This is a genomic window from Stenotrophomonas ginsengisoli (genome assembly GCF_001431485.1).
GTDB classification, from domain to species: domain Bacteria; phylum Pseudomonadota; class Gammaproteobacteria; order Xanthomonadales; family Xanthomonadaceae; genus Stenotrophomonas; species Stenotrophomonas ginsengisoli.
This window is the reverse complement of sequence record NZ_LDJM01000018.1, coordinates 1-57,513: the sequence shown is the minus strand read 5'-3', so window position 1 is coordinate 57,513 and position 57,513 is coordinate 1. Positions and strand designations below refer to the sequence as shown.

The window sequence follows — 57,513 nt, the reverse complement described above, 5'->3', positions numbered from 1 at the left end:
GCCACCCGGCCAGGGCCATGCTCGCCGGCAGCTGCCGGCGCAGGCGCTGCCACAAGCGCCCGGCAGGGACCAGCAACTCACTCATGGCTGCGCCCCAGCTGGCGCCAGTCCAGCCGCCGGGTCAGGCCCATCACCGCCGCCAGCACCGCGAACAGCAGCAGGGAACCCAGCAGCAGGGCGTTCTGCTCGCTGACCAGCAGCCCGTACAAGGCGGCGTACAACGCGGTGAGCATGGCCGCAAAGCCCAGTGCGCGCGGCCAGCTGCGCAGCACCCCGGACAGGTACCAGGCCTGCAGGGCGATACAGGCGCCACTGGCAACCAGATAGGCCAGCACGAACGGCAGCTGCTCGGACAGGCTCAGCAGCAGCAGGAAGAACATCACCAGGGCCAGGCCGACCAGCAGGTACTGCAGCGGGTGCAGGTTCAGGCCCTTGACCAGGTCATAGATGCCGAAGCCGACAAAGGTCAGCACGATGAACAGCACCCCGTACTTGGCCGCGCGCAGGGCTTGGGCATACACATCTACCGGGTCAACCAGGCTCACCTGGACCTGCTCGGCATGCACGCCATGCCCCTGGGCAATGGCCTGCTGCAATTGCTCCTGGGCCTTGGAAGCCAGCGAGGACACCGCCCAGCTGGCGCGAAAACCCGCATCGCCCACCTCGCGCTGGGCCGGCGCGAAGGCACCGCCGAAGGACGGGTGCGGCCAGCTGGAAGCCAGCTGCACACTGTTGTCATCAGCCACCGGCACCAACGCCAGCGAGCGGGTACCGTCCAGATCCAGGGCCAGACGCAGGGCCGAGGCCGGCAACTGCCCGCTGTCATCCAGGGCCAGCGGCACGTGCACGCCACCACCCAGGGCCTCCAGACCCAGGCTGCCGGCCTGCAGCTGTGCACTGTGGCCGTCAATCTGCAGCTTCGGCGTGCCCACCACCCCACGCACATCGGAGATGCCCATCACCAGATAGGGCTTGCCGTACACGCGCCCGGGCACACCTTCCGGCTGCATTGGTGCAAAGCGTGCGGCCAGCGTGCCGCGCCAGGCATATACCGGCACCTGGAACATGCCGACCCGACGCTGCTCGGGCAGCATCTGGCCATCCACCTGCAGCTGCACGGGCATCTGCACCTGCTGCCCGTGCACCACCCGCACCCGCTCACCGTCGGCGCCCTGCACCCGCTGCTGCTCGGTCCACGGGATCACCCGCAGCGGGCCTACCAGCACCTGCTCGCCAGCACGGCTGGCCGCCACCTTGGCCACCGCCTGGTCGCGGTACTGCGTCCGTTCGGCCACCAGCGAGCGCACCAGCATCAGGGCCAGCATCAACACCAACACCACCACCCCGGCCACCGCGATGCGGCCGAACAAACGCAAGCTATCCATCATTGCCACCCATCCATTGCGAGGAGTGGCCAGTCTTGGCGGCGCCGGTGTCGGCAGCAGGAAGTGAATTTGAAGTGGGTGTGAAGTGGCGCTCAGCGCCGCGGCAACCACAGGCGGGCGCAGGCACCGCCACCGGGCAGGTTGTCCAGGGTGATGCGGCCACCGTGCAGGCGCGCCACCTCGGCCACCAGGTTCAGGCCCAGCCCGGAACTGCGCTGGCCATTGCGCGGCCGTGCGGTGGAGTAAAAACGCTCGAAAATGCGGCCCTGCGCGTAATCAGGCACGCCCGGCCCGTCATCGTGCACCTGCAGGCACCAGCCGCCATCGGCCGGGACAAGCTGCACCTGCAGCGGGCCGGCAGCGGCAAAATCCAGGGCGTTGTCGACCAGGTTGGTCACCGCCTGGCGCAGGAAAAAGGCATCGCCCTCCACCACCGCGCCGGCCGGCAGCCGGCAATCAATGAGCAGCCCACGCTGGCTGGCCCGTGCCTGGCTGTCAGCCACCACGCTGCCCACCAACCCGGCCAGGTCCAGCGGCGCACGCTCGGGCAGCACCTGCTGCTGCTCCAGCGTGGCCAGGGCCAGCAGGCGGTCGATCATCTGCGCCAGGCGTGCGCCCTGCTCGCCGATGCTGGCGGCAAAACGGGCGCGGTCTGCCTCGGGCATGGGCGCGGCCAGCAGTTCGGCGCTGGCATTGATCGCGGCCAGCGGGCTTTTCATCTCGTGGGTCAGGGTCTGCACGTACTGCTCGACATAGGCCTTGCCGTCCAGCTGCTCGCGCATGGTGGCCAGGGCCCGGCCGAGCTGGCCGAGCTCGTCGCGGCTGGCCTCGGGCTGGATCACCGTCGCCCCGCGGGTAATGGCCTCGGCATAGCGGCGCAGGCGCCCCACCCGCCAGGCCAGCCAGGCCGAGAAACCACCGCCGATCAGGATGCACAGCGCGGCCAGCCACAGGCCCTTGCGCACCACCTGCTCACCGGCGGCATGGATGTAGGGGTCAAAGCTGGCATTGGGCTGGATCACCGTCAGCACACCGAGCAGGCGGCCGTCACCATCGCGTACCGGGGCAGCCACATGCATGGCGCTGGGGCCGTCCGGATCGGCCGGGTCCACCGGGCTGGAGCGCACCCCGTAATGCCCGCGTAGGGTCAGCAGCACATCGTTCCAGCGCCCATGGTCCTGGCCCAGGTGCCGGCTGCTGGAGTCATACACCACGATCCCGCGGGCATCGGCAATGCGCACCTCCAGCTCGATCGCGCGCTTGGGAAAACGCCAGATCGCCGCCTGCGGATCGCGCCGTACCGCCCGCGCCACCGCGTCGGCAAACGCGCCCTGGCCGATGTTGCCGGCGGCCATGTCAGCGGCAGCCAGCTCGGCCAGCAGGTTGGCCGTGTTGACCAGGTTGGCCTCCATCGCCTGACGCACCCCGGGCTTGACCTCGGCCACCAGCACCTGGGCCACGAACACCCCGGCCAGCAGCGCCACCAGGGCAAAGGCCAGCATCACCTTCAGGGCCAGACGGCGCATCGCCTAGACCTCCAATGCATAGCCCAGGCCACGGTGGGTGCGGATCAGCTGCTCCCCGGCCCCGGCACCGCGCAGCTTGCCGCGCAGGGTCTTGATATGGGTGTCCACGGTGCGGTCGGCGCTGTCGCTGGCCGCATCCCAGATCCGGTCCATCAGCTGGGCCCGGCTCAGGATCGCGCCCGGACGCTGGGCCAGCGCTTCCAGCAGCAGGTACTCGTAGCGGGTCAGTTCCAGCAGCAGGCCGGCATGGCGCACGCGCCGGGCCTGGCGGTCGATCTCCAGCCCGCCCAGCGCCTGCCACTGCCCCGCAGCCGGCGCATCGGCAGCGCCCAGCGCCGGCCGCCGCAGCCGTGCCCGTACCCGGGCCACCAGCTCGCGCGGCGAAAAGGGTTTGCCCAGGTAGTCATCGCCGCCCAGTTCCAGCCCCAGCACGCGGTCGATCTCCTCGTTGCGCGCGGTCAAGAACACCACCGGCACCTGGCTGCTCTGGCGCAGCTGCCGGCACACCTCCAGCCCGCTGATGTCCGGCAGGCCCACATCCAGCACCACCAGATCCACCGCCCCGGCCTGCAGCCGGGCCAGGGCCTGGCTGCCCAGGGCCACGTGCTCGACCTGCCAGCCTTCGGCCTGCAGCGCATACACCACGGCCGCGGCAATGGCCGCCTCGTCTTCCACCAGCAGGATCTGGATACCGGCATTCATCGTCCCAGCATAGCTGGCACCGGCGCCTGCCCGTACACTTGCGCCCATGAATTATCGCCACGCCTTCCATGCCGGCAACCATGCCGATGTCCTCAAGCACGTCACCGTGCTTGCCCTGCTTGACCAGATGCAGCGCAAGGACAGCCCGTTCTTCGTCCTCGACACCCACGGTGGCGCCGGCCGCTACCTGCTGCACAGCGAGGAAAGCCGCAAGACCGGCGAAGCCAGCGAGGGCGTACTCAAGCTGATGGACGCCCCGCGCCTGCCCGAAGCGGTGGAGCGCTACCTCAAGGCGGTACAGGCCGACAACGAACCGGGCACCCTGGTCACCTACCCCGGCTCGCCGCTGCTGGCCAGCCGCTACCTGCGCGAGCACGACCGCATGGGCGTGTGCGAGGTACAGGCCGAGGAACTGCAGACCCTCAAATCCCTGTTTGCCGGCGACAGCCGCATCCAGGTGCGTGGTGGTGACGGCTATGCCGGCATGCGCGCCTTCCTGCCGCCCAAGGCCGAGGGCAAGAAGATCGGCCGCGGCGTGGTCCTGATCGACCCGCCCTACGAGGACCAGCAGGCCGAATACCCGCGCATCGTCGAGGCCGTGGCCGATGGCCTGGCCCGCTGGCCGCAGGGCATGTTCGTGATCTGGTACCCGATCAAGCAGCGCCGCACCCTGCAGCCGTTCTTCCGCGCCTGCCTGAAACTGCCGGTGCGTTCGGCCCTGATCGCCGAATTGATGGTGCACCCGGATGACTCTCCGCTGCGTCTGAATGGCAGCGGCATGCTCCTGCTCAATGCCCCCTACCAGTTCGACCAGGTGCTGGCCCCGGCCCTGGCCTCGCTGCGCGCCCATCTGGCCAACGCCGGCGGCAGCCACAAACTGGACTGGCTCAAGGCCCCGGTCTGAGGCCGCCCCCCGGCAGGCGATGGATTGTGCATATTCACAATCCATCGGGGTTGGCAGTGCCAGAATCCGCCCAATCCCCCTGGAGCTGTCCGGACGATGGCAACCCGCAACCGCATGCCGCCATGGCATGAACATTTCAAGGCACCCAGTGGCCGCGAGCTGCTGATCCGCCCCATCCGGCCGGAGGATGCCGCACCACTGCAGGGCGCCTTCTCGCTGTTCGGCCCCGAAGAAGTGCGTGACCGCTTCCTGCAGGCGGTCAACGAACTGTCCGACCAGACCGCCGAGCGTCTGACCCATCCCAACCCGAAGACCGAGATCTGCCTGGTGGCCGCCGAACCGGAAGCCCCGGGCGAAGCGGTGGTCGGCGCGATTGCCCGGGCCAGCATCATTCCCGGCACCCGCGAGGCCGAATACGCCATCCTGGTCAGCCGCTTCCTGGCCGGTCAGGGCCTGGGGCGCCAGCTGATGCGCAAGCTGGTCAAATGGGCGCGCGGCAAGTACCTGGACCGCCTCTACGGCTACGTGGCCGAGGACAACGTGCCGATGCTGCAGCTGGCCGCCTCGCTGGGTTTCGTGCGCGTGGACACCCCCCCCGGCACCGCCAGCGGGCTGGTGCGCATGGTGCTGGAACTGGATGCCTGAGCCCCCCGGCCGGTCTGCTAAGATCGGCCGGTCATGTCGCACGATCGCCTCCCCTCGCCGCCGCTTCCGCGTGCCGGCCAAGCCCGCGCCTGGTGGCGCGCCCCGTCCTCGCCCTCGGCCCTGGCCTGGTATATCGCCGCCGCTGCGCGTGCCCATGATGGCCCGCTGCTGCTGGTCGCCCGCGACAACCAGAGCGCGCAGCAGCTGCTGGCCGACCTGGCCGTGGTTGGCGGTGACCCGTCCCAGCTGCCGGTGATTGCCTTCCCGGACTGGGAAACCCTGCCCTACGACCAGTTCAGCCCGCACCCGGAGATCATCAGCCAGCGCCTGGCTGCCCTGAACCGGCTGCCGACGCTTGCGCGCGGCATCGTGGTGGTTCCGGTGCAGACCCTGCTGCAACGCCTGGCCCCGGTGGCCCATATCGCCGGCAACAGCTTTGACCTCAAGCTGGGCCAGCGCCTGGACATGGACGCGGAAAAGCGCCGGCTCGAAGCGGCCGGCTACCGCCATGTGCCGCAGGTGATGGACCCGGGCGATTTCGCCGTGCGCGGCGGCCTGCTCGATGTATTCCCGATGGGCGTGGACGCGCCGCTGCGCATCGAGCTGCTGGATGACGAGATCGACACCATCCGCCTGTTCGACCCGGAAAGCCAGCGCTCGCAGGACCCGGTCAAGCAGGTACGCCTGCTGCCCGGGCGCGAGGTGCCCAGCGATAACGCCGCCCTGTCCCGGGCGATGGATGCGCTGCGCGAACGCTTTGACGTCGATACCCGACGCAGCCCGCTGTATCAGGACCTGAAGGCACACACCCTGCCGGCCGGCATCGAGTACTACTTGCCGCTGTTTTACCGCGATACCGCCAGCCTGCTGGACTACCTGCCCGGCAACGTGATGAGCGTGGTCGCCCCGGGCACGGTGGAAGCGGCCGATGCGTTCTGGGAACAAACCAAGCAGCGCTATGAGCAGCGCCGGCATGATGTCGAGCGCCCGTTGCTGCCGCCGGCCGAGCTCTACCTGCCGCCGGAGCAGCTGCGCGAACGCCTCAACACCCTGCCGCGGATCGAAGTCTGCCCGCCGGGCCACCTGCGCCACGAGCAGGCCCACGCGCTGGGCGACATCGCCCTGCCGCCGCTGCCGATCGCCGCCCCGCATGTGGCCGCCGGCAGTGCCCTGCGCAGCTTCCTGGAGGGCTACAACGGCCGCGTGCTGGTTGCCGCCGATACCGCCGGCCGCCGCGAGGCCCTGCTCGAGGTCCTTGCGGCCGGCGAACTCAAGCCGGCCGTGGTGCCGACGCTGGAGGCCTTCCTCGACGGCAAGCAGCCCTTTGCCATCACCGTGGCCCCGCTGGAAGACGGCTTTGCGCTGGAGGCACCGGCCATTGCCGTGCTCACCGAGCGCCAGCTGTTCCCCGAGCGTGCCGGCAACCCGCGCCGCAACCGCCGCAGCGGGCGTGAGCCGGAAGCGATCATCCGTGACCTGGGCGAGCTCAGCGAAGGTTCGCCGATCGTCCATGAGGACCACGGTGTGGGCCGTTACCGCGGCCTTGTAACCATGGACGTGGGCGGCATGCCCGGCGAGTTCCTGGAAATCGAATACGCCAAGGGCGACCGGCTGTATGTGCCGGTGGCCCAGCTGCACCTGATCAACCGTTACTCCGGCGCCTCGCCGGAAACCGCCCCGCTGCATTCACTGGGCGGCGAGCAGTGGACCAAGGCCAGGAAGAAGGCGGCCGAAAAGATCCGCGATGTGGCCGCCGAGCTGCTGGAGATCCAGGCCCGTCGTCAGGCCCGGGCCGGGCTGGCGCTGAAGATCGACCGCGCCATGTACGAGCCGTTCGCCGCCACCTTCCCGTTCGAGGAAACCCCGGATCAGCTGGCGGCCATCGAAGCCAGCTTGCGCGACCTGCAATCCAGCCAGCCGATGGACCGGGTGGTGTGCGGTGATGTGGGCTTCGGCAAGACCGAGGTCGCCGTGCGTGCGGCCTTTGCCGCAGCCAGTTCCGGCAAGCAGGTGGCGGTACTGGTACCCACCACCCTGCTGGCCGAGCAGCACTACCGCAATTTTGCCGACCGTTTCGCCGACTGGCCGCTGCGGGTGGAAGTGCTCTCGCGCTTCAAGTCGACCAAGGAGATCAAGGCCGCGCTGGACAAGGTGGCCGAAGGCACCATCGATGTGATCGTCGGCACCCACCGCCTGCTGCAGCCGGATGTGAAGTTCCGTGATCTGGGCCTGGTGATCGTGGACGAGGAACAGCGCTTCGGCGTACGCCAGAAGGAAGGCCTGAAGGCCCTGCGGGCCAATGTGCACCTGCTGACCCTGACCGCCACCCCGATTCCGCGCACGCTCAACATGGCCATGGCCGGGCTGCGTGACCTGTCCATCATCGCCACCGCGCCGGCCAACCGCCTGGCGGTCAAGACCTTCATCACCGGCTGGGACAACACCCTGCTGCGCGAGGCCTTCCAGCGCGAGCTGGGCCGCGGTGGCCAGCTGTACTTCCTGCACAACGATGTGGAATCGATCGGGCGCATGCAGCGCGAGCTGTCCGAGCTGGTGCCCGAGGCGCGCATCGGCATTGCCCATGGGCAGATGCCTGAGCGCGAGCTGGAACGGGTGATGCTGGATTTCCAGAAGCAACGCTTCAACGTGCTGCTGGCCACCACCATCATCGAGTCGGGCATCGACATCCCCAACGCCAACACCATCATCATCAACCGCGCCGACAAGTTCGGCCTGGCCCAGCTGCACCAGCTGCGTGGCCGCGTCGGCCGTTCGCACCACCGCGCCTACGCCTACCTGGTGATCCCGCCGGACAAGAAGGCGATCACCGCCGATGCGCACAAGCGTCTGGAAGCAATCGCCTCGATGGACGAGCTGGGCGCCGGCTTCACCCTGGCCACCCACGACCTGGAAATCCGTGGTGCCGGCGAACTGCTGGGCGAGGACCAGAGCGGGCAGATGGCCGAGATCGGCTTCAGCCTGTACACCGAGATGCTCGAACGGGCGGTCAAGGCGATCCGCTCGGGCAAGCTGACCAGCGTGGACCTGGGCGAGGAAGCGCGCGGCGCCGATGTCACTCTCAACGTGCCCTCGCTGATCCCGGATGACTACCTGCCTGACGTGCACACCCGCCTGACCCTGTACAAGCGCATTTCCAGTGCGCGCGACAGTGCGGCCCTGCGCGAGCTGCAGGTGGAGATGATCGACCGCTTCGGCCTGTTGCCCGATGCCACCAAGCACCTGTTTGCCATTGCCGAGCTCAAGCTGCAGGCCGATGCCCTGGGCATCACCAAACTGGAACTGGGCGAGAACGGTGGCCGCATCGTGTTCAACAGCCAGCCCAACGTGGATCCGCTGGCGGTGATCACCATGATCCAGAAGCAGCCCAAGCTGTACCAGATGGATGGCCCGGACAAACTGCGCATCAAGCATCCGCTGCCCGAAGCCGAAGACCGCTTCAATGCCGCCCGTGCGCTGCTGACCACCCTGAGCCCGGGCCCGCAGTAATCCGCTGACAGGCACACCGTGCAGCAGGCCCCCCTGCTGCACGGCGCTACCCGTCCCTCGTTGCTCGTTGCCCTTCACTCTTTACTCGTTGCTCGTTGCCCTTCACTCTTTACTCGTTACTCGTTGCTCTTCACTCGTTACTCTTAGCCCGCCGCCCGCTGCAGTCCGGCATTCCCCTTGCATCCGGCAAACAGCTGAATTGCCGCGTTTTCAAGCTGCCACGGCGCATCGTCCAGCCGGTAGACTTGCCCACCCCACCTGCAAACGCTGCGTGTTCCCCCACCCGCAGCGAGATTATGTTCGAACTGGATTCTGCTGCCTGCCCCATCGATACCGAAGACCTGTCTGCCTCGGTACTTGTCCTGACCACGGCATTGCATGAGCGTGATGCCTACACCAACGTGCACTGCAACCGTGTCTGCCAGCTGGCCCAGGCCCTGGGCCAACGGCTGGGCTTGAACGAGAAGGAGCTGGCCCAGCTGATACTGGCCGCGCGCTTCCACGACATCGGCAAGATCGGCATTCCCGACGCGGTATTGCTCAAGCCCGGACGCCTGGATGCCAGCGAAATGGCCATCATGCGCAGCCACCCCGTCCGCGGCGAGCGGGTTTTCCTGGCCACCGGCCGGGATGACGCGGCGGCAGTGGCCTGCATCATCCGCCAGCACCACGAGGCCTGGGACGGCAGTGGCTATCCCGATGGTCTGGCCGGCGAACAGATCACCCTGCCTGCACGCATCCTGTCCGTGGTCGATGGTTATGACGCCATGGTCACTGACCGCCCCTACCGCCCGGGCATGCCGATGGACAAGGCACTGGCGATCCTCGCCAGCGAAGCAGGCACTCGTCTGGATCCGCGGGTGACACGCTGCTTCATGGAGCAGATGGGCAGCAGCACCGAAAGCTGAAAATGCGCAGCCCGTCACATCCGTGCATACAGGCTGCAGGCGGCGTGCCCTAAAGTGGCCGGGCGACGGACCGTTCGCCCACCCTGCAAGGAGTGACCGCATGCAGCTGCACACCCGCCTTCTGGCCACCGCCGTACTGATCCTGCCACTGGCAGGCGTGGCCAATGCCTCGCCTGCCACCGACACCCACGATCCAGCGGCGTGCCTGCCGCTGTCAGCCGACAGCCGGACCATGTCTCCACCGCAGCTGTACCGCTCCATGCTCAACTGCCTGCGTGATGGCCAGGCGGCACCGGTCCTGCCACTGTATTTCCTGGGTACCGCCTACGGCCGTTTTGACCGCGCCCGGGTAGCCGACACCACCGCCCACCAAGCCAGTAGCGCACTGGAAATGCAGTTGCGTGAGGCCCTGGGAGAGGCAGATCACGATCGTTTCATGGGCATCATCACCGAGCTGTCCGCCGATCCCGGCAAACGCGCCCCGCTGTGCCAGGCCGTGGCCAGCATCGGCCCACCCACCTATCACCCGTCGTGGATGATCAACCACGGCATGCGTCAGTTCACCGGAGGCAACGCGCCGGACCTGGTCGCCGGCTTTGATCCCGCCGCGTCCTGGCAGGCGGTAATGGACAACTACCTCAAGTGCGCGGTCCAACCGGGTTGATGGCCCCTCAGTCGCTTGCGCATACAACAAACCCGGCCTTGGCCGGGTTTGTTTTTCCACCAGTGCGTTGACGACGCCTTACTTGGCCTTGCCCTGGTTGGCCACGGCTTCGGCGGCCGCCTTGGCAGCCTCCTCATCGCCCAGGTAGCGCCAGCTGATGACCTTCAGGTTGTCATCCAGCTCGAACTTCAACGGCATGCCGGTGGGGATGTTCACTTCCAGGATTTCCGCCTCGCTGGCACCGGTGAGGTACTTGTACAGCGCGCGCAGCGAATTGCCGTGGGCAGTGACCAGCACGGTCTTGCCTGCCTTGAGCTGCGGAGCGATGGCGTCATGCCAATACGGCAGCACGCGCTCCAGGGTGGTGGCCAGCGACTCGGTGCCCGGCAGGGCGGCGGCATCCAGGCCGGCATAACGGCGGTCATTGGCCGGGTGGCCCGGGTCGGCCAGATCCATTGCCGGCGGCGGAATGTCATAGGAACGACGCCACACCTTGACCTGGTCCTCGCCGTGCTTGGCCGCCGTCTCGGCTTTGTCCAGGCCCTGCAGTGCGCCGTAGTGGCGCTCGTTCAAGCGCCAGGTCTTGTTGACCGGCAGCCAATCCTGATCCATCGCCCCCAGCGCACCCTGCAGGGTGCGGATGGCGCGCTTGAGCACCGAGGTGTGGGCCACATCGAACTGCAGGCCTTCGGCACGCATCACCTCACCGGCAGCCACCGCTTCGGCACGCCCCTTCTCGGTCAGGTCCACATCCACCCAGCCGGTGAAACGGTTTTCCAAATTCCACTGGCTCTGGCCGTGGCGCAACAGCACGAGGGTACGGGTCACTGCAAGTCTCCGAAGGACAGGTTCAAGAAGAGAAGGATTGTACCCGTTGCCGATCACCCCGCCTGCGGCCGACCACTTCCCAAGCGGCTGACGCCAGCCCATGATGCGGCAGACATCCTTTCCCGACCGAGGTACCTGCAATGGGCATGAGCAAACGCTTGACCGCCGAATTCATCGGCACCTTCTGGCTGGTCCTGGGCGGCTGCGGCAGCGCGGTGCTGGCGGCCAACTTCGGCGGCCCGGGCAATCCGCTGGGCATCGGCCTGCTTGGTGTGTCGCTGGCCTTCGGCCTGACCGTACTGACCGGTGCCTATGCCCTGGGCCACATTTCCGGCGGCCACTTCAACCCGGCGGTGAGTTTCGGCCTGTGGGCCGGCGGCCGTTTCGACGGCCGTGACCTGCTGCCCTACATCGTGGCCCAGGTCGCCGGCGGCGCCCTGGCCGGCTTCATCCTGCTGCAGGTCGCCAGCGGCCAGAACGGCTTTGCCATTGACCCGACCGCGGCCGGCACCTTTGCCACCAACGGTTACGGCGCCATGTCGCCGGGTGGCTACAGCGTGGTCGCGGCAGCGCTGATCGAAATCGTGCTCACCGCCATGTTCGTCATCGTGATCATGGGCGCCACCCATGCGCGCGCACCGGCCGGCTTCGCCCCGATTGCCATCGGCCTGGCCCTGACCCTGATCCACCTGATCTCCATCCCGGTGACCAACACCTCGGTCAACCCGGCCCGCTCCACCGCTGTGGCCCTGTTCGCCGGCAGCGGCGCGCTGTCGCAGCTGTGGCTGTTCTGGGTGGCACCGATCATCGGCGGCCTGATCGGCGGCGCGATCTACCGCCAGCTGGGCCAGGACAAGGCCTGATTGCCGCGCATGACGCCCCGCCCGCCCGGTCAGCGCCGGGTGTGCGGGGCGTTGTCGTTTTCGGGCTCCGGAAGGCGACCGTCCGTCATGGCGCAGCCTGCAATCGATGCACAGCACGCAGATTGGCCCGATCCCTCTCGCACCTTGGCCGCAAATGCGCTACAAGTATCCGTACACGTTGCGTTCACATTTCAACCAACGCCCCCACGTCCGTCGTTGTAGTTGCCGTAACCGCCTTACCGCTGTTGCCAACCCGGTGCATTGCGTGGCCCTGCCCGCAGGCCCGGCTCACCTTACGCGTACGCTTACCGGGAGTCGAAGTGAACTACCTGCAATCCTGTCTGATGCTGTCCAGCCTGTTGGCCATGAGCCTGGGGGCCAGCGCCCAGCAGCCAACACCCACCCATTGCCCTGACCTGCCCGGCGGCAGCAACCTGCAGTGGGACCAGCAGCAGCGCGACGGCTATGTGCTGTGCCGCGCAGTCGATGACAGCGGCAATGATGCCTTCAACCTGATGCTCACCGGCCAGGAGCCGAACCTGCACCTGGCCCGCGCCCTGCGCGCCGAGCGCGCCAGCTTTGCCGACCAGTCCATCCACTGGTACCGCATGGACCTGATCGCCGACAACAGCGAGCAGGCCCAGTACCGGCGCATCACGGTGACCAAACTGGCCAAGAACCAGTATGTGCAGCTGTGGTTCAACGCCGGCAACCAGGCCGAGCTGGACACCCGCATCGAACAGATCGGCAACCTGCGCCTGAACCACACCCTGTTGGGCAACCGCTGAGCCGGCCTTAATCCAAAGCCGTATGGCCGGCGCCGGCCGGTAGCGTTTGAATGGCACCACCATGCATGGCGGAGAGACATCTATGAAAGGGTTCAACAAAGGCCTCTGGGCCCTGCTCGCTGTCATCGGCGCCGCCTGTCTGGGCGTGGTCGCGCTGCGTCGTGGCGAACACATCAATGCCTTGTGGATTGTCGCCGCGGCCGTGTCGCTGTATCTGGTCGCCTTCCGCTGGTATGGCCTGTTCATCGCCAACAAGGTGCTCGGCGTGGACCCGGGCCGGGCCACCCCGGCCTGGACCCGCAATGACGGCCTGGACTACGTGCCCACCAACAAGCACGTCCTGTTCGGCCACCACTTTGCCGCCATCGCCGGCGCCGGGCCCTTGGTCGGCCCGGTACTGGCCGCACAGATGGGCTACCTGCCCGGCACCCTGTGGCTGATTGCCGGTGTGGTCCTGGCCGGCGCGGTGCAGGATTTCATGGTCCTGTTCATTTCCAGCCGCCGTGATGGCCGTTCGCTGGGCGAGCTGGTACGCGAGGAAATGGGCCCGGTGCCCGGCACCATCGCCCTGTTCGGGGTGTTCATGATCATGATCATCATCCTCGCCGTGCTGGCGATGATCGTGGTCAAGGCCCTGGCCGAGAGTGCCTGGGGCATGTTCACGGTGATGGCGACCATGCCCATCGCCATCCTCATGGGCATCTACATGCGCTACATCCGCCCCGGGCGGATCGGCGAGATCTCCATCGTCGGCCTGGTCCTGCTGATCGCCGCGATCATCTACGGCGGCAAAGTCGCAGCGCACCCGACCTTGGGCCCGATGTTCACTTTCACCGGCACCGAAATTACCTGGATGCTGATCGGCTACGGCTTCGTTGCCGCGGTGCTGCCGGTGTGGCTGCTGCTGGCCCCGCGCGATTACCTGTCCACCTTCCTGAAGATCGGCACCATCGTTGGCCTGGCCCTGGGCATCCTGATCGTGATGCCGGAGTTGAAGATGCCGGCCCTGACCCAGTTCACCGATGGCACCGGCCCGGTCTGGAAAGGCTCGATGTTCCCGTTCCTGTTCATCACCATCGCCTGCGGCGCGGTATCCGGCTTCCACGCCCTGATCAGCTCGGGCACCACGCCCAAATTGATCGCCAGCGAAGGCCATGCCGCCTACATCGGTTATGGCGGCATGCTGATGGAATCATTCGTGGCGATCATGGCCATGGTCGCCGCTTCGGTGATCGAGCCGGGCATCTACTTTGCGATGAATGCCCCGGCCGCGGTGATCGGCACCGATCCGGTGCATGCGGCCCAGGTCGTGACCAACTGGGGCTTTGCCATCAGCCCGGAACAGCTGACCCAAACCGCCCAGGACATCGGCGAGGCCAGCATCCTGTCGCGCGCCGGCGGTGCGCCGACCCTGGCTGTGGGCATCGCCCAGATCCTGCATGCGGTGATTCCCGGCGACGGCATGATGGCCTTCTGGTACCACTTCGCGATCCTGTTCGAAGCCCTGTTCATCCTCACCGCGGTGGACGCCGGTACCCGCGCCGGCCGCTTCATGCTGCAGGACCTGCTGGGCAGCTTCATCCCGGCCATGGGCAAGACCGATTCCTGGCTGGCCAGCATCGTGGCCACCGGCGGTTGTGTCGCGCTGTGGGGTTACTTCCTTTACCAGGGTGTGACCGATCCGCTGGGTGGCATCAACATGCTGTGGCCGCTGTTCGGCATCGCCAACCAGATGCTGGCCGGGGTGGCCCTGCTGCTGTGCACGGTGGTGCTGTTCAAGCTGAAGAAGGACCGCTACGCCTGGGTGCCGGCCCTGCCGGCGGTGTGGCTGCTGATCTGCACCATCAGTGCCGGGCTGATCAAGCTGTTTTCCAGTGACCCGGGGGTGGGTTTCATGGCCCAGGCCAACCGCTACCGTGACGCCATCGCGGCCGGCAACCTGCTGCCTCCGTCCAAGGACTTCGGCCAGATGCAGCAGGTGATGGTCAACAACTACGTCAATGCCGGGCTGACCGTGCTGTTCCTGTTCGTGGTCCTGGCCGTGCTGCTGTATTCGATCAAGACCATCCGCAGCGCCCGCGCCAACCCGCAGCGCAGCGACCGCGAAACCGCCTATGTGGCCTTGAAGCCGGATCAGCTCCAGCCATGATCGCGCGGCTCGGGCAGGCCCTGGGCCACCTGTGGCGGCGGCTGGTGCAGACCGGCCGCCTGGCCTGCGGCCTGCCCGACTACGACACCTACCGTGCGCACATGCGCCTGCATCATCCCGGGCAACCGGTAATGGATTACCCCACCTTCTTCCGCGAGCGCCAGGACGCCCGCTATGGCGGCAAGGGTGGCGGGCGCTGCTGCTGAAGTGCCTGCCGGCTTGCCGAGCTGGGAGAGAGGTCACAAAACCAGCACGTTTTGCCGCACACAGGCGCGGTAGCATTTTTGGTACGTCGCTTCTGAGCGCCGCAACACGGAGTGCAACCGGTGTCTGCAGGTCTCCAGATCCCGCCGTTATCGACCGCGCTGGCCTTGATCCTGGCCCTCGGTCTGCCCCATGCCCATGCCGAGCAAATGCCCATGCCCCTGTCCCACATGGCTGCCGCGTCCCCCTTTCCCAGTGAGCTGCATCCGCTGGCCCAGGCCGTTGCCGATGGCGACACCGGCGACATCGCCTCACTGAGCAGCCACACCCGGCCCAATCCGAGTGGTCAGGACAATGTGACCCTGCTGGAATGGGCGATCTGGAACCGTCAGCCCGGCTCGCTGGCCGCCCTGCTGCTGGCCGGCTTTGATCCCTCCACACCGGGCATGGACGGTGAGAGCGTGGCCCACCTGGCCGCCAGCGTGGATGACCCACGCTACCTGCAGGTATTGATTGAACACCGCGCCCCGGTCGATCTGATCGGCGGCCGCGCAGCACGCACCCCGATCTTCCGCGCCGTGCAGAGCCGTCGCGATGCCCAGTTCGCGTTGCTGCTGGCTGCCGGGGCGGACATCAACCGTGCCGATGCCATGGGCAACACCCTGCTGCATGTGGCTGCCGAGGTTGGCGATGCCGCCCGTGCCCTGCAGCTGCTCAAGGCCGGCGCCAACTACGACACCACCAACATCCGTGGTGTGCGCTTCCAGTCGCTGTTGTTCGAACAGGACAGCGCACGACTCAACGCCAAGGGCCGCGCCGATCGCCAAGCGGTGCTGGACTGGCTCACGGCCAACCAATGACCGTGGCACCGCTTCCTGCAGCCACCACGCACAAGGATATGCGCATGTCTGCCCAGCAAACCCCGGCCGCCGACCTGGCCGCCAGCATCAGCGGCCAGAGCCCGCACCAGGTGGATCGCGAACTGGCCCAGTTGCTGGCCAGCACCTACACCCTGGCCGCGCATCGCCGTGACCCCTCGGTGGCGGTGCAGGCCTTGCCACCCGGCTGGCAGCCCGTCGAAGGCCCTGCCCTGGCTGCGGCCGGCATCAGTCCGGCAGACCTGAACGATGCCAAGAGTGGCTTTGATGCCGCCCTGTACCGCAATGAGCAGGGTCTGGTGGTACTGGCCTTCAACGGTACCGACCAGGGCCGTGACTGGCGCAGCAACCTGCGCCAGGGCCTGGGCCTGACCGATGTGCAGTACGACCAGGCCGTGGCCCTGACCAGCAAGGCCAACCAGGTCTGGGGCCCGGAGCTGGTCCTGAGCGGACATTCGCTGGGCGGCGGCCTGGCAGCTGCCGCCGGCATGGTCCACGAGGTGCCGACGGTGACCTTCAATGCCGCCGGCGTGCATGATTCCACCCTGGAACGCTTCGACTGCGATGCCGGCGTGCTCAAGCAGCAGGCCCGTGATGGCCTGGTGCGCAGTTACGAGGTACGCAACGAACTGCTCACCTACCTGCAGGAAGACAACCTGCTCAGCCGCTGGGTCATGCCCGATGCCCCCGGCCACCGCATCGAGCTACCTGACCCGGATCCGAAGAACCTGTTCGAACGCATGGTCCCGGGGGTGATGCTCAAGCACCGCCTGGACCTGCACGGCATCGACGCGGTACTCCAGGCCCAGCAACTGGCCGGGCTGGAGGAACGCCCGTGGCCGGTGCCCAGCCAGGACAACGGCCAGCAGCTGCTGCTCGATGCCGCGCGCGGGCTTTCCGTGCAGCGTGCACCGCTGGGCCTGCACGATGACAACCGTTTTTTCAACACCGCCAGCCATGTCGCCGCCCATGCCAGCCAGGATGGCCTGCAGCGTATCGACCACCTGCTCCTGACCCCGGACCAGCAGCGTCTGGTGGCCATCCAGGGCGGTCGCGATGACCCGGCCCAGCAACGCAGCGTGGTCCTGGCCGAAGCCGCAGCGCGTGAACCGGCCCTGCACAGCTACCAGCGCCTGGAACACACCAGCCAGCAAGCAGCACAGGAACAAGCGGCCAGCCAGCAGACACAGCGCAGCAATGCCCTGAGCCACTGAGCACCGGCAACGCAGCAACAACAAAGGGCGCCTTCGGCGCCCTTTTTTGTTGTGACAACCCGGCCTGGCCCGTACTCAGGCGCCGGCCATCCACTTGAGCACCAGCCCGGTCAGATAGGCCAGCACGGTACCGGTGGCATAGCCCACGGTACCCAACAGCACCCCCACCGGCGCCAGGGTCGGATGGAAAGCCGCTGCCACCACCGGGGCCGAGGCCGCCGCACCGACATTGCCCTGCGAGCCGATGGCCAGGAAGAACATCGGGGCCTTGAGCAGGCGCCCGACCACGTACAGCAGCAGCACATGGGTGCCCATCCAGATCACCCCGAGCAGGAACAGCCACGGGCGTTCCAGCAGCGAGAGCAGGTCCATCTGCATGCCGATGCAGGCGATCAGGAAATACAGGAACAGGGTGCCCACCTTGGAAGCGCCGGCTGCCTCCAGGTTGCGCACCTTGGTGAAACTCAGGCTCAGGCCGGCAAAAGTGGACAGCATCACCACCCAGACGAACTGGTTGTCCAGCGAAGCCTGCTTGGCAAAGCTGATGTTGGCCGCACACCAGGTTGCCAGCGGCGCAGCCAGGGCATGGGCCGCACCGACCACGCCCAGGCCGACACCGACGATGACCATCAGGTCGGTCAGGGTCGGGATGCGGGCACTTTTGGCCTCGTAATCGGCAATCCGGCGCTTCATGTCATCGATGGCCGAGGTGTCGGCGCCGTTGCGGGCATCGATCTTCTCCGCGCGCCCGGCCAGCCAGATCAGGCCCGGCATCAACAGGATGCTGGCACAGACCACGTCCACCACGGCGAACTGACCAAAGGTGGTGGCATCGACGTTGAAGGTCTCGCGCATCGCCGCCATGTTGGCGCCGCCGCCGATCCAGCTGCCGGCCAGCGCCGCCATCCCGGCCCAGGTGTCGCCGGCCACGGTGGCCGGGTGGATCAGCTTCATCACCTGGAAGGAGACCACCGCGCCAAGCATGATGCCGATGGTGCCGGTGACGAACATGATCAACAGCTTCGGGCCCAGCTTGATGATGCCCTTCAGGTCGATGGACAGGGTCAGCAACACCAGTGCGGCCGGCAACAGCACGTCACGTGCGACCGGGTTGTACAGCTTGGTGCTGTGGCCATCGATGATTCCGGCGGTGTTGTAGATGGCCGGAATGAAGTAGCACAGCAGCAGGGCCGGCACGATGGCAAAGAACTTCTTCCAGAAGCCCTCGGTCTTGCTGGACAGGTAGAACACCGTGGCCAGGGTGGCGGCGATCAGCCCCAGGCCGACGATATCGTTGGTGATCAGCGTGGTTGCAGTGGTTGCAGTGGTATCAGGGCTCATCGCCCCTCCCATGGAGAATAGGTAGCAGGGAAACGGCGCGCGGCCAGCGGCCACGCGCCGTCAGTGCAGGGCCTTACTGGCCCAGGTGCTTTTCCAGCCAGGCATTGACGGTGTCATGCCACTGGATCGAGTTGTGCGGCTTGAGCACCCAGTGGTTCTCGTCCGGGAAGTACAGCAGCTGCGACTCGATGCCACGGCGCTGCAGGGTATGGAAGGTGGACAGGCTCTGGTCCAGCGGCACGCGGAAATCGTTCTGCCCGGCCACCACCAGCATCGGGGTCTGCCACTTGTCGATGTGGCGCGACGGGTTGAAGGCCTCGTAGCCTTCCGGGTGCGAGAACAGCGGGCCGCCGAATTCCCATTCGGTGAACCAGGTTTCCTCGGTCACCGCGCCCATCGAGCGGGTATCGAACACACCGTTGTGGTTGACCAGGCACTTGAAGCCGTCATTCCACTGGCTGGCGATCCAGTTGATCATGTAACCGCCGTAGCTGGCGCCCAGGGCGCAGGCATTGCCGCCATCGATGAAGTCGTACTTGGCCTGGGCCGCGGCCCAGCCCTTTTGCAGATCTTCCAGCGGACGGTCGCCCCAATGCTGGCTGATCGCATCGGTGAAGGCCTGGCCATAACCGGTGGAACCGTGGAAGTCGATCATCACCACCGCATAGCCCTGGCCGGCATAGGTCTGCGGGTTCCAGCGCTGGCTCCAGCTGTTGCCGAAGCTGCCCTGCGGGCCACCGTGGATCAGGAAGGCCACCGGATACTTCTTGCCGGCTTCGTAGTTCCACGGCTTGACCACGTAACCGTGCACGGTTTCATTGTTCCAGCCGGCAAAGCTGAACTGCTCGTAGTCGCCGAAGCCGACCTCGGCCACGCGCTCGGCAAAGGCCGGGGTGATCGCCCGCTGCGGCGCATCGACCGCGGTGGTGGTGGTGAACACCTGATCGTTGCTGTGCAGGGTATTGCGGGTGAAGGCCAGGGTGTCGCCGGCCACATCGAAGCTGCCCACGGTGCCGCCGGCCACCAGCTTGGTCACTTCCCCATTGGCGATGGTCACCGCGAACAGCGGATGCTCGCCGGTGTCCTGGGCGCCGGTATACAGGGTCTTGCCATCGGCCGACAGCACGATGCCATCGGCCGAGCGGTCCCAGCCCGGGGCGATTTCACGGCTGCTGCCGCTGCGCATGTCCATGGCCATCAGGCCGAAGCGGTCCGCCTCGAAACCCGGGCGCTTCATCGCGCGGTAGTACAGGGTCTTGCCATCGGCAGAAAACACCGGGCCGGCATCCCAGGCCGGGTTGGCAGCAGTGAGGTTGCGCGGTGCCTGCCGGCCGGCCGGGTCAATCCGGTACAGGTCGAAATTGGTCGACCACGGCTCGCCGGCACCGGCCACACGGATGGCAGCCACCACGCTCTTGCCATCCGGCGACCAGGTGTAGTCCTCGTTGCCGCCGAACGGCTTGGACGGCGCATCCCCGGCAATGCCGGCGCTGATGGCCGTGGCCGTGGTTGCCTTGCCGGCCTTGATGTCGGCCACGAACAGGGTGTTGCGGCGGCCATCGGCCCAGGTATCCCAGTGGCGTACGAACACGCCATTGTGGATCTTGCCGCTGGCCTTGTTCGCCGCCCGGGCATCCAGGCGCGTGCTGGTGCAGGCCAGGTCCGAACCGCAGTCCTGGTAGACATCGGCGGCAAACAACACGCGGTCACCGGCCGGAGACACCTTGTAGCTGTCCAGGTCACGGGCCAGTTCGGTCAGCTGCACCGGCTCGCCACCGGCCACCGGCATCGAATACAACTGGTTGCTGCCGCCCTTGGCCGACAGGAAGTACAGCGTTGCGCCATCGGCCGACAGGCTCGGCGCGCTGATGTTCCAGCCCTGCGGGGTCAACTGTTCCGGCGGGCGGTTGTCGCGGGTGAGCAGGTTGCGCTTGAACACCGCCGCGCTGCCCTTGTAGTCGGCATCGGCCGTGCGCTGGACGAACAGCACATGGCGGCCATCGGCAGTGAGCATCGGCGCGGACACCCGCTCGATGGCCACCAGGTCCTGGACCTGCAGACCGCGCGAGGGGGCTGCCTGGGCGGCTGCCGGCAGGGCGGCCAGCAGGCACAACGGCAACAGGGCGTGGCGAAATGTCATCGCACTCTCTCCAAAGGGTTTACGGCAAACCTCCGATGGTAGTGCGGGCTGTGGCGTAGTCCAAGGGCCGGCAGTCATGGCCTGCCCTCGTCCCGGGGCCGGGCCTATACTGCCTTCCACCCATCCATGCGGAAAACCCATCCCGTGACCACTACCGCCCCAGCTGCAACGCTGGCCGGGGAGCAACTGCTCGGCCACCCCAAGGGCCTGTTCGTCTGCTTCCTGACCGAAATGTGGGAGCGCTTTGCCTTTTATGGCATGAAGGCGCTGCTGCTGCTTTACCTCACCAAGCACCACCTGTTCAACGATGCCGACGGCTACCTGCTGCTGGGCACCTACGCCGGCCTGGCCTACGCCCTGCCCCTGCTCGGCGGCATTCTCGCCGACCGCTTCATCGGCATGCGCAAGGCCGTGATCTACGGCGGCATCCTGCTGGTGCTGGGCCAGCTGGGCATGGCCTGGACCGGCCACGCGGCCGAAGGTGTACAGGGCCAGGCGGTACAGGACACCGGCGCGATCCAGATCATGTACTTCTCGCTGGCCCTGATCGGTGTGGGCGTGGGCTTCCTCAAGCCCAACATCTCCACCATCGTCGGCCGCCTGTACCCCGAGCATGATCCGCGCCGCGATTCGGGCTTCACCATCTTCTACATGGGCATCAATGTCGGCGCCTTCCTGTCCTCGCTGATCGTCGGCTATGTCGGCATCAACTATGGCTGGGGCTACGGCTTCGCCCTGTCCGGGCTGATGATGGCCCTGGGCCTGGTCCAGTTCGTGCTGGGCCGCCGCCACCTGCTCGGCCAGGCCGAACCGCCGGCCGGCCACACCCCCAAGGCCGAATGGCTGATCTACGCCGGCGGCGTGGTGATGACCTTCGCCGTGTGGCAGGTGCTGCAGACCAAGATCAACTTCGGCCCGCTCTCGGCCCTGGTCGGCGGCCATGAGGTCACCCTGACCGAACTGGTTGCCGTGGTCCTCGGCGCGGGTCTGTACCTGTGGTTCATCAAGCTGCTGCTGTCGGGCATCTCGGCCGCCGAAAAGGGCCGCATGGTCATGCTGATGGTGCTGATCACCGTGTCGGCCCTGTTCTGGGGCCTGTACGAGCAGACCTACGGCCCGTGGCTGGCCATGGCTGACCGTGCCATGGACCTGACCACCTTCGGCATCCGCTGGAACGCCGCCCAGACCACCGCGATCGGTGCCCTGGCCGTGATCAGCCTGTCGCCGGTATTTGCCTGGCTGTGGCCGCGTCTGGACCGGATCGGCCTGAACCCGTCCTACCCGGCCAAGTTCGCCTGGGGCCTGGTGTTCTGCGGCCTGGCCTTCGCCGTGCTGGCCTATGCCGCGGCCAACCCGAATGCCGACACCGGGCTGGTCAGCCTGTGGTGGATGGTGCTGGCCTACTTCGTGCTGGTGATGGGCGAGATGGTGCTCTCCCCGGTCGGTCTGTCGGCCGTCACCAGCCTGTCCATCCCGCGTGCCGTCGGCATGATGATGGGCGCCTGGTTCCTGTTCTCGGCCTTCGGTGAAATCATCGCCGGCCGCCTCGGCACCTGGGCGGCCGTACCGCACGATGCAAGCCGTGAAATGGCCCTGGCCACCTACAGCAGTGTGTTCACCTCGATGATGTGGATCGGCCTGGTGGCCGGTGCCGCACTGTTCGTGGTCACCCCGCTGCTCAAGCGCCTGACCCGCGACTGATCGGCTTGCCACCATGCAAAAACAACAACGGCGCCGCAGGGCGCCGTTGTTGTTGCTGACACTGACAATACGTCAGGACGCAGGCTTGCCACGGCATCATCAAAAAACGCCCCTGTCGGGGCGTTTTCATCAACAGCCAGACAACAGCACGTGGCTCAGTGGCTGCGGCTCACCGCGTAACGGGCCAGGCCACGCAGGGCGGCAATGGCCTCGTTCTCGCCCAGGCCGTCCAGCGCGGCTTCGGCGGCATCGGCATATTCAACCGCACGCTGGCGGCTGTATTCCAACCCGCCAGTAGCCTGGATGGCGGCCAGCACTTCGGGCATCGCCGAGCTGTCACCGTCCTGGATGATCTGGGCCAGGCGGGCACGGGTGGCGACATCGCTGTGGGCCATGGCATGGATCAGCGGCAGGGTGGCCTTGCCTTCGGCCAGGTCATCGCCCAGGTTCTTGCCCAGCTCTTCGGCATTGGCCGAGTAGTCCAGTACGTCATCGGCAATCTGGAAGGCATAGCCCAGGGCCATGCCGTAGTCGTACAAGGCCTGCTGCACGGCTGCGTCGGCGCCGCAGGCCAGCGCACCCAGCTGGGTGCCCGCGGCAAACAGCACCGCGGTCTTGCGCTCGATCACCCGCAGGTAGGCCGCTTCGTCGGTATCGGGGTTGTGCACATGCAGCAGCTGCAGCACTTCGCCCTCGGCGATCTTGTTGGTGGTATCGGCCAGGATGCGCATCACCGGCATCTGGTCCAGCTCGACCATCAGCTGGAAGCTGCGCGAATACAGGAAGTCACCGACCAGCACGCTGGGCGCATTGCCCCACAGCGCATTGGCGGTGCTGCGGCCACGGCGCAGGTCCGATTCGTCCACCACGTCATCGTGCAGCAGGGTCGAGGTGTGGATGAACTCGATGATCGCCGCCAGCTGGTGGTGCACCGGGCCGGAACCGGCCAGCGCGCGCCCGGCCAGCAGGACCAGCATCGGCCGCAGGCGCTTGCCGCCGGCAGAAATGATGTGGTCGGCAATCTGGTTGATCAGCACAACATCGGAGGCCAGCCGCGTCCGGATCAGGGAGTCGACCGCAGCCATGTCCGGTGCGGCGAAGGTCTGGATCTGGGCCAGGCCCAGGGCGGTGCGGGGGGCGTCGATGATGGTCATGCGGTCGATACTGTGAATGACCGGGCAATTATAGGCCGGCAAGGCCGTGTACGCCCGGTCATTGCCGCTTTTGTGGCCACCCGCAGCCAGATCCGGCACGCCCCCAGGCCAGCTTGCGGCAAGGCCTGACAGCGCCGGCCAGACCGCTATAATCCACTGGCTAGACCCGCGTATCCGGCGGGTTCACCCAACGGAAAAGAAGGACTCCCATGGCACGCGGCATCAACAAGGTCATCCTGGTCGGCAACCTCGGCAACGACCCGGAAGTGAAGTACACCCAGGCCGGCATGGCCATCACCCGCGTCTCCCTGGCCACCACCTCGGTGCGCAAGGACCGTGACGGCAACCAGCAGGAACGTACCGAATGGCACCGTGTGGTGTTCTTCGGCAAGCTGGGCGAAATTGCCGGCGAGTACCTGCGCAAGGGCAGCTCGGTGTATGTCGAGGGCTCCATCCGCTATGACAAGTACACCGGCCAGGACGGCCAGGAACGCTACAGCACCGACATCGTCGCCGACGAGATGCAGATGCTCGGCGGCCGCGGTGAAGGCGGCGGCGGTGGCATGGGCGGCGAGCGTCCGCAGCGTCAGGCCCGCCCGCAGGGCGGCAATGATTTCGGCGGCGGCAACGAAGGCTACGGCAACCGCGGTGGCAATCGTGGCGGCAACCAGGGTGGCAACTACGGCGGCGGCAACCAGGGCGGTTACGAGCAGCGCCCGCAGCGTCAGGCTCCGGCCCCGGCACCGCAGGCACCGCCGATGGACGACTTCGCTGACGACGACATCCCGTTCTGAGCCGACACCCGGCTGAGCATGGCAGCAACCCGGCATCTGGCGATGCCGGGTTTTTTATTGCCTGGATCCTGCGTCTGCGAGGGCAGGCAGGCACTTCCGCCCCCCTGCCCCGGCCCGGGATCAACCGGGGTTGGCCCGCAGTCATGCAGGTGCCGTCCATCACCTGATCTATCCGTTGGCGATTTTATAAATGCAGCTGACCGATACACGAGCGCACATGCATGCCCAAGAGAACCGCAACCTGCCGCCGGGGTAACCCATCAGCCACATCGCCATTGCCCACCGCACCGTTGCAGGACCTGCCGTGACCCGTCACATCGCCTATGTCAGCACGGCCCAACCCGACCTCTCCGCCCAGTGCATCGACGCGCTGCTGCTGGATGCGCGCACCTTCAACGCCCGTATTGGCGTGACCGGGGTGCTGCTGTACGACGGCCAGCGATTCTTCCAGTACTTCGAAGGCACTGACTACGCCACCGACCAGGTGATGGCACGCATCCTGGCCTCCCAGCGGCACAGTGCCATCCATCTGTTGGCCGATGGCCGGCACCCGGGCCAGCAGTTCGACCGTTGGTACATGGGCTTCAGCCACAGCCCGGCGACGTTCATCCAGCACCTGGAAAACGGCAGCTGGCAACAGACCCTGTACACGCTGCGTCAGCAGGCCAACCACTGCCCGGCGCTGGAAGCGCTGAACCAGTTCCTCGACGAACAGCCCGCCCCGGCCCGCATCGGCCAGGCACTGACCTGCCCCTGATCCGCCCCATGCCCAACCAGCAGATGCCACCTGTTGCAGCAAGCAACACTGCCCCAGCCCCATTGCCGCTGGTGGTGATCGCCGCCAGTGCCGGTGGCCTGGGCCCGATCAGTGAAATCCTGGACGCCTATCCGGGCGATCTGGGCGTCGCCACCGTGGTGATCCAGCACCTGTCCCCGGCCTACCGCAGCGAGCTGGTCAGCCTGCTGCAATCGCATACCAGCCAGCCGGTGCATGAGCTGCACGATGGCCTGGAGCTCAAGACGCACAACATCCATGTGATCCAGCCCGGCACACAGATCATGCTCGACGGGCACACGGTCAAGTCCATTACCCGTGATGAGTCCGAACGCCCTTACTTCACCATCGACGTGTTCCTGGAATCACTGACCCGGCGTGCCGATCCGATCGATACCTGCGTGGTCCTGCTCTCCGGCACCGGCAGTGACGGCACCGCCGGCTGTCGTGCGGTGCATGAACATGGCGGCTATGTACTGGTGCAGCAGCTGTCCGATGCCAAATTCGACGGCATGCCGCTGTCGGTGATCAACGCCGGCTGCTATGACGAGGTACAGCCGCCACGCCTGATCCCGGCACGCATTGCTGCCTGGCTGGACAACGGCATGTGCAAGCCCGCCACCCCCGACGGCTACCTGGACACCGATCCACTGACCCTGCTGTACACCGAACGTGACAGTCAGCCAGGCAATGACATCAACCCGTATGCCGGCATCTTCGAGCTGATGCGGGCCAACTTCGACCTGGATCTGAATGCCTACAAGATCGGCACCATCGACCGCCGCATCACCCAGTGCATGCGCCGTCTGGGGCTGACCACCATCGATCAATACCACCAGATCCTCCGCCAGGGCGGGCATGAGCTGCGGGCACTGTTCACCGACCTGATGATCGGCGTGACCTCCTTCTTCCGCAACCCGCAGGTATTCGAACTGCTGGAAAGCAAGATCCTGCCGGACCTGCTCGAACGCAACGGCAGCGAGCCGCTGAAGATATGGGTCTGCGCCTGCTCCACCGGTGAAGAAGCCTATTCGTTGGCCATGCTGCTGCAGAAGCTGGTCGAGCAGACGGATGCCGCGCAGGAATACCGCATCTACGCCACCGACCTGAACCCGGATGCGATCCGTCGCGCCGCTGAAGGCATCTACGAATACAGCACCCTGCAGCCGTTCATCAACCGCTTCGAACTGCAGGGCTTTGTCAATGCCAGCGAGGATTTCGGCCGCCTGCGGGTGGTCAGCGAGATCCGCAGCAAGATCATCTTCAGCGTACAGAACGTGCTCAAGCATTCGCCGTTGCATGCACTGGACCTGGTGCTCTGCCGCAACATGTTGATTTACCTGCGGCCTGAGGCGCAGCGCAAGGTGATTTCCAACTTCCATTTCGGTTTGAAGGAAAGCGGCGTACTGGTACTGGGCGAGAGTGAGGGCCCTGCCGGACTTGAGCCATACTTCGCCGAGGTCGATACGCGCCTGAAAATGTTCGCCAAGCGTGCCGGAGTGCACTTGAGTGCCAGCGACCGCTGGCAATTGAACCGTTCCATTGCCATGCCCCCTGCACACCGCCAGGCCGCGATACAGCGCGAGCCTGACCAGATGACCGTTGCGCGCGGTGCATTTGAAGCGGCCTTCGCCACGGTGGCTGGCAACAGCCTGATCGTGCGTGCAGATGGCGAAGTACAGTATTTCACCGGCCATACCGGTGAAATCTTCAGCCGTGCGATACCAGGACGCCCGGGGCTGAACCTGCATACCCATCTGCCCGATCCGCAACTGCAGGCCCTGCTCCAGCTCGGACTGGCCGAAACGCTGGACAGTGACACCCCGATCCAGTGGGACTATCCCTACCGCAACCAGGACAGCAAGCTGGCCTTTGACCAGCTGCGTTTTTCACGCTTGCCCACCGCCTTCGAGCGCGAGCCCTCGGTGCTGGTGCAGATGCTGGCCGATGACCGCAACCGGCAGGCGCACGATCTCCATCCCGGGCCGCTGCGACATGCCCGCGATGTGCTCAGCGTCCTGCAGTCCGGCACCGGCGGGCTGGGGCGACTGGCCCGGCTGGAGCAGGAAAACGCCCAGCTGCGCCAGATCGTCAGCGAATCGGTACAGGACAAGGAAACCTTCCACGAGGAGCTGCAAAGCGCCAACGAGGAGTTGCTCTCCAGCAACGAAGAGCTGCAGAGCACCAACGAGGAGCTGCAGTCAGTCAACGAGGAGTTGCATTCGGTCAACGCCGAGCTAGAAGAAAAAATCCGCCAGCTCACCGATGCCAACAACGACATCACCAACCTGCTCACCAGCACCGACGTCGCCCTGATCTTCCTTGACGAGCGCCTGTGCATCCGCCGCTATACCGAGGCCTCGCGTCGTTACTTTCCGCTGGGTATGCAGGATATCGGCCGCCCGATCCAGGACCTGGCCACCAACCTTGCCGGGCTGGACATTTCCAGCCTGGGCCGCAACGTGCTGAGTGACGCCGGCATCCAGCGCCACGATGTGCACCTGCGCGAGCAGCAATGGCTGCAGGTGGTGTTCTTCCCTTACTACAACCACGAAGGACAGGTGCGCGGCGTGGTGATGACCATTTATGACATCAGCCATACCCGACAGCTGCTGCAGGTCGAGCAGCAGAACCGCCTGCACCGTGATCTGGTCGAAGGCGTGCTCAACATCGGTTACCTCAACATTCCCGACACCCGCGAGCAGGCGCTGCTGCTGGATGACAACCTGCAACAGCTGTTCGGCATCAGCGAAGGACAGAGCATCGGGCTGGAGGATATTCTGGCCCGCATCCACAACCAGGACCTCGAGCAGGCACGCAGCGTGCTGGGCATGGATCCCCGCAGCAAGGAACGCCACACTGCCGAATTCCGTCTGCGCGATGGACAGGGCAGATACCACTGGATGCTGTGCAATGCCGCCAGCAACCCTTCTTCCCAGGGCGAGCGCGGCCTGATTGCGATGCTGCTGGACATCGACGACCGCAAGCGGGCATCAATCCAGAACCACGAGCACGAGATCAGCACGATCCACGCCAACCGCATCTTCAATATCGGCATGCTGGTTTCCGGGGTGGCGCACGAGCTCAACAACCCCCTGTCTGCACTGCGCCTGGGTACTGAACAGCTGCAGGCCCAGGCCAGGAACAGCCCACCCGATGCCAGTCGCGTGGCCCGCATTGCCAAGGCCCAGGCCGATGCCGTCACCCGCATGGACCGCATCATTTCCAGCCTGCTGCGCTTTGCACGCAAGGATGAAGACACCACGATGAAAGTGGTCCACGTCGACACCCTGATCCAGGACACGGTGCAGCTGACCCGGGCCATGGCCAGCGAGAACAATGTCGATGTCACCTACGATGCCGTCCCCGACCAGCTGACCCTGCTCGGCCACCCACTCGAGCTGGCCCAGGCGCTGGTCAATCTGGTCAGCAATGGTATCCAGCATGTGGCCAACCTGCCCCGCCCACGCTGGGTCAACATCCAGGTCGAGATCCACCAGGGCGACTATATGTTCAGGGTCAGTGATTCGGGCCTGACCAGCGCCATCGAGCACCCCGAGCGCCTGTTCACCCCGTTCTACACCACCAAGGATGTCGGCCATGGCACTGGCCTGGGGCTGCCCTTGTCGCTGGGCATTGCCGAAGCGCACGCAGGCAGCCTGTCGCTGGACAGCAATGCCAAGCACACCACCTTCGTGATGAAGATCCCTTCACGTCCTGTCAATAAAAATTGAGATAATCATCACATTCAACCGGCGGCCCCAGGCCGCCGTTTTCCCCAGGAGCACCATGGAAAACGGACAGCACCCGGATCAGGCTGCATCGCTCCCGTCAGCACCACATGTGCTGCTGGTGGACGACAACCAACCCCTGCTGGAGTTCCTGGTACTGCTTTTGGAAGGCGAAGGCTTCCGCCTGACGGCAGTCACCTCTCCGCTGCAGGCCGCAATGCTGGCCCGGCAACAACGCTTTGACCTGGTGCTTTCCGATGTCCGCATGCCGCACCTGTCCGGCCCGGAACTGCTGACCGAGATTCGCAAGACCGCCGGCAACCATGCGGTTCCGGCGATCCTGATTTCCGGCCAGTCCAGCATCGAGCTGGGCGACTGGCTGCCGGACAGCAGCAATACCCACTACCTGCGCAAGCCCTTCGGCGGCAACGAGCTGGTCGAACTGATCCACCGTACCCTGCGCCGGCCACTGGTGCGCTCTGAATAGGCCTCTCCAGGCCGCTACCGATCCGACCTTGGTCTTATCCGGCAGGCATTGCCCATTGCCGCCCGGGGGGCTAGCCTAAAGCCTCGTTTTCAATCCATTTGCATGGATGCAGAAGGAGAGGCTCATGGCCAACGCAATCCCCCCGGTGCTGGTCGTCGACGACAACCCCGAACTGGTCGAACTGATCGAAATGCTGCTGCTCAACAGCGGCTATCAAGCTGTGGCGGTGCATTGCTCCAGCCAGGCCCTGGCACTGGCCGAACAGCAGCGCTTCTCCGCACTGTTCACCGATCTGATGATGCCGGGCATGAACGGTCATGAGTTGATCAAGGCCATCCGCGCCACCGAGGACAACCGTGAGCTGCCCGTGGTGATCATGTCCGGCCTGGCGATGAGCGAGCAGGCCATTGACCAGCCCGGCATCTATCACCTGGAAAAGCCCTTCAGCCTGGCCGACTTCAACCGCGCCCTGGAACGGGCCATGGTCTGGCAGGCGGTCGACTGACCGCCTGCGCATTACGTTATCAACAATCAATTTACGCCGAGGCCGGGGATCTGGCTGATCAAGGCCGGGTCAAACCCGGCCAGCTCGGCGAAATGCCGGCCGCGCGCCACATAATCGGTGTAGACCCCGAAACTCGGGGCACCGGGCGAGAGCAGCACCACCCCACCCTGCGCCCCCAGGGCCTGGCGCGCCAGCCTTACCGCATCGTCCAGATCCGCAGCGGCATGCAGGCCGAAACGGCCGGCCGCCAGCGGCTGCAGCAAGGCATGGATGCGCGGGCCGTTGGCGCCCATTGTGATGATTTCCAGCGGCGCCTGCTGCTGCATGTGGGCAGCAAAATCGTGCCAGTCCAGGCCACGGTCATGGCCACCGACCAGCAGGGCGATACGCCAGCCGGCGAAGCAGTCCAGCGCCGCCAGCGAGGCATGCGGCGTGGTGCTGATCGAGTCGTTGACGTAGCCGATGCCATCGCGCTGGCCCAGCCACTGCAGGCGGTTGGGCAAGGGGCGGAAGGACTGCACCGCCGGTGCCAGCGCCACCGCATCCAGGCCCATGGCCTCGATCGCAGCCAGCACCGCGCACAGGTTGCCGCGGTTGTGGGCACCGGGCAGCGGGCTGTTGGCGGTATCAAATACGGCCTGGCTGCCGCGATGGACCACGCTGCCGACCATGTGCCAGCCCTCGGGCTGGTTGAACCAGACCACCTGGCTGTGCGGCAGTTGCAGCGCCTGCAAATGCACATCGGCGGCGTTGAGTACGGCGATGCGCGGGTGCCCTGCCGTGACCAGGCTGAGCTTGTCGTCGATGTAGCGCTGCTCGCTGCCGTGCCAGTCCAGATGCTCGGGGAAGATGTTGAGCACGATGGCCACCGCCGGGCGTACGCCGGCACGGCCGACCTCACCGGTCTGGTAACTGGACAGCTCCACCGCCCAGTAATCCGGTGCCGGCTGCGGATCGAGCACTTCCAGCAGCGGCAGGCCGATGTTGCCGGCCAGGCCGGTGCGGTGGCCGCCGGCGCGCAGCAGGTGCGCCAGCAGCGCGGTGGTGGTGCTCTTGCCCTTGGTCCCGGTGACGCAGACGGTGTTTTCCAGCACCCCGTCCGCGTTGGCATGGGCGGCAAACCACAGGCTGCTGCCACCGATGAAGCGGGTGCCGGCGGCCTGTGCCGCCAGCGCCTCGGGCTTGTACGGGCTGATGCCCGGCGACTTGATCACCAGCGCAAAAGCGCCCAATGCCTGCGCCGTGCCATCGGTACGCACCGTCAACAGGGCATCGCCCAGTGCCTGCGCCTGGTCCAGCTCGGCCGGGCTGCAGAACAGGGTCAGCGGCTGCGCCGGCAACTGCGCACGGATGGCGTGGTAGGCCGCACGGCCCTCACGGCCCCAGCCCCACAGGGCAACGGCCATGCCTTCAAGCTGTGAAATCAACACGGACCTTGTCCCAGAGCGCGGCAGGAATACGGTGGACACGGTCCAGTACCAGTTGCGGCGGCAACGCCAGCGCAGCCGGGTCCAGCTGCGGGGCAATCTGCTGGCTGAAACGGGCCACGATGGTGTCCTGGTTCCACTCGGCCCGGGCAGCCAGCGCGGCCATCGCCGCGCGCGACTCGCGGCCCTCGCCCACGCATTCGAACGGCTTGTGGTCACCGTATTCGAGCAGGGCGTCGTAGCCGGGGATCTGGCTGCTGTCATCGAGCAGGTTGCGGCCGAAGATGCTCACCAGACGCGTCTTGGGCATGAACGGGGCCAGGGCCAGGAACACGAAGTGGCACTTCGGGCAGACCCCGCACCAGCGGTTGACCGGACGCTCGCCGAGGATGTGGAAATTGCGGTTGCAGCTGGAAAAGTGCGCGTCGTAATGGTCGTTGCGGGCGAACTGTCGTGCTACCGCCAGCTCGGAGAGCGGACGCAGCAGCGAGTAGTACTGCAGGTCGGCGGCCACATGGTTGGCCACATGCTCACCGAAGGCCTGCTCGAAGGCCCAGCCCTTGGACCACTGGTGGTTGACCTCGCCGGTGCCGGGAATCTGGCTGCCGTAGCTGGCCGAGCGTTCGTTGGAGAACACCACCTGGCCGCTGCCGCGCAGCACCGCAGCCAGCACGAAGATGGCCGAGTTCACCGCGGTGACCGGGATATGCCCGTTCCAGGCGCCCTGCTGGTTGAGTTCGAACAGCTCCGGGGCCAGGCTGCGGCCGATGTTGAGCACGGCCAGGCCGGTGCGCTCGGCACAGGCCCGGATCAGCTGCGAACCGCCGATCCAGGTGATGGTCTGCTCCACCCCGGCGCGGCGCAGGGCCTCGATGGAAACCAGCGAATCCTTGCCGCCACCGATGGCCACCAGGGCATCGGCGCCCAGGCCGATGACCGGGGCCGCCGGGGCCGTACCGGCCGCCGGCAGGCTGAAGCGGCCGCGCAGGTCCAGCCCGTTGCGGTAGGCAAACTCGCCCAGACCATTGAGGTAGATGCTTTCCACCAGGGCGGCGGTGTCGGCATCGACCTCGTAGCCCTCCACCACCACCTGGGCCGGCACACCGGCCTTGTAGTAGCTGACACCGGCAATCAGGTGCAGCAGGCGCAAAGCGCGCTGGGCCGCCTCGGCGCGGGCCGGATCAAGGGTGAACGGCGCACCGGGGATGGTCACCGTTTCGGTCATCTCCGGGCCGTCGTCGAAGGCATAGACCAGCTGTGCCACGCCACTGGACGGATCCAGCCCACAGCGGACGAAGCGGAAGCGGGCAACCTGGTGTTTGTCAAAAGCAGTCATGGGCAACCTGAAAAAATCAAACGGCGCGCGGTTTTCGCGCAGGCCGGCCGGTTGGGGCAAGAAAAACGGTGGCAGTGGCGCGCGGCTTACGGCACATCATCCAGGATGTCCTGGGCCGGCAGACCACGGTTGTTGTAGTGGCTGGCCATCGAATAGCCGTAGGCACCGGCATCGCTGATCACGATCACATCGTCCGGTGCGGTGGAAGCCGGCAGTTTACGCCCCCGGCCGAAAATGTCGGAGGACTCGCAGATCGGCCCGACCACGTCGAACTCGGCATCGGCATAGCCGCCCTGGCGGGTCAGGTTGTCGATGTCGTGCCAGGCGTCATACAGCGCCGGGCGGATCAGGGTGTGCATGCCGGCATCCAGACCGACGCGGCGCACGCCCTCCTTCTCCACCACCTGGGTGACCGAGGACAGCAGCACGCCGCATTCGGCAGCGATGAAACGGCCCGGCTCGATGATCAGGCCGAACTGCGGGTGCACGCGCTTGAGCTCGTCCAGGCCCTCGGCCCAGTCGACCAGGTCGAACGGCTCGTCATCGGCGCTGTAGGGGATGGGCAGGCCGCCACCGATGTCGATGGTGCGCACCGAGCCGATGCGGCGGGCAAAGCCGGCCAGCTCGTCATACATCAGCTTCCAGTGCTCGCGGTTGCCCACGCCGCTGCCCAGGTGGGCATGCAGGCCGACAATGCGCACATCCAGCTCGCCGGCCAGGCGCACGAATTCCTCCACCCGCGCGGTGGGCAGGCCGAACTTGGAATCCTTGCCGCCGGTGGTGACCTTGGCATGGTGGCCATCGCCACGGCCCAGGTCGATGCGCAGCCACACCTGGCGGCCGCGGAAGATGTCCGGCCAGCGCTGCAGCAGCTCGACATTGTCCAGGGTCACGGTCACGCCCAGGCCCAGGGCCTCGGTGTACTCGCTGCGCGGGGCAAAGCTGGGGGTGAACAGCACCTGCTGCGGGGTCAGCCCCGGCACCGAAGCCAGCACATGGCGGATCTCGCCCAGCGACACGCACTCCAGGCCGAAGCCCTCCTCCACCACGGTGCGCAGGATGGCCGGGTGCGGGTTGGCCTTGATTGCGTAGTAGCGCTTGTCGATCGCACCGATCGCGGCCAGCGAGCGTGCCCGCGCACGCACGGTGGGCAGGTGGTAGACGTAACGCGGGGTGCCCTCCCAGGCCATGGCCAGCAGCTTCTCGCGCTGGCCCTTCCACCACGGGGTCTGGCGCGGGCGGATGCCACCGGCGATCTCGCGCCAGCGCACGCCGAACACCTCGCCCTTGTTGACCGGCAGCGCGCCCGAATCAATCAGCTCCTCGTGCAGCACCGGCAGCAGGCCGTCGGCGGCCGCCTCGTCGATGACGAAGGTCAGGTTCAGGTCGTTGGAGGACTGGCTGATCATGTGTACGCGTTCTTTACCAAAAGTGGCCCAGACATCGGAGAGTTTGTGCAACAACGAACGCATGCCGCGACCGACCAACGTAATGGCCGCACACGGCACGATCACCTTGACCTTGCAGATCTGCGCCAGATCGGCCGACAGCGCGTTGAGCACGTCGGTATTGACCAGGTTTTCGGACGGATCCAGCGAGACGGTGACATTGGTTTCGGCCGAACCGATCAGGTCCACCGACAACCCGTGTTTCTTGAACAGGGCAAACACATCGGCCAGGAAGCCGACCTGCTGCCACATGCCGATGCCTTCCATGGACACCAGTACGATGCCGTTGCGACGGCTGATCGCCTTGACCCCGGGCACCGCCGCGGCCAGGCCGTCGATGCGGGTGCCGGGCATGTGCGGGCGCTCGGTGTCCAGGATGGCCAGCGGCACCCCGGCATCACGGCACGGCTTGATCGCACGCGGGTGCAGCACCTTGGCCCCGGTGGTGGCAATTTCCTGGGCCTCGTAATAATCCAGCCGGGTCAGCAGGCGCGCGTCGGGCACATCCTTCGGGTTGGCCGAGAACATGCCCGGCACGTCGGTCCAGATTTCCACCCGCGAGGCCTTGAGCAAGGCGCCGAAATAAGCGGCCGAAGTATCCGAGCCCCCGCGGCCGAGCACGGCGGTGCCGCCCTCGGGATGGGCAGCGATGAAGCCCTGGGTGATCAGCATGCGGCTGGGCTGGGCATCGAAGCGGCCCTTGAAGCCGGCATCACCCTGCCACTGGCAGTTGACGCTGAGACGGCGCGACCATTCGCTCTGGTTTTCCCCGGCCGGCGCGGCGATGAGCCACTGGCGCGCGTCCATCCAGCCAAAATCCAGCCCGCGCGGGCCGGACAGGTAGGCCGCACCAAGGGTGGAGGAGAGCAGCTCACCCTGGGCCAGCACCTCGGCCTGCCAGTCCACAGCCAGGCTGGCCGCACGCGGATCATCGAGCAGCCCTTCCAGCGCCGCCAGGCGCTCGCCCAGCACCGCCGCCGGGTCCAACCCCAGCTCCAGGCAGAAATCACGGTGACGGGCAACCAGGGCCGCCACCCGCTGCGCGCTGTCATCAGCGCCGGCAGTGATGGCCATCAGTTCGTTGGTGACCCCGGACAGGGCCGAGACCACCACCAGGATGCGGCCACCGGTTTCGTCCGCGCGTTTTTTTGCCAGTTTGCCGATCGTGCCCCAACGATGACGACGCGACACCGAAGTGCCACCAAACTTGAGCACGACCCAGCGGTCGCCTTGGGGAAGAACAGACATAAATACCTGTAGGGGATCAGGGGACACGATCGGTGCATTGCGCACCTTGCCGCCGATTCTATGCCAATGCCCGCGGCCCTGACCGATCCTGCGCCTCCACGTTAAGCTGCTCGACCCCGCATTTTCGAGAATCGCCCCCATGCAACGCCGCTACCTGCAACTGGATGTCTTCAGCGAACGCGCCGGACAGGGCAATCCGCTGGCCGTGGTGGCCGATTGCGACGGCCTGGACAGTGCCGCGATGCAGGCCATTGCCGCCTGGTTCAACCTGTCCGAAACCGCCTTCCTGCTGCCGGCCGATGACGGCGCCAGCTACCAGGTGCGCATCTTCACCCCGGTGCAGGAACTGCCCTTTGCCGGCCACCCCAGTGTCGGTGCGGCCTGGGCGGCGGTGGAGCTGGGCCTGGCCGAACCGGACGATGCGCGCCAGCTGATCCAGCAATGCGGCGCCGGTCTGCTGCCGGTGCGGGTGGTGGGCAGCCGCTGGTTCCGCCAGCTGCATGTGCGCAGCCCGCAGGCCAGCCGCCTGCCCACCGCGCTGGAGGCCCTGCCCCCGGGCCTGGCCGCACTGGCCCATCCGGCGCATGCCCCGGCGTTGTGGAACAACGGCCCGGACTGGTGGCTGCTGCGCGCGCGCAGCGAAGCCGAACTGCGCCGCTATGCGCCCGAGCTGGCCGCCATCGCGGCCCTGCCGGGCAAGGGCAAGCTGGCCGTGTACGCCCCGGCAGACCGCCCGGACGTGGGTTACCAGTACGTGGTGCGAGCCTTCGCCCCCGGGGTCGGCGTCAACGAGGACCCGGTCACCGGCAGTGCCAATGCCCTGGTGGCCGCCGCCCTGCTGGAGAGCGGCGAATTGAAGCCGGGCAGCCAGTACCTGGCCAGCCAGGGCCGCGAACGCGGCCGCAATGGCCAGGTACATGTGCAGATCGACGCAAAGGGCGAGGTCTGGATCGGCGGCAGCGTGCAGCCGGTGGTCAACGGCCAACTGCAGTGGTGAAGCCTGCACGCACCTGACCCAGCCACACAGCAACAAGGCCAGCCTCCAGGCTGGCCTTGTTGCATGCGCCATACGCAGCGCTACCCGGCGCGGCAGGCTTACTCGGCCTGGTACACCGGCACCCCGTCCACCCAGGTGGCCAGCACCTTCAGCTGCGACAGCGCCTTGCCGTCGACCTGCAACGGGTTGCCGTCCAGCACCACGAAATCGGCGCGCAGGCCTTGGCGCAGCATGCCCACCTCCAGCTCTCCGAAGCCGGCATAAGCGGCGCCGCTGGTGAAGCCGGCCAGGGCCTGGGCCGGGCTCAGACGCTGGTCGGCATACCAGCCACCGGCCGGCAGGCCCTGGCCATCCTGACGGGTCACCGCCGCCTGCAGGCCCAGACGCGGGTCCACCTGCTCCACCGGAAAATCCGAGCCCAGGGCCAGATGCGCACCACTGTCGGCCAGGCGCTGCCAGGCATAGGCCCCCTTGATCCGCTCGGCACCGACCCGATCCTGCGCCCAGCCCATGTCCGAGGTGGCATGGGTGGGCTGCATCGAGGCAATCACGCCCAACTGGCCAAAGCGCGCGATATCGGCCTCGGCCAGCACCTGGGCATGCTCCACGCGCCAGCGCAGGTCCTGCCCCGTATGGCCAGCCAGCACGCTCTGGTAGTTGTCCAGCACCAGGCGGTTGCCACGGTCACCGATGGCATGGCTGGCCACCTGCACCCCGCAGGCGGCGGCCTTGCGGCTGGCGGCCAGATGCTCGTCCGGCGTCATCATCAGCAGGCCATGGTTGTGCGGGTCATCGCTGTAGGGCGCCAGCATCGCCGCACCACGGCTGCCCAGTGCGCCATCGACAAACAGCTTCACCCCGCGCATCTGCAGGCGGCCACCGGCATGGCGGTACAGGCCGTTGGCACACAGGTCGGCCAGCGCCTGCCCGTCCCCATCGGCGTAGGCATCGATGCGCAGCGGCAGCTTGCCGGCATCGGCAAAGCGCGCGAACCGCGCCAGCTCATCGCGCGACACGCCCATGTCATGCACGCCGGTCAGGCCATTGGCCACGGCCACGGCCAGAGCCTGGCCCAGGCGACGGTCCAGTTCGGCCGGCGCGTGGGCCGGGATATGCGCGGCGACCAGGGCCGAGGCCGCGTCCACCAGCACGCCGCTGGGCTGGCCCTTGGCATCACGTTCGATGCGTCCGCCCTCCGGCTGCCAGTCCCCGGCCAGCGAGCGCCCCTGCTGCTGGGCCAGGCGCAGCGCGGCCGAGTTGACCCACGCCGCATGACCATCCACACGGTCCAGGTACACCGGGCGTTCGGGAAAAGCCGCATCCAGATCGGCCGCCGTCGGGAAGGCCTTTTCCGGCCACAGGTTCTGGTCCCAGCCGCGGCCGATCAGCCACTGCCCCGGGGCCAGGGTCTTCTCGGCGGCCTGCAGGCGGGCGATGACCTCGGCCTTGCTGTCCACGCCCCACAGGTTGGCTTCGCTCAGGATGTGGCCCAGGTTGACCAGATGGGCATGGGCATCGATCAGCCCCGGCACGATGGTGGCCGTGCCCAGGTCCAGCAGGCTGGCCTGCGGATACTGCGCCTGCAGCGGCTCGCGCTGACCCAGGGCCAGCACCCGGCCACTGTCGGCATCGACCACCATGGCCTGCACCTGGACCTGCTGCGGATCACCGGTCACGATCTGCCCGGCACTGACCAGCTGCACCTGGGCAGCGGCCGCCGAGGAAAACAACAGCGCACCCACAGCGCCACACATCAAGCCGTTACGTTGCATCACATCACCCCCAGGCTCATCAACACGGTCAGTGCCCCACTATGCCAGCTGCGCGCCTGCCTGCCACAGCGCCGACCCTTGCCGGACGCCCTGACGCAGCACGCTGGTGCTTGCCGGTCGCGCTGAAATGCCCCCCAAGTAGCAAAAACCCGATCTTTTTGCCGATAAAAACCATTCCCCCTATTGGCGCGGCTGCCTGATTGCCCTACATTTCGATTGCCGACGGGGTCGGCAGACCTAACAACCCAACCGTTCACGGATCAGGAAAAAATGGCAAAGACTGTCAGCAAGGCTGCCCCGAAGAAGGCAGTAAAGAAGGCCGCAACCAAGGTTGCCGCCAAGCCGGCCACCATCAAGCCGATCAAGGAAGCCCTGACCAAGTCCGGTCTGGTCGCCCACCTTGCCGAAACCACCGGCGTCGCTGCCAAGGACGTGCGTGGCGTGCTCGCCGCCCTGGAAGCCACCGTCACCGCATCGGTGCACAAGAAGGGCGCAGGCAGCTTCACCCTGCCGGGCCTGATGAAGATCACCACCGTGCACGTGCCGGCCAAGCCCAAGCGCAAGGGCATCAACCCGTTCACCAAGGAAGAGCAGGTCTTTGCTGCCAAGCCGGCCACCACCAAGATCAAGGTGCGCCCGCTGAAGAAGCTCAAGGACGCCGCGCTCTGATCTTCTGATCAGCAACGTGCCCAACGGGACGGCTCAGGCCGTCCCGTTTTTTTTGCGCCAGTTGAACCGCAGCTGCGCGCCGCACCGCAGGCATGTTCCCCTGCCCCTGCCGCATCGGTCACGATGGGCTACCCCCATCCGAGATCTGATGCCATGCGCCTGCCTTCGATGCTGCTGTACACCGTACTGGCTGCCACCAGCCTGGGCCTGGCCGGCACCGCCAGTGCGGCCCTGCAACGCCACGATGATGGTTTCAGTGTCGGCATCGAGCAGATCACCCCGCACCTGCAGCAGCAGTTCCCCTGGCAGCAGGCACTGATCGAGGGCGTACTGGAGGTGTCCCTGCAGCGCCCGGAACTGCAGCTGCTCGATGACCGCGCCCAACTGGCAGTGGACATCAGCACCCTGAGCCTGGGCCAGCGCAGCGATCTGGGCCGTGCCCAGGTGTCGAGCAAGCTGCGCCTGGATCCGCACAAGGGCGCGGTGTACCTGGAACAGCCGCAGCTGATCGGCTTCACCCTGGCCGATGGGCGCAGCGTGCCGGTGGATGCGCAGACCGCGCAGATGATCAACCAGGTACTGGCCAGCTATGCCAGCCAGCAGCCGGTCTACACCCTGCCTGCCGCCTATGCGGCGATGGCTGCCGGGGTGGATTCGCTGCAGATCGAGAACGGCTGGCTGCGCGTGCGCATGGCGCGCTGAGCCGGCCGCAAGACTCAGCGCTTGGGCTGGAGCATGGTGCCGGTGCAGTTGGGTGCGCCGCAGCGGCAGGCCCAGATCTTCTTCAGCCGCTCGGTATGACGCTCGGCCAGGCGGATGCCGTAGTTGTAGGTCAGCTCCTCGCCTACGGCGATCGGACGCAGCGCCTCGATCACCACCTGGTCGCGGCGGCGGTCATCGCCGTCATGCTCCACGATCAGCGCCTCGCAGTTGGGGGCGCAGCTGTGGTTGATCCAGCGCGCGACATTGCCCTTGCGGGTGCCGTCGATCACCCACTCATCGTTGAGGGTGAACAGGAAGGTGTGGCCGCTTTCCACGTCCCCGGCCTCACCGGCATCGACATCGGCATGGCTGCGCAGCTCGCCCTTGTACTCGATGATGCGCTCGCCCTGGGCGATGTCGGCCACCGCAAAGACGCCATTGCCATGGATGCTGGATTTGCGCTGCCGGATCTTCAAGGGCATGAGTTGGGTGCCGGTTGGTCAATGGGTGTGGGGTGATTCTGCTTGATCGCTGTGCCCACGCCCAGCCCCGCCCCGGCCATGGGCTGGCAAACACCCGCACAGGCAGTACTTGCGGCCAGCCTGGGCACATCCACTGCCGCCGCCTGAACCCATCACCCCGGGCTGACTTGGAGCCCCGGCACACAAAGCGTACAATTTCAGTCCCCTTTGAACCTTTCCTGTGATCGGCGATGCTGCGCGTCACCAAGCTCACTGACTACGCCACCGTGGTGCTGACCGTGCTTGCCGCACGGCCGGGCCAGGTGCTCAGCGCCACCGAACTGGCCGAAGCGGCCGGGCTGGAGGCCACCACCGTGGCCAAACTGCTCAAGCCGCTGGCCCAGGCCGGGTTGGTGGTGGGCCTGCGCGGAGTCAATGGTGGTTATCGCCTGGCCCGTGACGCCCAGGCCATCAGCCTGATCGAAGTGGTACAGGCGATGGAAGGCCCGCTGGCCATCACCGAATGCAGCCAGGACCACAACAACTGCGGTATTGCCCACCAGTGTGGCGTGCGCAGCCAGTGGCGCCTGATCAACGATGTACTGGCCGATGCCCTGCGCAGCGTCACCCTGGCGCAGATGCTTCAGCCCACCCCTGACACCCCGGCCGCGCGCTCGATCAGCGCCGCGCTGGTTTCCTGACAACACCGTAAGTAGGCAGCCCCCATGGCCACCGAATCTCCTGACGCCGGCATTGTCGCCGACACCTCCAATCGCGAAATCCACGAGCAGCTGGGCCGCAAGTACGACGCCGGTTTTGTCACCGACATCGAATCGGAATCCCTGCCGCCGGGTTTGAACGAAGACACCATCCGTGCCCTGTCGGCCAAGAAGAACGAGCCGGAGTGGATGACCCAGTGGCGTCTGGAGGCCTACCGTCACTTTTTGACCATGGACCAGCCGGACTGGGCCAAGCTGGAGATCGCCCCGATCGACCTGCAGGCCCTGAGCTATTACTCCGCGCCGAAGGGCCCGAAGTACAAGTCCTGGGATGACGTGCCCAAGGAGCTGCTGGACACCTACGACAAACTGGGCGTGCCGCTGCACGAGCGCGCCAAACTGGCCGGCGTGGCCGTGGATGCGGTATTCGACTCGGTCTCCGTGGGCACCACCTTCCGCGAGGAGCTGGCCGAGAAGGGCATCATCTTCTGCTCCATCTCCGAAGCCATCCATGACCACCCGGAGCTGGTACGCAAGTACCTGGGCTCGGTGGTACCGGTGGGCGACAACTACTTCGCCGCACTGAACTCGGCCGTGTTTTCCGATGGCAGCTTCGTGTTCATTCCCAAGGGCGTGCGCTGCCCGATGGAACTGAGTACCTATTTCCGCATCAACGCCAGCAACACCGGCCAGTTCGAGCGCACCCTGCTGATCTGCGAGGACAAGGGCTACGTCTCCTACCTGGAAGGCTGCACCGCGCCGATGCGCGATGAGAACCAGCTGCACGCTGCGGTGGTCGAGCTGGTGGCCCTGGAAGATGCCGAGATCAAGTACTCCACGGTGCAGAACTGGTACCCGGGTGACGAGAACGGCGTGGGCGGCATCTACAACTTCGTGACCAAGCGTGCCGAGTGCCGTGGCGCCCGCTCCAAGGTGACCTGGGCCCAGGTGGAAACCGGCTCGGCCATCACCTGGAAGTACCCGTCCTGCGTGCTGCTGGGCGATGACTCCTCCGGCGAGTTCCACTCGGTGGCCCTGACCCACCACCGCCAGCAGGCCGATACCGGCACCAAGATGATCCACATCGGCAAGCGCACCAAGAGCAAGATCGTCTCCAAGGGCATCAGCGCCGGGCGTGGCCAGAACACCTACCGCGGCCTGGTCAAGATGGACCGTGGCGCCGAAGGGGCACGCAACTACACCCAGTGCGACTCCCTGCTGATCGGCAAGCAGTGCGGCGCCCACACCTTCCCTTACATCGAGGTGCGCAACCCCACCGCCACCGTCGAGCACGAGGCCACCACCTCCAAGATCAGCGATGACCAGCTGTTCTACTGCCGCTCGCGCGGCATTGCCGAGGAAGACGCGGTATCGCTGATCGTGGACGGCTTCTGCAAGCAGGTCTTCCGCGAGCTGCCGATGGAGTTCGCCGTCGAGGCCAAGAAGCTGCTGGACGTGTCACTGGAAGGTTCGGTCGGCTGAGCCTGCTCGCCCCGCCTTCCCCTGCCCTTATCTGCGCGGCTGCGGCCGCCACACGGAAAAAACATCATGTTGAAGATCGAAAACCTCCACGCCCGCATCGGTGACAAGGAAATCCTCAAGGGCCTGAGCCTGGAAGTGAAGCCGGGGCAAGTGCACGCCATCATGGGCCCCAACGGCGCCGGCAAGTCCACCCTGGGCAACGTGCTGGCCGGCCGTGACGGCTATGAGGTCACCGAAGGCACCGTGCAGTTCGCCGATGCCGAGTTGCTGGAACTGGAGCCGGAAGAGCGCGCCGCCGCCGGCCTGTTCCTGGCCTTCCAGTACCCGGTGGAAATTGCCGGGGTCAACAACACCTACTTCCTGCGCGCCGCGCTCAATGCCCAGCGCAAGGCCCGTGGCGAGGAGGAACTGGATTCGATGCAGTTCCTCAAGCTGGTGCGGCAGAAGCTGGCCGTGCTGCACCTGAAGGACGAACTGCTGCACCGTGGCGTCAATGAAGGCTTCTCCGGTGGCGAGAAGAAGCGCAACGAGATCTTCCAGCTGGCCGTGCTCGAACCCAAGCTGGCCATCCTGGATGAAACCGACTCGGGCCTGGACATCGACGCGCTGAAGAGTGTGGCCGATGGCGTCAATGCCCTGCGCAGCCCGGAGCGTTCGTTCCTGGTGATCACCCACTACCAGCGCCTGCTGGACTACATCAAGCCGGACGTGGTGCACGTGCTGGCTGATGGCAAGATCGTCAAGACCGGCGGCCCGGAGCTGGCCCTGGAGCTGGAAGCCCACGGTTACGACTTCCTCAAGGACCGTGTCGTGCGCGAGGCTGCCAAGTAATGACCGCCCTGCTCACCTCCCTGGCCGAAGGCTTCAACGGCAGCGACGCGCGCCGTGCCGAGCTTGACGCCACGCTGGCCGCCGGCCTGCCCGGTGCCCGCAACGAAGCCTGGAAGTACACCCCGCTCAAGGCCCTGGAACGCCGCAGCTTCGCTGTGCCCGGCCCCGCCCAGCCGCTGGCCGATGCCGCCCTGCTGGCCGACATCCCGGCCCCGCGCCTGGTCCTGGTCAACGGCCAGCTCGATACCGGCGCCTCGGACCTGACCGGCCTGCCGGCCGGGGTCAGCGTGCAGTCGCTGTCCAGCCTGCTGGCCAGCGGCGAGGACAATGCCCGCTTCCTGGCCCGTCGCTATGACAAGGCCGAGGAGGTGTTTGCCCGCCTCAACGGCGCCCTGGCCAACGAGGGTGTGGTGATCAAGGTCGATGACAACATCGTCGCCGAAGCACCGCTGCACCTGGTGTTCGTGGCTCAGGGCGAGGCCGCCGAACAGGCCTGGCACCTGCGTCACCTGATTGAACTGCGCACCGGCGCCAGCCTGAGCGTGGTCGAACACCACCTGCAGAGCGGCAACGCCAAGCACCTGGTCAACCAGCTGATCCATGTCCACCTGGCCAGCGGTGCGGTGCTCGAACATGCCCGCGTGCAGGCCCAGGGCGACGGCCTGACCAGCTTCCTGCGCACCGACGCCGTGCTGGCCCGTGATGCGGGCTACAACCGTGTGGACCTGGAACTGGGCGCAGCCCTGAGCCGTCACGAACTCAATGCCCGCCTGGAAGGCGACAACGCCCAGCTCACCGCCAACGGTGTGCTGCTGGGCAGTGGCCGCCGCCATATCGATACCCGCCTGGGCATCGAACACATCGCCCGCGACACCAGCTGCGAGCTGCTCTGGCGCGGCGTGGGTGCGGAGCGTTCGCGCGTGGTGTTCCACGGCGGCATTGCGATCCGTGCCGGTGCCGACGGCACCAATGCCAACCTGTCCAACAAGAACCTGCTGCTTTCGGCCAATGCCGAGATCGATACCCAGCCGGTGCTGGTGATCGACGCCGACGAGGTCCAGGCCGCCCACGGCGCCACCGTTGGCCAGCTCGACCAGAACGCCCTGTTCTACCTGCGCTCGCGCGGCATCCCGGCCACTGCAGCGCAGGCCATGCTCTCGGCGGCGTTCTGCGTGGAGCCGCTCAAGGCCCTGAGCCCGCCGCTGCGCCAGGCCCTGGACGGCTATGTGCAGGCCGCGCTGGAAAAGGCTGGCATGGCATGAGCAGCATCGACTGGACCCAGGTCCGCAGCGACTTCCCGCTGCTGACCCGCCAGGTACACGGCAAGCCGCTGGTCTACTTCGACAACGCCAACACCGCGCAGAAGCCGGCGGCGGTGATCGAGGCAGTGGATGATTTCTACCGCCGTTACAACGCCAATGTCAGCCGCGCCGTGCATGCGCTGGGCAGCGAGGCCACCGACGCCTACGAGGGCGCGCGCGCCACCCTGGCCCGCCTGCTCAACGTGCGCAGCGACGAGCTGGTGCTGTGCAGCGGCACCACCTTCGCGATCAACCTGGTGGCCTACAGCTGGGCCCTGCCGCGCCTGGCCGCCGGCGATGTGATCGTAGTCTCGCGCATGGAGCACCATGCCAACATCGTGCCCTGGCAGCTGGTGGCCCAGCGCACCGGTGCCACCATCCGCGTGGCCGAGCTGCTGCCCGATGGCTCGCTGGACATGGACGCGCTGGGCAAGGCCCTGGATGGCCGGGTCAAGCTGCTGGCCATTGCCCATGTCTCCAACGTGCTGGGCACCATCAACCCGGTGCGCGAGATCTGCAAGCTGGCGCGCAAGCGCGGCATAGCCACCGTGGTCGATGGCTCCCAGGCCGTGCCGCACATGGCGGTGGACGTGGCCGCCATTGGCTGCGACTTCTACGCCTTCACCGGCCACAAGGTCTGCGGCCCGACCGGCACCGGCGCGCTGTGGGCCCGTCGCGAGCACCTGCAGGCGATGCCGCCTTTTCTGGGCGGTGGCGAGATGATCAAGGAAGTGTCGTTTGAAGGCACCACCTTCAACGATGCCCCGCACAAGTTCGAGGCCGGCACGCCCAACATCGCTGGCTTCATCGGCCTGGGCGTGGCCGCCGACTACCTGACCAGCCTCGGTCTGGACCAGGTGCAGGCCCGCGAAGCGCAACTGCTCGCGCACTTCACCGAGGAGCTGGGAAAGGTCGACGGCCTGCGCCTGATCGGCACCGCCAAGGACAAGGCCGCGGTGGTCAGCTTCCTGATCGACGGTGCCCATGCCCATGACCTGGCCACCCTGCTGGACCTGGAAGGCGTGGCCGTGCGTTCGGGTCAGCACTGCGCCCATCCGCTGCTGCAGTACTACGGGGTAGCGGCCACCTGCCGCGCCTCGCTGGCCTTCTACAACACGCACGAGGAAATCGAGGCCTTCATGGCCGCGCTGACCAAGGTGCGTCGCCTGCTGGGCTGAGCCGGCCAACCGGCAGCGGCCTACGGGCGGCTGCCGGCATCAGGCAAGGGCTAGAAAACGGGCAGATGCTTGATCGCCTGCACCTTTGGGTACAACGCCAGCATGGCCAGCAGCGCCGCCAGCAACAGCCACGGCCCGATGGCGGCGAACATTGCCCAGCCCTCACGTGCCAGCCAATGCAGTAGCGTGCCGATGCCGACCAGCCCCACCAGCCACATCGCCGGCAGGCAGACCAGCATCAGCAACCGCGACATCAGGCCCTGGACCGAGTGTGGCTGCGCCATCGCCAGCACCAGCAGGACGCCACCCACCGTGCACCACGCCAACACGGTGACCAGCAGGCCGATACCCTGCCACGGCTCCAGCGGCGCCTCAGGCAAGCGGCGCCTGATCGTCGCCCACCGTAACGGTCTGGACGGCGGCAGCGGCGGCGGTTCCGCGCCATACTGATGCCCTTGTTCCTGCTGATCCTGCCTGCGTTCCATGTCCAACCTCCCCAGCGTTTCATTCCGCCCGGCCACTGCGGCCGACATTCCCGCCCTGATTACCCTGGTCACCTCGGCCTACCGAGGCGATGCCAGCCGCGCCGGCTGGACCACCGAAGCAGACATCCTGGACGGCCAGCGTGTGGATGCCGAAGGCCTGCTGGGCGACCTGCAACGGCCGCGCAGCGTGATCCTGCTGGCCGAACAGGCTGGCCAGATCGTGGGCTGCTGCCATCTGGCCGATGAGGATGGCCACGGCTACCTGGGCATGTTTGCCATTGCCCCGACCCTGCAGGGCTCGGGTCTGGGCAAGCAGCTGATGGCCCGGGGCGAGGCCATGGTGCAGGAACTGTGGGGCCTGCAGAGCATGCAGATGACGGTGATCGACTGCCGCGCCGAGCTGATCGCCTTCTATGAGCGCCGCGGCTACGTGCGCACCGGCATCACCCAACCCTTCCCCTACGGCGATGCGCGCTTTGGCCTGCCCAAGCGCGACGACCTGCGTTTTGAAATTCTCGAAAAGAATCTGGAGCCCCACGCATGAGCAGCTGGACCTACATCTGCGCCAGTGCCGAGCTGCTGCCCGGCGAGATGCGCACCGGCTTTGACGAGGTTACCGAGGCGGCGATCGTGGTGTTCAACCTGGACGGCACCCTGTACGCGCTGGAAGACCTGTGCACCCACGATGAGTTCGAGCTCTCCGCCGGTGTGTTCAATGCCGACGAGGGCAGTGTGGAATGTGTGCTGCACGGTGCCCGTTTCGATGTGCGTGACGGCCGCGCCCTGTGCGCCCCGGCCTACACCAGCGCCACCCGCTTCCCGGTCAAGCGCGAGAACGATGGCATCTGGGCGCGCGACGATCGGGAAGACTGATAGCGAGAAAAGTTCTCGTCTACAGTTGCAAACGCGAATTACTCGCATTAGCATGGCGCACGGCATTCCGCCGTGCTCCCTGTGCCCATGCGCCCACTCCTCCATCCGCTGCAGCGTTTGACGATCGCGCACCATGCGCTGATCTGGCTGCTGCTGATGATCGGCATGGCCAGCCTGGCCCCGCCGCTGGCCGCGCAGCCCCACACCGGACCGGCCTGCAGCCAGGCCCTCACCCCCGACACACCACAGCCCGGGCCGGACCCGCAGCTTTACATCGAGCTGTTGGCTGAATCAGGCAACGCACAGGCAGAACATGCCTGCCCTGCGCATTGCCTGCCTGGTCGCTGCTCCGCTCTGCCCCTGTTCTGCAACTGGCCATCGCTGCCGGCGGACTGCACGTACCCGATCCCCTGCTTGGCCGCTACCAGGCCAATGCACCGCCACGCGCCTGATCGATCGAGCGGCCGGCTTGCCGGCCCTGTGTACCTGTAGATCCCTTCCGACCTCCGGGTCGGTACCGATGCCCTGACATGGCCACTGCGGCCATGCACTTCCTGCTGGAACCCCAATGAGCACTCTGCGTCCCACGCCCCTGTCCTCGGCCCTGCTGCTGGCCCTGGCTGCCCCCGCCCTCGCCCATGCCTCCACGGCGCCGGCAGATGAAACCTCCAGCGTCGACAGCGCCACCGATCTGGACAAGGTCCAGGTCACCGGTAGCTGGTTCGCGCCGTCCTCCTCCAAGTTCACCGCCGCCCTGCTGGACACCCCCAAGTCGGTCACCGTGGTCAACAAGGAGACCCTGCAGGAAATCGGCGCCACCACCCTGGTGGACGCCCTGCGCATGGTCCCGGGCATCACCTTCGGAGCCGGCGAAGGCGGCAACTCCACCGGCGACCGGCCGTTCCTGCGTGGCTTTGACGGCCAGAGCAACATGTTCGTGGATGGCCTGCGCGACGTCGGCACCCAGAACCGCGAAGTCTTCGCCCTGGAGCAGCTGGAAGTGGTCAAGGGCCCCAGCTCGGCCTACGGCGGCCGCGATTCGGGCGGCGGCAGCATCAACCTGGTCAGCAAGACCCCGAAGCTGACCGACCAGACCCGCATCAGCATGGGCGTGGGTACCGACGGCTATGCCCGCGGCACCATCGATGCCAACTACGTGCTGGGTGACGGCATTGCGGCCCGCCTGAACCTGCTCAAGCACGACAACGACATTGCCGGCCGTGACTTCGTCAACAACAGCCGCTGGGGCATCGCACCGTCGATCGCCTTCGGCCTGAACGGCCCGCTCAAGCTGATTGCCAGCCATTACCACCTGCAGACCGATGACCTGCCCGATGCCGGCGGCTTCCCGTTCGGCAACCCGGAAACCAAGACCACCGTGGGCCGGCCGATGGTGCCGGACCGCAACAACTTCTACGGCCTGCTTGACCGTGATTTCCAGCGCACCCGCGCCGACATCACCACCGTCGATGCCAGCTACGAGCTGGGCAACGGCCACACCCTGCGCAATGTCGCCCGCCTGGGCAACACCAGCAACGACTACCTGTGGACCCAGCCGGACGACAGCAAGAACAACCCGAACCTGTACGGCACCCTGTGGCGCCGTACCAACTCGCGCGCCATCGATACCCAGACCCTGGCCGACCAGCTCAGCCTGACCGGCGCCTTCCAGACCGGCCGCCTCAAGCACAGCTACAGCGCCGGCGTGGAATACAGCGAGGAAGAAAGCAGCAAGGGCAGCTATGTGCTCGGCGGCGGCGGCACCAACAACCCGCTGACCGGCAACACCGCCTGCGCCACCACCGGTGCGGCCACCGGCTACAACTGCACCGACTTTGCCAACCCCAACCCGCGTGACCCGTGGGCGGCCACCCATCCGGTGACCCGCAGCGACAAGGCCCTGGACGTGACCCAGACCACGGTCACCAAGTCGGCCTACGTGTTTGACACCATCGAACTGAGCGAGCGCTGGCTGCTCAACCTGGGCTTGCGCTGGGATGACTACGACACCGAGATCGTGACCCCGGTCGCCGGCAAGGCTCCCACCGTGCTGCCCTACAGCGACAGCTTCCTCAACTACCAGGCCGGCCTGGTGTTCAAGCCGACCAGCAACGGCAGCATCTACTTCTCCTGGGGCACCTCCTCCACCCCGCCGGGCATGGACAGCGGCGAAGGCAATGACTCGCTGACCGCGGCCATCGCCGACCTCAAGGCCCAGGAAACCAGCAACATCGAGCTGGGCACCAAGTGGGACCTGCTGGACAACCGCCTGAACCTGACCGCCGCCATCTTCCACACCGAGATGGACAATGCCCGCGTCACCGTGGACAACGGCACCACCCAGAACGCCGGCAAGAAGGTCATCGACGGCGTCGAGCTGGGCGTGACCGGCCAGCTGAGCCGCAACTGGAGCGTCAGCGCCGGCTACACCTGGATGGATTCGGAACTGAGCGAGAACGGCTACGTGTGCTCGGTTTCCAGCCGCAACGGCTGCCCGGCGCCGGGCGTGTGGGTGGTCTCGCCCAACAACGGCAACCTGTTCCCGAACACCCCGGAGCACTCGGCCACCCTGTGGACCAGCTACCGCTTCGGCTCCGGCCTGACCATCGGCGGCGGTGCCAGCTACGTGGGCAAGCAGTACGGTGATGCGGCCAATACCAAGTGGATCCCGGGCTACACCCGCTTCGACGCCATGGCCAGCTACACCATCAGCGACAACGTCAGCGTGCAGCTCAACGTGCAGAACCTGACCGACAAGCTGTACTTCACCAAGGCCTACGCCTCGCACTACGCCGGCATTGCCCCGGGCCGTTCGGCGACGCTGGCCCTGAACGTGGGTTTCTGAGCCTGGAACCCCGGCAGACCGACAAGCCCCGCTCAGGCGGGGCTTGTCGTTGTGGACCTCCTGCGCACAGCATGCACGCTGCGCGCTGGCGCTTTTTTCGATACAGGCTTTCTCCATGCAGCCAAGCACTCCCCAACTGGCCAGCGATGCCCTGGCCGCGCTGTTTGCCCGTGACCCGGGCGCCGCTGCCGCCCAGGTGCAGCAGCTTGCCCAGGGCGGCGACGTCCAGGCCCAGGCCGTGTACGCGCAACTGCTGTGCGAAGGCAAGGGCGTGCAGCGCGACCCCGAACTGGGCCTGCACTGGTACACCGTGGCGGCCACCGCCGGCCATCTGGGCGCCATGAACATGGCCGGCCGCTGCCTGGAACGCGGCTACGGCTGCAACGCAGACCCGGCCCTGGCCGCGATCTGGTACAAGCGCGCCGCCGGGCATGGCCTGGACTGGGCGATGTACAACCTGGCCAACCTGCTGGCCACCGGCCGCGGCCTGCCGTGTGATCCACAGCAAGCCTTTGCCCTCTACCTGCAGGCGGCCCGGGCCGGCCATGCCAAGTCGATGAACCTGGTCGGCCGCTACCTGGAAGAAGGCCTGGTGGTCCCGGCCGATCCGGATGCGGCCCTGGACTGGTACCGCCGCTCGGCGCAGGCCGGTGATTTCCGCGGCCAGGCCAGCCTGGCTTCGATCCTGGTCCAGCACGGCCAGCTGGAGCAGGCCTGCCACTGGCTGGGCCGTGCCATCGCCGCTGGCAGCCCCGCCTTCCTGCAGCAACTGGCCACGCAATTGCGTGCCGCCCCGTTTCCCGCCCTGCAGGCACTGCTGCCCGCCATCGAGCAGCGGCTGGCCAGCCTGGACCCGATGGCCACCGGCTGAAATCCCCCGCCATCGGTCAACAAACGACGGCCCGTCCTTGCGAACGGGCCGTTGTCGGTTCAGGCGCAGCCAATCCGTCCGGGGGCCGGGCTCAGCAGTCGGCCCAGCGCCGCAGCAGGTTGTGGTAGACGCCGGTGAGCTTGATCACCTGGGCATGGTCGTTGCCCAGGGTCGGCACCAGGCCCTGGATGGACTGATCCAGGTCGTACAGCAGGCGGCGCTGGCCATCGTCGCGGACCATGCTCTGCAGCCAGAAGAACGAGCTGACCCGTGCGCCACGCGTCACTGGGGTGACCCGGTGCTCGCTGGAGGACGGGTACAGCACCATGTCACCGGCAGCCAGCTTGACGCTGTGCTCGCCGAAGGTGTCCTGGATGATCAGCTCGCCGCCGTCATAGTCGGCCGGGTCGGTCAGAAACAGGGTGCAGGACAGGTCACTGCGCACACGGAAATCACTGCCACGCAGCATGCGGATGGCGTTGTCGATGTGGGTACCGAAAGCCTGGCCACCGCCATAGCGGTTGAACAGTGGCGGGAACACCTTCAACGGCAGTGCCGCGGCAATGAAGGCCGGCGACTTGCCCAGCGCATCAAGAATGAAATCCCCCACCTGGCGCGCCACCGGCGAGCCTTCGGGCAGTTGCTCGTTGCGCTTGGCCAGCGCCGACTGCCGCCCGGAGGTGACATTGCCGTCCACCCACTCGGCCGCATCCATCAAGCGTCGGCACTGGGCCACCTGGTCGGGGCTGAGCACCTGGGGAATCTGCAACATCATCGGCGCGGTCAGCCTGTGGGAATGTCGGCCCATGATACATGGGAATGGTTCTCATTCGATGATCTGGATCAAGGACATCCGCGTGTGGGCGTGCGAGTCTGTCGCAGCTCAGTTGTTAATGGTTTGCATTTGCGAATCAATCTCATTAACATACCCTCACAAGACTGAACCTTTGATTCACGTCGCCTTATTGCCGCCGGCCCTGCCGTTGCCGCACCTGCCGAGAACACACATGACTGCCTGCTCCCGACATACCCGCTCCCTCCACCGCGCACCGCTGGGCCTGGCCCTGCTGGCCATCCTGTCTGCGCCGGCCACCGCCAGCGCCGAGACCCTGGCCGCGCCGACCCTGGACAAGGTGGTGGTGACCGCAGCGGGCTTCGAGCAGAAGATCACCGATGCCCCGGCCTCGATCTCGATCGTCACGGCCGAGGAGCTGGCCCAACGCCCGTACATCACCCTGCTCGATGCGGTGCGCAACCTGGAAGGCGTGGACATCGGCGAGACCCGTGACAAGACCGGCCAGGGCACGGTGTCCATGCGCGGCATGGGCAGCGACTACACCCTGCTGCTGATCAACGGCCGCCGTCAGAACAACCACGGCGACATCTACCCCAACAGCTTCGGTGGCAACCAGTTCAACCACATCCCGCCGCTGGATGCGATCGAGCGCATCGAAGTGATCCGCGGCCCGATGTCCACCCTGTACGGTGCCGATGCGATGGGCGGTGTGATCAACGTGATCACCAAGCGCGAGCTGGACCAGTGGTCCGGCTCGGCCACCATCGGCCGCAGTTTCGAAAGTGACAGCGACTTCGGCGAAGACACCACCGGCGATGTCTATCTGACCGGCCCGCTGGTACCGGGCAAGCTCAACCTGGCCGTGCGCGGCAGCTGGTACGAGCGCAAGGCCTCCAACCCGACCTATGCCGATGTGATCGACCCGGCTGGTGAGGCGCACAGCCGTTCGCTGGGCTTTGGCGGCGGCGGCAAGACCGTGGACAACACCAACAAGTCCGCCGGCGTGTCGCTGGCCTGGACCCCGACCGACAACCAGACCATCACCCTGGATGCCGATGTCTCGCGCCAGGAATACGACAACAAGATCACCATCAACGATGCCGGCGTGGAGGAATACCCGGTCGGCACCGTGGACAACTACGGCGCGATGCTGCGCGTGGGCAACAACGGCCGCGTCGAGCCGCGTGCCGGCTACGCACCGACCCAGCAGTTCACCCGCAACAATCTCTCCCTGACCCACGAAGGCAACTGGGAGTTCGGCAACTCGCTGGTCTCGCTGGCCTACGTGGAAACCGAGAACAAGGGCCGCACCCTGCCCTTCACCGTGGCCGAGCGCCAGCAGGTGCAGCAGCTGTGGAACAGCGCCTGCACCAGCCTGGGTGGCAGCGTGTCCGCCGCCACCGGCTACTGCGCTCCGAGCGCAGCGATGGGCTACCGCAATGCCAACGCCTGGAACAACCTGTCCGAGGCACAGAAGCTGGCGGTGATGCAGGACAACCTGTCGGCCGAACAGTTCGCCGCCCTGCAGGGCTACCTGCCGCGCCCGCAGCGCAGCCTGGAAAGCAGCCAGCTGACCCTGGATGCCAAGCTGGACATTCCCTTCCAGGCCGCCGGTGACCACATCGCCGTGGTCGGTGCCCAGCTCATCCGTGGCGAACTGACCGATGGCGTGTTCGGCATGGAATCCGGCGCCCCCGGCGGCACCCAGGACCACAACATGGTCTCGCTGTTTGTCGAGGACACCTGGAAGATCGCCGCCCCGTTCTCGCTGACCGCCGGCCTGCGCTACGACGACCACGAGGTGTTCGGTGACCACTTCAGCCCGCGCCTGTACGGCGTGTACACGCTCAACCAAGCCTGGACCTTCAAGGGCGGCGTGAGCACCGGCTTCAAGACCCCCAAGACCACCCAGCTGTATGACGGCGTGGTCGGTTTCGGCGGCCAGGGCACCAGCCCGCAGTACGGCAACCCGGACCTGCAGCCGGAAACCAGCACCTCCTACGAGCTGGCGGCCTACTGGCAGAGCCCGGCCGGGCACAGCTTCAATGCCACCGCCTTCCGCAACACCTTCGATGACAAGATCAGCTCGCAGCCCTGCGGTGCCGGCCTGCTGACCCAGTGCGCAGGCACCGGCGACTTCGGCAACATCGGCTACACCCCGTCGGCCAGCCGCAACGTCAACATCGACAAGGTGGTGATCCAGGGCGCCGAGGTCTCGGCCAGCTGGCAGCTCAGCCCGGCACTGGACCTGCGCGCCAACTACACCTACACCGATTCGGAACAGCGCAGCGGCGCCGAAAAGGGCCTGCCGCTGGGCGACAGCGCCCGCCACATGGCCAATGCCACCCTCAACTGGCACCTCAACGAACAGTTCAACCTGTTCCTGAGCAGCGAAACCCGTTCCAAGCGCTTTGAAGGTGTCTCGGCCATCAGCGGCGCACCGCTGTACTACCGCGACTACACCGTGCTGCACCTGGGCGGCTCCTACGCGGTCAATGAGTTCGTCACCATCAATGCGCGCATCAACAACCTGCTGGACCGCGACTTCACCACCTACTCCACCGAGTTCACCGACCTCAACGGCGACGGTGTGTACGAAGACGGCAGCGACGAAGTGATCTACCGCGACCACTTCAACAACAAGGACAAGGCACGCAGCCTGTGGATGAGCGTGAACGTGCGCTTCTGATCCCACTGATCCGGTCCTGGCCCCCACACAGCCCGCCCCGTGCGGGCTGTGTGCTTTCTGCCCGGCCGGGGCGGGCACCGCCGCCAGCTTTGGCGCAATCGCGCGCAATATCAAAAGCCGGCGTCCGCCGCTGGCAAAGCGGCAATACCGCCCCCAGCGCGCCATCACCATCGCCATCGGCCCACTCACGGCAATGGCGATTTCAAACGCCCTTCAATGGCCGTTGAAACCATGTGCCCGGCGCGTTTTGCCCGTGTGCATCAAAGCCCCTGCCTGCATGGCCGGAAACGGCTTGCACGGCCTGCAACGCGTAGCCAGGCACTACCCTGGCCTGGCTCTGGCCGGCCGGGTTGACACGGGTGATACACAAGGATACATATTGCGAATCATTCTCATTAATGATTAACTAGGCAACTCGAACAACGGTCCTGCCTGCGTCTGTGAGTGCCCTTCCTTCCCCGACTGCCAAGCCTGCTGCGGCCAACCGTGGTTTCTGGCTGCGCACCCTGCACCAGTGGCACTGGATCAGTTCGGCGGTGTGCCTGATCGGCATGCTGCTGTTTGCCGTCACCGGCATCACCTTGAACCACGCCAGCCAGATCGAGGGCACCCACGAGGTCAGCCACCGCCAGGTCCAGCTGCCTGACGAGCAGCGCGAGAAGCTGCTGGCCATCGACGCCGACAAGGCGCCGCTGCCGGCCAGCACTGCGGCCTGGCTGGGGCGTGAGCTGGGCATCTCGATCGGCCGCCGCGAAGCCGAGTACAGCGCCGGCGAGGTCTACCTGTCCATGCCCGGCCCGGGCAGTGATGCCTGGATTGCAATCAACACCGATGACGGCCAGGTCGAGTTCGAACAGACCAAGCGTGGCGCGGTGTCCTACCTCAACGACCTGCACAAGGGCCGCAACACCGGCCCTGCCTGGGGCTGGTTCCTGGATGTGTTCGCCGTGGCCTGCCTGGTGTTCTGCATCACCGGCCTGTTCCTGCTGCACCTGCATGCCCGCCAACGCACCCTGACCTGGCCGCTGGTCGGCCTGGGCCTGGTGATTCCGGTACTGATTGCCCTGCTGTTGATCCACTGACCTTTGGAGCTTTTCATGCGCACCACCTTTACCCTCGCCCTGGGCGGCCTGGTTGCCAGCGCCCCGGCCGTTGCCGCCACCCTGGAAGTCAACGTCGAGATCCCGCGCCTGAACGTGGCCGAATACCACCGCCCGTATGTGGCGCTGTGGGTGGAAGACGCCAGCGGCAAGCACATGACCAACCTGTCGGTGTGGTACCAGCAGACCGCCAACGCCGAAGGCCACGGCACCAAGTGGCTGCCGGACCTGCGCCAGTGGTGGCGCAAGAGCGGCCGCACCCTGACCGTGCCGGTGGACGGCATCACCGGCCCGACCCGCCCGGCCGGCAAGCACCAGTTGTCCTTCAGCGACAGCCAGCCGCAGCTGCGCAACCTGGCCGCCGGCCAGTACGTGCTGGTGGCCGAATCCTCGCGTGAGGTCGGTGGCCGTGAGCTGGTGCGGGTGCCCTTCAGCTGGAAGAGCGCCGGTGCCACCAGCGGCAGCGCCAAGGGCGATGTCGAGCTGGGCGAAGTGCGCGTCAGCGTGCGTCGCTGATCCCTTATTCCTTTCACCACCAACGAGTGAACCCGATGAAGCGTACCCTTGCCCTGGCCGCCGCCCTGGCCATCCTGATCCCCTTCACCGCCAGCGCCCACAAGCAGTGGCTGCAGCCCTCGGCCACCGTGGTCGCCGGTGCCGCGCCGTGGGTCAGCGTCGATGGCGCCGTGTCCAACAACCTGTTCTACGTTGACCACGTGGCCATGCGCACCGACAACATCGTGGTCACCGCCCCGGACGGCAGCCACCCGGCCATCGCCAATGCCCACACCGGCAAGCTGCGCAGCGTGTTCGACCTTGAACTGAACCAGCCGGGCACCTGGCGCGTGGCCTCGGTCAACGCCGGGCTGATGGCCAACTGGACCGAAGACGGCAAGCCCAAGCGCTGGCGCGGCAATGCCGAAACCTTCGCCAAGGAAGTGGACACCAGCAAGGCCGACCTGCGCGTGTCTGAAACCGTGGGCCGGGTGGAAACCTTCATCACCAACGGCAACCCGAACGACACCGCGCTGGCCCTGACCGGCAAGGGCATCGAGTTGCAGGCGGTGGACGGCCACTTCAACGATCTGTTCGCCGGCGAGACCAGCACCTTCAAGGTGTTCATCGACGGTGCCCCGGCCGCTGGCCTGGAGTTTGAAATCATCCGTGGCGATACCCGTTACCGCAACGCCCAGGAAGAGATCAAGGCCACCTCCGATGCCAATGGCCAGATCAGCGTGACCTGGCCCAGCGCCGGCATGTACTGGGTGGAAACCACCAGCAGCGATGCCAAGACCTCGGTGCCGCAGGCCGCCCAGCGCCGCCTGAGCTATGTGGTCACCCTGGAAGTGCTGCCGCAGTAAGCCGTGTCAGCAACGCCGGGAGCCTGCCGCTCCCGGCGTTGTTGTTTGCCGTTGCCTTGAGTGAGCGTCATGGAACAACCGCCGACCATCGCCACCCTGGGTGGCCACAGCATGGGCACCACCTGGAGCGTGCGCCTGGTGGTGGCCGCGCAGCGCGACCTGCGCCCGTTGCATGACGGCATCACCGCGCGTCTGAACGAAATCATCGTGCAGATGAGCACCTGGGAAGAAGCCGCGCTGATCAGCCGCTTCAACCGTGCCCCGGCCGGCACCGGCTTCACCCTGCCGGAAGAATTTTCCTCCGTGCTGGCGGCCGCACTGGACGTGGCGCGCGCCAGCGACGGCGCGTTTGACCCCAGCATCGGCCCGCTGGTGGCCCTGTGGGGCTTTGGTGCCCACGCCGGTGCACAGCAACGCCCGGATGCCACGACCCTGGCCGCCACCCGCGCCCGCTGCGGCTGGCAGCGCCTGGCCTGGCAACCCGGCCAGCCCCTGGTGCAACCGGGCGGCCTGGAACTGGATTTTTCGGCCATCGCCAAGGGCTATGCGGTGGACCACATCAGCGCCTGGCTGCAGCACTGCGCTGTGCCGGCCGCGCTGGTGGAAGTGGGCGGCGAGCTGCGCGGCTACGGCCACAAGCCCGATGCCAGCCCGTGGCGGGTGCTGGTGGAAACCGGCCCGGAAGAAGATGCCGATGCCGACTGGCCGGCCCGCGTGCTGGCCCTGGATGGCCTGGCCGTGGCTACCTCCGGTGACCACTACCACCATTACCGCGATGCCGATGGTCTGGTCAGCCACAGCCTGGACCCGCGCAGCGGGCAACCGGTGGCCATGACCACCGCCGCGGTCACCGTGCTGGCCAGCAGCGCCATGCTCGCCGACGCCTGGGCCACCGCGCTGACCGTGCTCGGCCCGCAGGCCGGCCTGGCCCTGGCCGAGCAGCACGACCTGGCCGCCCGCTTTGTCAGCCGTCAGCCCGACGGCCCGCATGAACATTTGAGCCGCGCCTTTGCCGCGCTACTGGAAGACACCGCCATGGGAAGCAAGGCATGAACCGCGCGTTTTGGGGCAACACCGCCGTCATCGGCCTGCTGGTTGTGGCGGCCATCGTGCTGGGCCTGTGGCAGGC

The 57,513-nt window shown here is 66.5% G+C and carries 50 protein-coding genes (1 of these 50 only partly in view); 35 read left to right on the top strand and 15 right to left on the bottom strand.

What is annotated here, in order from left to right:
• From ABB30_RS07460 to creB, 4 genes are all read right to left on the bottom strand, one after another.
• Positions 1–85: the beginning of a hypothetical protein gene (locus tag ABB30_RS07460; RefSeq protein ID WP_057637681.1), read on the bottom strand. The gene continues 188 nt to the left of window position 1, outside the view; only the first 85 of its 273 coding nucleotides appear in the window; it begins with the start codon at positions 83–85; its stop codon lies beyond the left edge, outside the window.
• Positions 78–1,385, bottom strand: coding sequence for a cell envelope integrity protein CreD (gene creD, locus ABB30_RS07455; RefSeq protein WP_057637781.1), 1,308 nt, complete (start codon positions 1,383–1,385; stop codon positions 78–80). The genes ABB30_RS07460 and creD overlap by 8 nt, the downstream gene beginning before the upstream one ends.
• Before the next feature lie 92 nt (positions 1,386–1,477).
• Entirely contained in the window at positions 1,478–2,911 is a 1,434-nt protein-coding gene (gene creC, locus ABB30_RS07450) for a two-component system sensor histidine kinase CreC (RefSeq protein ID WP_057637680.1), read from the bottom strand.
• A gap of 3 nt (positions 2,912–2,914) precedes the next feature.
• Positions 2,915–3,613 carry a two-component system response regulator CreB gene (gene creB, locus ABB30_RS07445; protein ID WP_057637679.1) on the bottom strand — a complete coding sequence of 233 codons (699 nt, stop codon included), beginning with the start codon at positions 3,611–3,613 and terminating at the stop codon, positions 2,915–2,917.
• Between the two features lie 46 nt (positions 3,614–3,659).
• On the opposite strand from creB, the gene ABB30_RS07440 reads away from it, so the two are divergent.
• The 5 genes from ABB30_RS07440 to ABB30_RS07420 all read left to right on the top strand — a co-directional run bounded on the left by ABB30_RS07440 (position 3,660) and on the right by ABB30_RS07420 (position 10,241).
• Complete coding sequence (locus ABB30_RS07440) at positions 3,660–4,517, top strand: 23S rRNA (adenine(2030)-N(6))-methyltransferase RlmJ (RefSeq protein ID WP_057637678.1); 858 nt, start codon at positions 3,660–3,662, stop codon at positions 4,515–4,517.
• Between the two features lie 96 nt (positions 4,518–4,613).
• The gene (locus ABB30_RS07435; RefSeq protein ID WP_057637677.1) at positions 4,614–5,162 is read left to right on the top strand and encodes a GNAT family N-acetyltransferase; all 549 of its coding nucleotides are present in this window, start codon (positions 4,614–4,616) and stop codon (positions 5,160–5,162) included.
• 33 nt (positions 5,163–5,195) lie between these two features.
• Entirely contained in the window at positions 5,196–8,669 is a 3,474-nt protein-coding gene (gene mfd / locus ABB30_RS07430; RefSeq protein WP_057637676.1) for a transcription-repair coupling factor, read from the top strand.
• A gap of 296 nt (positions 8,670–8,965) precedes the next feature.
• Positions 8,966–9,577 (top strand): HD-GYP domain-containing protein, encoded by a 612-nt coding sequence (locus tag ABB30_RS07425; protein ID WP_057637675.1) that lies wholly within the window; start codon positions 8,966–8,968, stop codon positions 9,575–9,577.
• Between the two features lie 100 nt (positions 9,578–9,677).
• On the top strand, positions 9,678–10,241 hold the full coding sequence (locus tag ABB30_RS07420) for a hypothetical protein (RefSeq protein WP_057637674.1): 564 nt from the start codon (positions 9,678–9,680) through the stop codon (positions 10,239–10,241).
• 78 nt (positions 10,242–10,319) lie between these two features.
• On the opposite strand, the gene gpmA is transcribed toward ABB30_RS07420, so the two are convergent.
• A complete protein-coding gene (gpmA, locus tag ABB30_RS07415; protein ID WP_057637673.1) occupies positions 10,320–11,069 on the bottom strand; it encodes a 2,3-diphosphoglycerate-dependent phosphoglycerate mutase in 750 nt (249 codons plus the stop codon).
• A 140-nt stretch (positions 11,070–11,209) separates the two neighbouring features.
• Between gpmA and aqpZ the strand changes: the two genes are divergently transcribed.
• From aqpZ to ABB30_RS07385, 6 genes are all read left to right on the top strand, one after another.
• Complete coding sequence (gene aqpZ, locus ABB30_RS07410; protein ID WP_057637672.1) at positions 11,210–11,932, top strand: aquaporin Z; 723 nt, start codon at positions 11,210–11,212, stop codon at positions 11,930–11,932.
• 320 nt (positions 11,933–12,252) lie between these two features.
• Positions 12,253–12,720, top strand: a complete 468-nt coding sequence (locus ABB30_RS07405; RefSeq protein ID WP_152980624.1) for a hypothetical protein — start codon at positions 12,253–12,255, stop codon at positions 12,718–12,720.
• 82 nt (positions 12,721–12,802) lie between these two features.
• Positions 12,803–14,869, top strand: coding sequence for a carbon starvation CstA family protein (locus ABB30_RS07400; RefSeq protein ID WP_057637670.1), 2,067 nt, complete (start codon positions 12,803–12,805; stop codon positions 14,867–14,869).
• A complete protein-coding gene (locus tag ABB30_RS07395; RefSeq protein ID WP_057637669.1) occupies positions 14,866–15,075 on the top strand; it encodes a YbdD/YjiX family protein in 210 nt (69 codons plus the stop codon). Before ABB30_RS07400 ends, ABB30_RS07395 begins: the two co-directional genes overlap by 4 nt.
• 120 nt (positions 15,076–15,195) lie before the next feature.
• Complete coding sequence (locus tag ABB30_RS07390; protein WP_245626449.1) at positions 15,196–15,933, top strand: ankyrin repeat domain-containing protein; 738 nt, start codon at positions 15,196–15,198, stop codon at positions 15,931–15,933.
• Positions 15,934–15,977: 44 nt separating this feature from the next.
• Positions 15,978–17,165: a Tle-like phospholipase domain-containing protein gene (locus tag ABB30_RS07385; protein WP_057637779.1), complete on the top strand. Its 1,188-nt coding sequence runs from the start codon at positions 15,978–15,980 to the stop codon at positions 17,163–17,165.
• A gap of 75 nt (positions 17,166–17,240) precedes the next feature.
• On the opposite strand, the gene ABB30_RS07380 is transcribed toward ABB30_RS07385, so the two are convergent.
• Together ABB30_RS07380 and ABB30_RS07375 are read right to left on the bottom strand one after the other, a co-directional pair.
• Positions 17,241–18,506, bottom strand: coding sequence for a DUF819 family protein (locus tag ABB30_RS07380; RefSeq protein WP_057637668.1), 1,266 nt, complete (start codon positions 18,504–18,506; stop codon positions 17,241–17,243).
• Positions 18,507–18,579: 73 nt separating this feature from the next.
• Positions 18,580–20,646 carry a S9 family peptidase gene (locus ABB30_RS07375; protein ID WP_057637667.1) on the bottom strand — a complete coding sequence of 689 codons (2,067 nt, stop codon included), beginning with the start codon at positions 20,644–20,646 and terminating at the stop codon, positions 18,580–18,582.
• Positions 20,647–20,790: 144 nt separating this feature from the next.
• Here ABB30_RS07375 and ABB30_RS07370 point away from each other — a divergent pair, with 144 nt between their 5' ends.
• Positions 20,791–22,347 (top strand): peptide MFS transporter, encoded by a 1,557-nt coding sequence (locus tag ABB30_RS07370; protein ID WP_245626448.1) that lies wholly within the window; start codon positions 20,791–20,793, stop codon positions 22,345–22,347.
• A gap of 155 nt (positions 22,348–22,502) precedes the next feature.
• Here the strand turns inward: ABB30_RS07370 and ABB30_RS07365 are convergent, their stop codons facing one another.
• Complete coding sequence (locus ABB30_RS07365) at positions 22,503–23,501, bottom strand: polyprenyl synthetase family protein (RefSeq protein ID WP_057637665.1); 999 nt, start codon at positions 23,499–23,501, stop codon at positions 22,503–22,505.
• 209 nt (positions 23,502–23,710) lie between these two features.
• Between ABB30_RS07365 and ssb the strand changes: the two genes are divergently transcribed.
• The 5 genes from ssb (at position 23,711) to ABB30_RS07340 (ending at position 29,793) form a co-directional block, all read left to right on the top strand.
• Complete coding sequence (gene ssb, locus ABB30_RS07360; protein ID WP_057637664.1) at positions 23,711–24,295, top strand: single-stranded DNA-binding protein; 585 nt, start codon at positions 23,711–23,713, stop codon at positions 24,293–24,295.
• Positions 24,296–24,599: 304 nt separating this feature from the next.
• Positions 24,600–25,052, top strand: a complete 453-nt coding sequence (locus ABB30_RS07355) for a BLUF domain-containing protein (RefSeq protein WP_057637663.1) — start codon at positions 24,600–24,602, stop codon at positions 25,050–25,052.
• Between the two features lie 8 nt (positions 25,053–25,060).
• Positions 25,061–28,804, top strand: a complete 3,744-nt coding sequence (locus ABB30_RS07350) for a CheR family methyltransferase (protein WP_083489754.1) — start codon at positions 25,061–25,063, stop codon at positions 28,802–28,804.
• A 118-nt stretch (positions 28,805–28,922) separates the two neighbouring features.
• Complete coding sequence (locus ABB30_RS07345) at positions 28,923–29,288, top strand: response regulator (RefSeq protein WP_161808844.1); 366 nt, start codon at positions 28,923–28,925, stop codon at positions 29,286–29,288.
• A 124-nt stretch (positions 29,289–29,412) separates the two neighbouring features.
• Entirely contained in the window at positions 29,413–29,793 is a 381-nt protein-coding gene (locus ABB30_RS07340) for a response regulator (protein ID WP_057637660.1), read from the top strand.
• 26 nt (positions 29,794–29,819) lie between these two features.
• Here ABB30_RS07340 and murD read toward each other — a convergent pair whose 3' ends face one another.
• From murD to ABB30_RS07325, 3 genes are all read right to left on the bottom strand, one after another.
• Entirely contained in the window at positions 29,820–31,223 is a 1,404-nt protein-coding gene (gene murD, locus ABB30_RS07335; protein ID WP_057637778.1) for a UDP-N-acetylmuramoyl-L-alanine--D-glutamate ligase, read from the bottom strand.
• Positions 31,204–32,556, bottom strand: a complete 1,353-nt coding sequence (murL, locus tag ABB30_RS07330; protein WP_057637659.1) for a UDP-N-acetyl-alpha-D-muramoyl-L-alanyl-L-glutamate epimerase — start codon at positions 32,554–32,556, stop codon at positions 31,204–31,206. Before murL ends, murD begins: the two co-directional genes overlap by 20 nt.
• 86 nt (positions 32,557–32,642) lie before the next feature.
• Positions 32,643–35,252, bottom strand: a complete 2,610-nt coding sequence (locus ABB30_RS07325; RefSeq protein WP_057637658.1) for a bifunctional aspartate kinase/diaminopimelate decarboxylase — start codon at positions 35,250–35,252, stop codon at positions 32,643–32,645.
• Positions 35,253–35,391: 139 nt separating this feature from the next.
• Here ABB30_RS07325 and ABB30_RS07320 point away from each other — a divergent pair, with 139 nt between their 5' ends.
• Positions 35,392–36,249 (top strand): PhzF family phenazine biosynthesis protein, encoded by an 858-nt coding sequence (locus ABB30_RS07320; RefSeq protein WP_057637657.1) that lies wholly within the window; start codon positions 35,392–35,394, stop codon positions 36,247–36,249.
• A gap of 98 nt (positions 36,250–36,347) precedes the next feature.
• On the opposite strand, the gene ABB30_RS07315 is transcribed toward ABB30_RS07320, so the two are convergent.
• Positions 36,348–38,003, bottom strand: a complete 1,656-nt coding sequence (locus ABB30_RS07315; protein ID WP_057637656.1) for an amidohydrolase — start codon at positions 38,001–38,003, stop codon at positions 36,348–36,350.
• 288 nt (positions 38,004–38,291) lie between these two features.
• On the opposite strand from ABB30_RS07315, the gene ABB30_RS07310 reads away from it, so the two are divergent.
• On the top strand, positions 38,292–38,690 hold the full coding sequence (locus tag ABB30_RS07310; protein WP_057637655.1) for an HU family DNA-binding protein: 399 nt from the start codon (positions 38,292–38,294) through the stop codon (positions 38,688–38,690).
• Positions 38,691–38,843: 153 nt separating this feature from the next.
• The gene (locus ABB30_RS07305; RefSeq protein WP_057637654.1) at positions 38,844–39,392 is read left to right on the top strand and encodes a DUF1439 domain-containing protein; all 549 of its coding nucleotides are present in this window, start codon (positions 38,844–38,846) and stop codon (positions 39,390–39,392) included.
• A 14-nt stretch (positions 39,393–39,406) separates the two neighbouring features.
• Here the strand turns inward: ABB30_RS07305 and ABB30_RS07300 are convergent, their stop codons facing one another.
• Positions 39,407–39,874: an SET domain-containing protein gene (locus ABB30_RS07300; protein WP_057637653.1), complete on the bottom strand. Its 468-nt coding sequence runs from the start codon at positions 39,872–39,874 to the stop codon at positions 39,407–39,409.
• Between the two features lie 230 nt (positions 39,875–40,104).
• Between ABB30_RS07300 and ABB30_RS07295 the strand changes: the two genes are divergently transcribed.
• From ABB30_RS07295 to ABB30_RS07275, 5 genes are all read left to right on the top strand, one after another.
• Positions 40,105–40,554, top strand: a complete 450-nt coding sequence (locus ABB30_RS07295) for an SUF system Fe-S cluster assembly regulator (protein ID WP_057637652.1) — start codon at positions 40,105–40,107, stop codon at positions 40,552–40,554.
• Between the two features lie 24 nt (positions 40,555–40,578).
• Positions 40,579–42,054, top strand: coding sequence for a Fe-S cluster assembly protein SufB (gene sufB, locus ABB30_RS07290; RefSeq protein WP_057637651.1), 1,476 nt, complete (start codon positions 40,579–40,581; stop codon positions 42,052–42,054).
• A 66-nt stretch (positions 42,055–42,120) separates the two neighbouring features.
• On the top strand, positions 42,121–42,885 hold the full coding sequence (gene sufC, locus ABB30_RS07285; RefSeq protein WP_057637650.1) for a Fe-S cluster assembly ATPase SufC: 765 nt from the start codon (positions 42,121–42,123) through the stop codon (positions 42,883–42,885).
• On the top strand, positions 42,885–44,147 hold the full coding sequence (sufD, locus tag ABB30_RS07280; RefSeq protein WP_057637649.1) for a Fe-S cluster assembly protein SufD: 1,263 nt from the start codon (positions 42,885–42,887) through the stop codon (positions 44,145–44,147). Before sufC ends, sufD begins: the two co-directional genes overlap by 1 nt.
• Entirely contained in the window at positions 44,144–45,364 is a 1,221-nt protein-coding gene (locus tag ABB30_RS07275) for a cysteine desulfurase (RefSeq protein WP_057637648.1), read from the top strand. The genes sufD and ABB30_RS07275 overlap by 4 nt, the downstream gene beginning before the upstream one ends.
• A 50-nt stretch (positions 45,365–45,414) precedes the next feature.
• Here the strand turns inward: ABB30_RS07275 and ABB30_RS07270 are convergent, their stop codons facing one another.
• Complete coding sequence (locus tag ABB30_RS07270) at positions 45,415–45,849, bottom strand: hypothetical protein (RefSeq protein ID WP_152980623.1); 435 nt, start codon at positions 45,847–45,849, stop codon at positions 45,415–45,417.
• Here ABB30_RS07270 and ABB30_RS07265 point away from each other — a divergent pair.
• From ABB30_RS07265 to ABB30_RS07245, 5 genes are all read left to right on the top strand, one after another.
• Complete coding sequence (locus tag ABB30_RS07265) at positions 45,848–46,393, top strand: GNAT family N-acetyltransferase (RefSeq protein ID WP_057637646.1); 546 nt, start codon at positions 45,848–45,850, stop codon at positions 46,391–46,393. The two genes, ABB30_RS07270 and ABB30_RS07265, sit on opposite strands and share 2 nt — an antisense overlap.
• The gene (locus ABB30_RS07260) at positions 46,390–46,722 is read left to right on the top strand and encodes a non-heme iron oxygenase ferredoxin subunit (protein WP_057637645.1); all 333 of its coding nucleotides are present in this window, start codon (positions 46,390–46,392) and stop codon (positions 46,720–46,722) included. The genes ABB30_RS07265 and ABB30_RS07260 overlap by 4 nt, the downstream gene beginning before the upstream one ends.
• Positions 46,723–46,809: 87 nt before the next feature.
• Entirely contained in the window at positions 46,810–47,214 is a 405-nt protein-coding gene (locus ABB30_RS07255; protein WP_057637644.1) for a hypothetical protein, read from the top strand.
• Positions 47,215–47,290: 76 nt separating this feature from the next.
• Entirely contained in the window at positions 47,291–49,567 is a 2,277-nt protein-coding gene (locus ABB30_RS07250) for a TonB-dependent receptor (protein ID WP_057637643.1), read from the top strand.
• A gap of 115 nt (positions 49,568–49,682) precedes the next feature.
• The gene (locus ABB30_RS07245) at positions 49,683–50,438 is read left to right on the top strand and encodes a tetratricopeptide repeat protein (protein WP_057637642.1); all 756 of its coding nucleotides are present in this window, start codon (positions 49,683–49,685) and stop codon (positions 50,436–50,438) included.
• A gap of 91 nt (positions 50,439–50,529) precedes the next feature.
• Here the strand turns inward: ABB30_RS07245 and ABB30_RS07240 are convergent, their stop codons facing one another.
• Positions 50,530–51,213, bottom strand: coding sequence for a Fe2+-dependent dioxygenase (locus ABB30_RS07240; RefSeq protein ID WP_057637641.1), 684 nt, complete (start codon positions 51,211–51,213; stop codon positions 50,530–50,532).
• Between the two features lie 232 nt (positions 51,214–51,445).
• On the opposite strand from ABB30_RS07240, the gene ABB30_RS07235 reads away from it, so the two are divergent.
• The 5 genes from ABB30_RS07235 to ABB30_RS07215 all read left to right on the top strand — a co-directional run bounded on the left by ABB30_RS07235 (position 51,446) and on the right by ABB30_RS07215 (position 57,437).
• A complete protein-coding gene (locus ABB30_RS07235) occupies positions 51,446–53,923 on the top strand; it encodes a TonB-dependent receptor domain-containing protein (RefSeq protein WP_057637640.1) in 2,478 nt (825 codons plus the stop codon).
• Between the two features lie 440 nt (positions 53,924–54,363).
• On the top strand, positions 54,364–55,005 hold the full coding sequence (locus tag ABB30_RS07230) for a PepSY-associated TM helix domain-containing protein (protein ID WP_057637639.1): 642 nt from the start codon (positions 54,364–54,366) through the stop codon (positions 55,003–55,005).
• Positions 55,006–55,020: 15 nt separating this feature from the next.
• Entirely contained in the window at positions 55,021–55,539 is a 519-nt protein-coding gene (locus ABB30_RS07225; RefSeq protein ID WP_057637638.1) for a DUF2271 domain-containing protein, read from the top strand.
• A gap of 35 nt (positions 55,540–55,574) precedes the next feature.
• Positions 55,575–56,384, top strand: a complete 810-nt coding sequence (locus ABB30_RS07220; RefSeq protein ID WP_057637637.1) for a DUF4198 domain-containing protein — start codon at positions 55,575–55,577, stop codon at positions 56,382–56,384.
• Positions 56,385–56,453: 69 nt separating this feature from the next.
• Complete coding sequence (locus tag ABB30_RS07215) at positions 56,454–57,437, top strand: FAD:protein FMN transferase (protein ID WP_057637636.1); 984 nt, start codon at positions 56,454–56,456, stop codon at positions 57,435–57,437.
• The last annotated feature ends 76 nt before the right edge of the window (positions 57,438–57,513 follow it).

Excerpts from the sequence above, each read along its gene's own strand:
- creD (WP_057637781.1), bottom strand. The coding sequence starts at position 1,385 with ATGGATAGCTTGCGTTTGTTCGGCCGCATCGCGGTGGCCGGGGTGGTG.
- creC (WP_057637680.1), bottom strand. The coding sequence starts at position 2,911 with ATGCGCCGTCTGGCCCTGAAGGTGATGCTGGCCTTTGCCCTGGTGGCG.
- creB (WP_057637679.1), bottom strand. The coding sequence starts at position 3,613 with ATGAATGCCGGTATCCAGATCCTGCTGGTGGAAGACGAGGCGGCCATT.
- ABB30_RS07440 (WP_057637678.1), top strand. The coding sequence starts at position 3,660 with ATGAATTATCGCCACGCCTTCCATGCCGGCAACCATGCCGATGTCCTC.
- ABB30_RS07435 (WP_057637677.1), top strand. The coding sequence starts at position 4,614 with ATGGCAACCCGCAACCGCATGCCGCCATGGCATGAACATTTCAAGGCA.
- mfd (WP_057637676.1), top strand. The coding sequence starts at position 5,196 with ATGTCGCACGATCGCCTCCCCTCGCCGCCGCTTCCGCGTGCCGGCCAA.
- ABB30_RS07425 (WP_057637675.1), top strand. The coding sequence starts at position 8,966 with ATGTTCGAACTGGATTCTGCTGCCTGCCCCATCGATACCGAAGACCTG.
- ABB30_RS07420 (WP_057637674.1), top strand. The coding sequence starts at position 9,678 with ATGCAGCTGCACACCCGCCTTCTGGCCACCGCCGTACTGATCCTGCCA.
- aqpZ (WP_057637672.1), top strand. The coding sequence starts at position 11,210 with ATGGGCATGAGCAAACGCTTGACCGCCGAATTCATCGGCACCTTCTGG.
- ABB30_RS07400 (WP_057637670.1), top strand. The coding sequence starts at position 12,803 with ATGAAAGGGTTCAACAAAGGCCTCTGGGCCCTGCTCGCTGTCATCGGC.
- ABB30_RS07395 (WP_057637669.1), top strand. The coding sequence starts at position 14,866 with ATGATCGCGCGGCTCGGGCAGGCCCTGGGCCACCTGTGGCGGCGGCTG.
- ABB30_RS07385 (WP_057637779.1), top strand. The coding sequence starts at position 15,978 with ATGTCTGCCCAGCAAACCCCGGCCGCCGACCTGGCCGCCAGCATCAGC.
- ABB30_RS07380 (WP_057637668.1), bottom strand. The coding sequence starts at position 18,506 with ATGAGCCCTGATACCACTGCAACCACTGCAACCACGCTGATCACCAAC.
- ABB30_RS07375 (WP_057637667.1), bottom strand. The coding sequence starts at position 20,646 with ATGACATTTCGCCACGCCCTGTTGCCGTTGTGCCTGCTGGCCGCCCTG.
- ABB30_RS07365 (WP_057637665.1), bottom strand. The coding sequence starts at position 23,501 with ATGACCATCATCGACGCCCCCCGCACCGCCCTGGGCCTGGCCCAGATC.
- ssb (WP_057637664.1), top strand. The coding sequence starts at position 23,711 with ATGGCACGCGGCATCAACAAGGTCATCCTGGTCGGCAACCTCGGCAAC.
- ABB30_RS07350 (WP_083489754.1), top strand. The coding sequence starts at position 25,061 with ATGCCCAACCAGCAGATGCCACCTGTTGCAGCAAGCAACACTGCCCCA.
- ABB30_RS07340 (WP_057637660.1), top strand. The coding sequence starts at position 29,413 with ATGGCCAACGCAATCCCCCCGGTGCTGGTCGTCGACGACAACCCCGAA.
- murL (WP_057637659.1), bottom strand. The coding sequence starts at position 32,556 with ATGACTGCTTTTGACAAACACCAGGTTGCCCGCTTCCGCTTCGTCCGC.
- ABB30_RS07325 (WP_057637658.1), bottom strand. The coding sequence starts at position 35,252 with ATGTCTGTTCTTCCCCAAGGCGACCGCTGGGTCGTGCTCAAGTTTGGT.
- ABB30_RS07320 (WP_057637657.1), top strand. The coding sequence starts at position 35,392 with ATGCAACGCCGCTACCTGCAACTGGATGTCTTCAGCGAACGCGCCGGA.
- ABB30_RS07315 (WP_057637656.1), bottom strand. The coding sequence starts at position 38,003 with ATGTGTGGCGCTGTGGGTGCGCTGTTGTTTTCCTCGGCGGCCGCTGCC.
- ABB30_RS07310 (WP_057637655.1), top strand. The coding sequence starts at position 38,292 with ATGGCAAAGACTGTCAGCAAGGCTGCCCCGAAGAAGGCAGTAAAGAAG.
- ABB30_RS07305 (WP_057637654.1), top strand. The coding sequence starts at position 38,844 with ATGCGCCTGCCTTCGATGCTGCTGTACACCGTACTGGCTGCCACCAGC.
- ABB30_RS07300 (WP_057637653.1), bottom strand. The coding sequence starts at position 39,874 with ATGCCCTTGAAGATCCGGCAGCGCAAATCCAGCATCCATGGCAATGGC.
- ABB30_RS07295 (WP_057637652.1), top strand. The coding sequence starts at position 40,105 with ATGCTGCGCGTCACCAAGCTCACTGACTACGCCACCGTGGTGCTGACC.
- sufB (WP_057637651.1), top strand. The coding sequence starts at position 40,579 with ATGGCCACCGAATCTCCTGACGCCGGCATTGTCGCCGACACCTCCAAT.
- sufC (WP_057637650.1), top strand. The coding sequence starts at position 42,121 with ATGTTGAAGATCGAAAACCTCCACGCCCGCATCGGTGACAAGGAAATC.
- sufD (WP_057637649.1), top strand. The coding sequence starts at position 42,885 with ATGACCGCCCTGCTCACCTCCCTGGCCGAAGGCTTCAACGGCAGCGAC.
- ABB30_RS07275 (WP_057637648.1), top strand. The coding sequence starts at position 44,144 with ATGAGCAGCATCGACTGGACCCAGGTCCGCAGCGACTTCCCGCTGCTG.
- ABB30_RS07265 (WP_057637646.1), top strand. The coding sequence starts at position 45,848 with ATGTCCAACCTCCCCAGCGTTTCATTCCGCCCGGCCACTGCGGCCGAC.
- ABB30_RS07270 (WP_152980623.1), bottom strand. The coding sequence starts at position 45,849 with ATGGAACGCAGGCAGGATCAGCAGGAACAAGGGCATCAGTATGGCGCG.
- ABB30_RS07260 (WP_057637645.1), top strand. The coding sequence starts at position 46,390 with ATGAGCAGCTGGACCTACATCTGCGCCAGTGCCGAGCTGCTGCCCGGC.
- ABB30_RS07255 (WP_057637644.1), top strand. The coding sequence starts at position 46,810 with ATGCGCCCACTCCTCCATCCGCTGCAGCGTTTGACGATCGCGCACCAT.
- ABB30_RS07250 (WP_057637643.1), top strand. The coding sequence starts at position 47,291 with ATGAGCACTCTGCGTCCCACGCCCCTGTCCTCGGCCCTGCTGCTGGCC.
- ABB30_RS07245 (WP_057637642.1), top strand. The coding sequence starts at position 49,683 with ATGCAGCCAAGCACTCCCCAACTGGCCAGCGATGCCCTGGCCGCGCTG.
- ABB30_RS07240 (WP_057637641.1), bottom strand. The coding sequence starts at position 51,213 with ATGATGTTGCAGATTCCCCAGGTGCTCAGCCCCGACCAGGTGGCCCAG.
- ABB30_RS07235 (WP_057637640.1), top strand. The coding sequence starts at position 51,446 with ATGACTGCCTGCTCCCGACATACCCGCTCCCTCCACCGCGCACCGCTG.
- ABB30_RS07225 (WP_057637638.1), top strand. The coding sequence starts at position 55,021 with ATGCGCACCACCTTTACCCTCGCCCTGGGCGGCCTGGTTGCCAGCGCC.
- ABB30_RS07220 (WP_057637637.1), top strand. The coding sequence starts at position 55,575 with ATGAAGCGTACCCTTGCCCTGGCCGCCGCCCTGGCCATCCTGATCCCC.
- ABB30_RS07215 (WP_057637636.1), top strand. The coding sequence starts at position 56,454 with ATGGAACAACCGCCGACCATCGCCACCCTGGGTGGCCACAGCATGGGC.